The organism is Mesorhizobium sp. AD1-1 (assembly GCF_020164655.1).
GTDB classification, from domain to species: Bacteria; Pseudomonadota; Alphaproteobacteria; order Rhizobiales; family Rhizobiaceae; genus Mesorhizobium; species Mesorhizobium ciceri.
This window is the reverse complement of the sequence record NZ_JAIUGP010000014.1, coordinates 1-56,205: the sequence shown is the minus strand read 5'-3', so window position 1 is coordinate 56,205 and position 56,205 is coordinate 1. Positions and strand designations below refer to the sequence as shown.

At 63.4% G+C, this 56,205-nt stretch carries 52 protein-coding genes (1 of these 52 only partly in view); 21 read left to right on the top strand and 31 right to left on the bottom strand.

The window, feature by feature from the left end; genetic code table 11:
* From LB519_RS23590 to LB519_RS23565, 6 genes are all read left to right on the top strand, one after another.
* Positions 1-739, top strand: partial view of a class I SAM-dependent rRNA methyltransferase gene (locus LB519_RS23590; protein WP_013529577.1) — the 3' portion only. It extends 356 nt beyond the left edge of the window; 739 of the gene's 1,095 nt are visible here — the last part of the coding sequence; its start codon lies beyond the left edge, outside the window; its stop codon occupies positions 737-739.
* Complete coding sequence (locus LB519_RS23585) at positions 736-1,593, top strand: TrmH family RNA methyltransferase (RefSeq protein WP_013529576.1); 858 nt, start codon at positions 736-738, stop codon at positions 1,591-1,593. The genes LB519_RS23590 and LB519_RS23585 overlap by 4 nt, the downstream gene beginning before the upstream one ends.
* Before the next feature lie 13 nt (positions 1,594-1,606).
* Positions 1,607-2,095 carry a signal peptidase II gene (lspA, locus tag LB519_RS23580; protein ID WP_013529575.1) on the top strand — a complete coding sequence of 163 codons (489 nt, stop codon included), beginning with the start codon at positions 1,607-1,609 and terminating at the stop codon, positions 2,093-2,095.
* A gap of 53 nt (positions 2,096-2,148) precedes the next feature.
* Positions 2,149-3,138, top strand: coding sequence for an MDR family oxidoreductase (locus LB519_RS23575; protein WP_127384618.1), 990 nt, complete (start codon positions 2,149-2,151; stop codon positions 3,136-3,138).
* 141 nt (positions 3,139-3,279) lie between these two features.
* A complete protein-coding gene (locus LB519_RS23570; protein WP_224621322.1) occupies positions 3,280-5,571 on the top strand; it encodes a PAS domain-containing hybrid sensor histidine kinase/response regulator in 2,292 nt (763 codons plus the stop codon).
* Positions 5,572-5,753: 182 nt separating this feature from the next.
* A complete protein-coding gene (locus tag LB519_RS23565; protein ID WP_023812526.1) occupies positions 5,754-6,629 on the top strand; it encodes a GNAT family N-acetyltransferase in 876 nt (291 codons plus the stop codon).
* Positions 6,630-6,693: 64 nt separating this feature from the next.
* On the opposite strand, the gene LB519_RS23560 is transcribed toward LB519_RS23565, so the two are convergent.
* A complete protein-coding gene (locus tag LB519_RS23560; RefSeq protein ID WP_224621321.1) occupies positions 6,694-7,326 on the bottom strand; it encodes a trimeric intracellular cation channel family protein in 633 nt (210 codons plus the stop codon).
* A 120-nt stretch (positions 7,327-7,446) separates the two neighbouring features.
* A complete protein-coding gene (gene grpE, locus LB519_RS23555; protein WP_027161324.1) occupies positions 7,447-8,082 on the bottom strand; it encodes a nucleotide exchange factor GrpE in 636 nt (211 codons plus the stop codon).
* 239 nt (positions 8,083-8,321) lie between these two features.
* On the opposite strand from grpE, the gene LB519_RS23550 reads away from it, so the two are divergent.
* From LB519_RS23550 to LB519_RS23540, 3 genes are all read left to right on the top strand, one after another.
* Positions 8,322-8,519 (top strand): hypothetical protein, encoded by a 198-nt coding sequence (locus tag LB519_RS23550; protein ID WP_024502834.1) that lies wholly within the window; start codon positions 8,322-8,324, stop codon positions 8,517-8,519.
* Between the two features lie 100 nt (positions 8,520-8,619).
* A complete protein-coding gene (locus LB519_RS23545) occupies positions 8,620-8,997 on the top strand; it encodes a hypothetical protein (RefSeq protein ID WP_024502835.1) in 378 nt (125 codons plus the stop codon).
* A 152-nt stretch (positions 8,998-9,149) separates the two neighbouring features.
* The gene (locus LB519_RS23540; RefSeq protein WP_013529567.1) at positions 9,150-10,172 is read left to right on the top strand and encodes a fatty acid desaturase; all 1,023 of its coding nucleotides are present in this window, start codon (positions 9,150-9,152) and stop codon (positions 10,170-10,172) included.
* Positions 10,173-10,297: 125 nt separating this feature from the next.
* Here LB519_RS23540 and LB519_RS23535 read toward each other — a convergent pair whose 3' ends face one another.
* The 6 genes from LB519_RS23535 to cysG all read right to left on the bottom strand — a co-directional run bounded on the left by LB519_RS23535 (position 10,298) and on the right by cysG (position 16,900).
* The gene (locus tag LB519_RS23535) at positions 10,298-11,902 is read right to left on the bottom strand and encodes a GMC family oxidoreductase (RefSeq protein WP_224621320.1); all 1,605 of its coding nucleotides are present in this window, start codon (positions 11,900-11,902) and stop codon (positions 10,298-10,300) included.
* Positions 11,903-11,999: 97 nt separating this feature from the next.
* Positions 12,000-12,533, bottom strand: a complete 534-nt coding sequence (locus LB519_RS23530) for a DUF934 domain-containing protein (RefSeq protein WP_224621319.1) — start codon at positions 12,531-12,533, stop codon at positions 12,000-12,002.
* Between the two features lie 172 nt (positions 12,534-12,705).
* Positions 12,706-13,470, bottom strand: coding sequence for a phosphoadenylyl-sulfate reductase (locus tag LB519_RS23525; RefSeq protein WP_024502838.1), 765 nt, complete (start codon positions 13,468-13,470; stop codon positions 12,706-12,708).
* Positions 13,445-15,115: a nitrite/sulfite reductase gene (locus LB519_RS23520; protein ID WP_013529563.1), complete on the bottom strand. Its 1,671-nt coding sequence runs from the start codon at positions 15,113-15,115 to the stop codon at positions 13,445-13,447. Before LB519_RS23520 ends, LB519_RS23525 begins: the two co-directional genes overlap by 26 nt.
* A gap of 43 nt (positions 15,116-15,158) precedes the next feature.
* A complete protein-coding gene (locus tag LB519_RS23515) occupies positions 15,159-15,452 on the bottom strand; it encodes a DUF2849 domain-containing protein (RefSeq protein ID WP_013529562.1) in 294 nt (97 codons plus the stop codon).
* Positions 15,449-16,900, bottom strand: a complete 1,452-nt coding sequence (cysG, locus tag LB519_RS23510; RefSeq protein WP_224621318.1) for a siroheme synthase CysG — start codon at positions 16,898-16,900, stop codon at positions 15,449-15,451. Before cysG ends, LB519_RS23515 begins: the two co-directional genes overlap by 4 nt.
* Before the next feature lie 421 nt (positions 16,901-17,321).
* Between cysG and LB519_RS23505 the strand changes: the two genes are divergently transcribed.
* Positions 17,322-17,771 carry a host attachment protein gene (locus LB519_RS23505; RefSeq protein WP_013529560.1) on the top strand — a complete coding sequence of 150 codons (450 nt, stop codon included), beginning with the start codon at positions 17,322-17,324 and terminating at the stop codon, positions 17,769-17,771.
* Positions 17,772-17,990: 219 nt separating this feature from the next.
* Entirely contained in the window at positions 17,991-19,787 is a 1,797-nt protein-coding gene (ybaL, locus tag LB519_RS23500) for a YbaL family putative K(+) efflux transporter (RefSeq protein ID WP_224621317.1), read from the top strand.
* A 70-nt stretch (positions 19,788-19,857) separates the two neighbouring features.
* On the opposite strand, the gene LB519_RS23495 is transcribed toward ybaL, so the two are convergent.
* Positions 19,858-20,667, bottom strand: coding sequence for an AraC family transcriptional regulator (locus LB519_RS23495; RefSeq protein WP_224621316.1), 810 nt, complete (start codon positions 20,665-20,667; stop codon positions 19,858-19,860).
* Between the two features lie 137 nt (positions 20,668-20,804).
* Here LB519_RS23495 and LB519_RS23490 point away from each other — a divergent pair, with 137 nt between their 5' ends.
* On the top strand, positions 20,805-21,725 hold the full coding sequence (locus tag LB519_RS23490; protein ID WP_224621315.1) for a zinc-binding dehydrogenase: 921 nt from the start codon (positions 20,805-20,807) through the stop codon (positions 21,723-21,725).
* Between the two features lie 13 nt (positions 21,726-21,738).
* On the opposite strand, the gene LB519_RS23485 is transcribed toward LB519_RS23490, so the two are convergent.
* Positions 21,739-22,491, bottom strand: a complete 753-nt coding sequence (locus LB519_RS23485; RefSeq protein ID WP_013529556.1) for an SDR family NAD(P)-dependent oxidoreductase — start codon at positions 22,489-22,491, stop codon at positions 21,739-21,741.
* Between the two features lie 161 nt (positions 22,492-22,652).
* On the opposite strand from LB519_RS23485, the gene LB519_RS23480 reads away from it, so the two are divergent.
* Entirely contained in the window at positions 22,653-23,018 is a 366-nt protein-coding gene (locus tag LB519_RS23480; protein WP_027161316.1) for a nuclear transport factor 2 family protein, read from the top strand.
* A gap of 9 nt (positions 23,019-23,027) precedes the next feature.
* Here the strand turns inward: LB519_RS23480 and LB519_RS23475 are convergent, their stop codons facing one another.
* The 7 genes from LB519_RS23475 to LB519_RS23445 all read right to left on the bottom strand — a co-directional run bounded on the left by LB519_RS23475 (position 23,028) and on the right by LB519_RS23445 (position 29,369).
* Positions 23,028-25,295: a transglycosylase domain-containing protein gene (locus tag LB519_RS23475; protein ID WP_224621314.1), complete on the bottom strand. Its 2,268-nt coding sequence runs from the start codon at positions 25,293-25,295 to the stop codon at positions 23,028-23,030.
* A gap of 169 nt (positions 25,296-25,464) precedes the next feature.
* Positions 25,465-26,379, bottom strand: a complete 915-nt coding sequence (locus LB519_RS23470) for a hypothetical protein (protein ID WP_063173799.1) — start codon at positions 26,377-26,379, stop codon at positions 25,465-25,467.
* Positions 26,380-26,397: 18 nt separating this feature from the next.
* A complete protein-coding gene (locus LB519_RS23465; protein ID WP_013529552.1) occupies positions 26,398-26,544 on the bottom strand; it encodes a hypothetical protein in 147 nt (48 codons plus the stop codon).
* A gap of 25 nt (positions 26,545-26,569) precedes the next feature.
* Positions 26,570-26,824, bottom strand: coding sequence for a GlsB/YeaQ/YmgE family stress response membrane protein (locus LB519_RS23460; protein ID WP_013529551.1), 255 nt, complete (start codon positions 26,822-26,824; stop codon positions 26,570-26,572).
* Between the two features lie 110 nt (positions 26,825-26,934).
* A complete protein-coding gene (locus tag LB519_RS23455; protein WP_013529550.1) occupies positions 26,935-27,138 on the bottom strand; it encodes a hypothetical protein in 204 nt (67 codons plus the stop codon).
* Positions 27,139-27,238: 100 nt separating this feature from the next.
* Positions 27,239-27,859, bottom strand: a complete 621-nt coding sequence (locus tag LB519_RS23450) for a ribonuclease D (RefSeq protein ID WP_063173099.1) — start codon at positions 27,857-27,859, stop codon at positions 27,239-27,241.
* A 124-nt stretch (positions 27,860-27,983) separates the two neighbouring features.
* Complete coding sequence (locus LB519_RS23445) at positions 27,984-29,369, bottom strand: M20/M25/M40 family metallo-hydrolase (RefSeq protein ID WP_027161313.1); 1,386 nt, start codon at positions 29,367-29,369, stop codon at positions 27,984-27,986.
* 416 nt (positions 29,370-29,785) lie between these two features.
* Here LB519_RS23445 and polA point away from each other — a divergent pair, with 416 nt between their 5' ends.
* Complete coding sequence (gene polA / locus LB519_RS23440; protein ID WP_224621360.1) at positions 29,786-32,737, top strand: DNA polymerase I; 2,952 nt, start codon at positions 29,786-29,788, stop codon at positions 32,735-32,737.
* Positions 32,738-32,889: 152 nt separating this feature from the next.
* Here polA and LB519_RS23435 read toward each other — a convergent pair whose 3' ends face one another.
* The 8 genes from LB519_RS23435 to LB519_RS23400 form a co-directional block, all read right to left on the bottom strand.
* Positions 32,890-33,294 carry a Fur family transcriptional regulator gene (locus LB519_RS23435; protein WP_013529546.1) on the bottom strand — a complete coding sequence of 135 codons (405 nt, stop codon included), beginning with the start codon at positions 33,292-33,294 and terminating at the stop codon, positions 32,890-32,892.
* 194 nt (positions 33,295-33,488) lie between these two features.
* Positions 33,489-34,535 carry an L-glyceraldehyde 3-phosphate reductase gene (gene mgrA / locus LB519_RS23430; protein ID WP_013529545.1) on the bottom strand — a complete coding sequence of 349 codons (1,047 nt, stop codon included), beginning with the start codon at positions 34,533-34,535 and terminating at the stop codon, positions 33,489-33,491.
* A gap of 122 nt (positions 34,536-34,657) precedes the next feature.
* Positions 34,658-35,800 carry a Gfo/Idh/MocA family protein gene (locus LB519_RS23425; protein WP_013529544.1) on the bottom strand — a complete coding sequence of 381 codons (1,143 nt, stop codon included), beginning with the start codon at positions 35,798-35,800 and terminating at the stop codon, positions 34,658-34,660.
* A gap of 11 nt (positions 35,801-35,811) precedes the next feature.
* Positions 35,812-36,558, bottom strand: coding sequence for a sugar phosphate isomerase/epimerase family protein (locus LB519_RS23420; protein ID WP_224621313.1), 747 nt, complete (start codon positions 36,556-36,558; stop codon positions 35,812-35,814).
* A 53-nt stretch (positions 36,559-36,611) separates the two neighbouring features.
* Positions 36,612-37,709 carry an ABC transporter ATP-binding protein gene (locus tag LB519_RS23415; protein WP_224621312.1) on the bottom strand — a complete coding sequence of 366 codons (1,098 nt, stop codon included), beginning with the start codon at positions 37,707-37,709 and terminating at the stop codon, positions 36,612-36,614.
* A gap of 5 nt (positions 37,710-37,714) precedes the next feature.
* On the bottom strand, positions 37,715-38,647 hold the full coding sequence (locus LB519_RS23410; protein ID WP_024504414.1) for a carbohydrate ABC transporter permease: 933 nt from the start codon (positions 38,645-38,647) through the stop codon (positions 37,715-37,717).
* A gap of 2 nt (positions 38,648-38,649) precedes the next feature.
* Positions 38,650-39,537, bottom strand: a complete 888-nt coding sequence (locus LB519_RS23405) for a carbohydrate ABC transporter permease (RefSeq protein WP_024504415.1) — start codon at positions 39,535-39,537, stop codon at positions 38,650-38,652.
* An 81-nt stretch (positions 39,538-39,618) separates the two neighbouring features.
* A complete protein-coding gene (locus LB519_RS23400; RefSeq protein WP_013529539.1) occupies positions 39,619-40,857 on the bottom strand; it encodes an ABC transporter substrate-binding protein in 1,239 nt (412 codons plus the stop codon).
* Positions 40,858-41,263: 406 nt separating this feature from the next.
* Between LB519_RS23400 and LB519_RS23395 the strand changes: the two genes are divergently transcribed.
* Entirely contained in the window at positions 41,264-42,319 is a 1,056-nt protein-coding gene (locus tag LB519_RS23395) for a LacI family DNA-binding transcriptional regulator (RefSeq protein ID WP_063169024.1), read from the top strand.
* Positions 42,320-42,336: 17 nt separating this feature from the next.
* Here the strand turns inward: LB519_RS23395 and gndA are convergent, their stop codons facing one another.
* The 6 genes from gndA to LB519_RS23365 form a co-directional block, all read right to left on the bottom strand.
* On the bottom strand, positions 42,337-43,764 hold the full coding sequence (gene gndA / locus LB519_RS23390) for an NADP-dependent phosphogluconate dehydrogenase (protein WP_064995551.1): 1,428 nt from the start codon (positions 43,762-43,764) through the stop codon (positions 42,337-42,339).
* Positions 43,765-43,912: 148 nt separating this feature from the next.
* A complete protein-coding gene (locus tag LB519_RS23385) occupies positions 43,913-45,550 on the bottom strand; it encodes a copper resistance CopC/CopD family protein (RefSeq protein ID WP_224621311.1) in 1,638 nt (545 codons plus the stop codon).
* A 53-nt stretch (positions 45,551-45,603) separates the two neighbouring features.
* Positions 45,604-46,122 (bottom strand): YcnI family protein, encoded by a 519-nt coding sequence (locus tag LB519_RS23380; RefSeq protein ID WP_013529535.1) that lies wholly within the window; start codon positions 46,120-46,122, stop codon positions 45,604-45,606.
* Between the two features lie 41 nt (positions 46,123-46,163).
* Entirely contained in the window at positions 46,164-46,703 is a 540-nt protein-coding gene (locus LB519_RS23375) for a copper chaperone PCu(A)C (protein ID WP_224621310.1), read from the bottom strand.
* A gap of 97 nt (positions 46,704-46,800) precedes the next feature.
* Positions 46,801-47,157, bottom strand: a complete 357-nt coding sequence (locus LB519_RS23370; RefSeq protein WP_063169028.1) for a DUF2946 family protein — start codon at positions 47,155-47,157, stop codon at positions 46,801-46,803.
* Between the two features lie 197 nt (positions 47,158-47,354).
* Entirely contained in the window at positions 47,355-48,257 is a 903-nt protein-coding gene (locus LB519_RS23365) for a GntR family transcriptional regulator (protein ID WP_013529532.1), read from the bottom strand.
* A 229-nt stretch (positions 48,258-48,486) separates the two neighbouring features.
* On the opposite strand from LB519_RS23365, the gene LB519_RS23360 reads away from it, so the two are divergent.
* The 6 genes from LB519_RS23360 to LB519_RS23335 all read left to right on the top strand — a co-directional run bounded on the left by LB519_RS23360 (position 48,487) and on the right by LB519_RS23335 (position 56,129).
* Positions 48,487-49,992 carry a UxaA family hydrolase gene (locus LB519_RS23360; RefSeq protein ID WP_013529531.1) on the top strand — a complete coding sequence of 502 codons (1,506 nt, stop codon included), beginning with the start codon at positions 48,487-48,489 and terminating at the stop codon, positions 49,990-49,992.
* 60 nt (positions 49,993-50,052) lie between these two features.
* Positions 50,053-51,051 (top strand): aldo/keto reductase, encoded by a 999-nt coding sequence (locus LB519_RS23355; RefSeq protein ID WP_013529530.1) that lies wholly within the window; start codon positions 50,053-50,055, stop codon positions 51,049-51,051.
* Positions 51,052-51,351: 300 nt separating this feature from the next.
* Positions 51,352-52,344: an ABC transporter substrate-binding protein gene (locus LB519_RS23350; protein ID WP_127384612.1), complete on the top strand. Its 993-nt coding sequence runs from the start codon at positions 51,352-51,354 to the stop codon at positions 52,342-52,344.
* 183 nt (positions 52,345-52,527) lie between these two features.
* Entirely contained in the window at positions 52,528-54,081 is a 1,554-nt protein-coding gene (locus tag LB519_RS23345) for a sugar ABC transporter ATP-binding protein (protein ID WP_013529528.1), read from the top strand.
* Entirely contained in the window at positions 54,078-55,043 is a 966-nt protein-coding gene (locus LB519_RS23340) for an ABC transporter permease (RefSeq protein WP_013529527.1), read from the top strand. Before LB519_RS23345 ends, LB519_RS23340 begins: the two co-directional genes overlap by 4 nt.
* Before the next feature lie 66 nt (positions 55,044-55,109).
* Entirely contained in the window at positions 55,110-56,129 is a 1,020-nt protein-coding gene (locus LB519_RS23335; protein ID WP_224621309.1) for a zinc-binding alcohol dehydrogenase family protein, read from the top strand.
* Positions 56,130-56,205 lie beyond the last annotated feature (76 nt).

The window sequence follows — 56,205 nt, the reverse complement described above, 5'->3', positions numbered from 1 at the left end:
GGAATGGGAGCGCGCCGACGCCGTCTTCACCGGAGACACCGACGAGGAGGGGATCGGCCGCTGGCGTTTCCCGAAGCTGCCGCTCGGCGAGACCTGGCCGATGAAGCATGACGGCATCGACTATCTCGGCCGTTTCACCTCGTTTCGTCATGTCGGCGTCTTTCCCGAGCAGGCTTCCCACTGGGACCACATGGCCGGGCTGATCGCGGCGGCGAAGCGGCCGGTCAAGGTTCTGAACCTGTTCGGCTATACCGGTCTCGCTTCCTTGGTGGCGGCTCGCGCCGGTGCCGAGGTCACCCATGTCGATGCCTCGAAGAAGGCGATCGGCTGGGCCCGCGAAAACCAGGAGATGGCCGGCCTCGGCAGCAAGCCGATCCGCTGGATCGTCGACGACGCGGTGAAATTCGCCGAGCGCGAGGAGCGCCGCGGCAGCCGCTACGATATCATTCTGTTCGACCCGCCGGCCTATGGCCGTGGCCCCAAGGGCGAGGTCTGGCAATTGTTCGAGGACCTGCCCGATTTGACCGACCTCTGCCGGGCGATCCTGACGCCGAAGCCGCTTGCCGTGGTGCTGACCGCCTACTCGATCCGCGCCTCCTTCTTCGCCATCCACGCCCTGATGCGCGATACCTTTGCCGGCATGGGCGGCAAGGTTGAATCGGGTGAGCTGATCATCCGCGAAAAGTCCGCCGGCCGGGCGCTATCGACCTCATTGTTTTCGCGTTGGGTGGCTGAATGAACGAGCGGCATGCAGGCGCACCCGGCCAGGTGAAGGAGGTCACCAGCCTCGCCAATCCGCTGGTCAAGGACATCAAGGCGCTCGCTCAGAAGAAATTCCGCGACCAGCAGAACGCCTTCATGGCCGAGGGGTTGAAGCTGGTCATCGATGCGCTCGATCTCGGCTGGCAGATCAGGACATTGGTTTTCGCCAAGGCCGGGCGCGGCAACGCTGCCGTGGAGAAGGTGGCCGCACGCACGGTTGCGGCAGGCGGCATGGTGCTCGAAGTGTCGGAGAAGGTGCTGGTCGCCATCACCCGTCGCGACAACCCGCAAATGGTGGTCGGCGTCTTTTCGCAGAAATTCCTCGCCTTGAAGGATGTCCGCGCTGACAATGGCGACGTCTGGGTGGCGCTCGACCGGGTGCGCGACCCCGGCAATCTCGGCACCGTCATCCGCACCGTCGATGCCGTCGGCGCCAAAGGCGTCATCCTGGTCGGCGATACCACTGATCCATTCTCCGTGGAGACGGTGCGTGCCACCATGGGTTCGATCTTTGCCGTGCCGGTGGCGAAGGCGACAACCGAGGCTTTCCTCGCCTGGCGAGGCGGGTTTTCAGGCCTCGTCGCCGGAACCCACCTGAAAGGCGCCGTCGACTACCGCTCGGTCGATTTTTCCCGCGGGCCCGTGCTGCTGATGATGGGCAACGAGCAGCAGGGACTGCCCGAAAGCCTGGCTGCGAGTTGCGACAGGCTGCTCAGGATTCCGCAAGCGGGCCGTGCCGATTCGCTCAATCTGGCCGTTGCCACCGGCATCATGCTGTTCGAGATCCGGCGCGGCGCGCTGAAGCTCGAGCCAATCCTGGACCAGCAATGAAGGTTGCCTGCCCGTGAGATCATGGTCTCCCTACGCATTGCTCGTCGTCGCGGCCATCGCGCTCGACCAGTGGATAAAATACCTGGTCGAGGCCGATCTGCCTTTTCAGGAGAAGGTTGATCTGCTGCCCTTCCTGGCGCTGTTTCGCACCTACAATACCGGCATCGCCTTCTCGATGTTCTCGTCCTTCGGCGACACCGGGCTGATCGTCATTTCGCTCGCCGTCGTTGCCTTCGTGCTGTTCCTGGCGACCCGGATCGCGCCGTCCCAGATCCTTGCCCGCACCGGCTTTGCGCTGATCGTCGGCGGCGCGCTCGGCAATCTGATCGACCGCGCCGTCTACGGCCACGTCATCGACTACATCCTGTTCCACACGCCGGTCTGGTCCTTCGCCGTCTTCAACCTTGCCGACGCCTTCATTTCGGTTGGTGCGGCACTGGTCGTCTTCGACGAGCTGGTCGGCTGGCGGCGCGAACCCAAAGCCAGTCCTTCCAAGGATTGACCCCGTGCGGCCATCGCCGCACAGTTCATGTCGTCAAGATCGCGGAGAAAGACATGTCCGAAACCTTCAAAGCCATCCTCGTTTCGCGTGACGCCGAGAAAAAGCAGTCGGTCGCCGTGACCGATCTCACCGAGGCCGACCTGATGGAAGGCGATGTCACCGTCGCGGTCGAGGCAACGACGGTGAACTACAAGGATGGCTTGGCGATCACAGGCAAGGCGCCGGTGATCCGCCGCTGGCCGTTGGTGCCGGGCATCGATTTCGCCGGCACCGTCATTTCGTCCTCGCATCCCGACTGGCGCGCCGGAGACAAGGTCGTGCTGAATGGCTGGGGCGTCGGCGAAACCCATTTCGGTGCCTATGCAGGCCGTGCCCGCGTCAGGGGCGACTGGCTGGTGCCGCTGCCGCAAGGCATCAGCCCGCATGACGCGATGGCCGTCGGCACCGCAGGATATACCGCCATGCTCTGTGTCATGGCCCTGGAGCGGCACGGCATCCTGCCCGATCGCGGCCCGGTGGTGGTGACGGGGGCAGCCGGCGGCGTCGGCTCGGTCGCAGTCTCCATCCTGTCCAGCCTCGGCTACCATGTCATTGCTTCCACCGGCCGCAATGCCGAAAGCCCCTTTCTGATGGACCTTGGCGCCGCCGAGGTGATCTCGCGCGAGGAGCTTGCCCAGCCGGCCAAGCCGCTGGCCAAGGAGCGCTGGGCGGGCGGCATCGACGCTGTCGGCAGCCACACGCTGGCCAATGTGCTCTCGATGACCTCCTATGGCGGCGCGGTCGCCGCCTGCGGCCTGGCCGGCGGCATGGACCTGCCGGCCAGCGTCGCGCCCTTCATCCTGCGCGGTGTCTCATTGCTCGGCATCGATTCAGTGATGGCGCCGAAAGCAGTCCGCCTCGAGGCATGGCGCCGCATCGGCACCGACCTCGATCTGCAGAAGCTCGCCAGCCTGTCCAGCACCATCGGGTTCGACGGCATCGTCGATGCCGCGCGCGATATCGTCGAGGGCAAGATCCGCGGCCGCGTCGTCGTGGATATGTGACTCCGCCCAACTGCCGGAAGGGCGGATGCAATCGCCAGATCTGGTGGCAAACCCGCCGCGCCTCGGCAAAAAGCGCTCATCCGCTAAAATTGGAACGATCCGCCGCAATTTTCCATAAGCTCTGTCTGGCAAGAATTTCGCATGATCGCGCAATCCGGCAGCCAACAGGCGGACACTGGCGACGATGTCGATGCGGTGCTGCCGCCGGCGTCGACGCGGCGCTTCGTCGCCGCGCCGCCGCTGGTGCCCGAGCCGGAATTCTCCAGGCGCGAAGGCCTGTCCTTTCTGACATTCGTCGCCATCGTGGTGATGGCCGGGCTGGCGCACCTGACCGGGGCACCGATGTTCATCAGCGTTGCATTGCTCGCAACCGGCCTAGCCGGCCTTGCCATGCATCTGCGCGCCAGGCGGAGCGAACATCGCACCGCCGCCCTTCTTGACGAAACCACGGCCCGCAGCCGCGCCGAGATCGAGACGCTGGCCGACCGCATGTGGGAGATGCAGGAGAGCGATGAGCGCTTTCGCGGCCTGATCGACGCGCTTGGCGATCTTGTCATCCATCGCGACCGCGACGGCTACATCGTCTATGCCAACAAGGTCTTCGCCGATCTCGTCGAGATCGACCAGCGCGATCTTGCCGGCAAGACCCTGGCGGAACTCGGCATCGAGGTCGGCATGGTTCCCGATGCCGCCTTTTCCGACCATGAGTGCCTGAGTTCCACCGATGTCTCTATCAGCACGCCGAGCGGGCAGCGCTGGTTCTCCTGGATCGAACTGTCGGTGCGCGACAAGGACAGCGGCGCGGTCTCGCACCGCGCCATCGCCCGCGACATCACCGCCCGCAAACGCGCCGAATCCTCGCTGATCACCGCACGCGAACGGGCCGAATATGCCAGCCAGGCCAAATCGCGCTTCCTCGCCACCGTCAGCCATGAAATCCGCACCCCGATGAACGGCATCATGGGCATGGCCAGGTTGCTCGCCGACACCAGCCTGTCGCCGGAGCAGCAGACCTATGTCGGCGCCGTCTCGACCTCAGCCAGCGCATTGCTTGCCCTGATCGAGGATCTTCTCGACTATTCCAAGATCGAAGCCGGGCGTTTCGACCCGGAGCCGCAGCCGATGTCGGTGCGCGAGATCGCCGACAACATCATCGAATTGCTGGCGGCGCGCGCCTTCGCCAAGGATATCGGGCTGGGTTGTCATGTCGAACCCGACGTGCCGCAATTGATCACCGCCGATCCAGGCAAGGTCAGGCAGGTGCTTCTCAACCTCATCGGCAACGCCATCAAGTTCACCGACAGCGGCGGCGTGCTGGTGAGCATTGCACGCGCACGCACCGAAACCAGCGACCGCATATGCTTTACCATCGCCGATACCGGTCCGGGCCTGCATGATGCCGACCTGGAGCGCATTTTCGAGGAGTTCGAGCAGGCCGACGGCACGTCGACACGCACACATGGCGGGGCCGGCCTCGGCCTTGCCATCTCCAGGCGCCTGGTGGCCGCCATGGGTGGCACGATCTCGGTATCCAGCCGGCTCGGCCAGGGATCCGAGTTCGTCTTCGAAGTCCCTGCGACAGCGGCCACCGAAGCGCCGCAGGGCCGCCAGAATGCTCTCTCGGGCAGACGCGTGGTGATCCTGTCGAAGAACGCCGTCGAGGCCGACGCCATCGCCCGCACCATCCGTGCCAACGGCGGCGCGGTCGACATCGCCACCACCGCCGCACAGGCCGCGCCTTTCGCCGCCGGCTGCGACGCGATCCTGGTCGATGCAGCGATGGAGGAAGGCGACGGAAGGCTGCTCAAGCGCCTGCGCCAGAGCGGTTTCTCCGACTGTGAGGCGATCACGCTGATCGCGCCGACAGATCGCGGCATGCTTGGCGAGTTCCGCGCCAGCGGCTACGCAACCTTCCTGGCCAGGCCGGTGCGCGGCGGAACACTTTTGCGTGTACTGTTGAGCAGCCATGCTCCGAGCCTCGGCCCGCCGCAGCCGGAAAAGCGCGGCGCGCCGACACAGCGCGCCGTCGGCAACCGCCAGCGCGGCCTGTCGGTGCTGATCGCCGAGGACAATGACATCAATGCCATGCTGGCCCGCGCCACGCTGCTGAAGGCCGGGCATCGCGTCAGGGTGGTCGGCAACGGCAAGGCGGCCGTCGAGGCTGTCACCGGCGCCGCGCACAAGGACCGCTTCGACGTGGTCTTGATGGATCTGCACATGCCGGTCATGGACGGGCTGGACGCGATTGCCGCCATCCGCCGCCATGAGGAAGAAAGTGCCGTGCGGCCGGTGCCGATCATGGTGCTGTCGGCCGACAGCCAGGAAAAGACCCGCCATGCGGTGTTGGCCCATGGAGCCAGCGGCTTTGTCACCAAGCCGCTCGACCCCGAGGCGCTGGTCAATGCCGTCGAGGGCCAGGTCGTCGCGGCCTGAGCTTTCCACCGCCCATTCCGCACCGGGCGATCACTTAAACGTAGCCGGTTGATCGTATTCGCCAGCCGACGAAGTATTGCCCACGACGTCGTATCACGGTACTGTCACAATCCTGTTGCACCTACACCGTATCCCCGTGCCAAGAGGGATGGCTCGAAGGAGAATCACTCGTGCATACAGTTATGCCGGAATGTGACACTCGGCCGAACGCCAGCAGCGCCTTGCTTGCCGGACGTAACGTCGATTCCGTCATAAAGGGCGCGGCGCTGGGCCGTATAGGCAATCTTGAAGTGCGGCTCGCTCGCAACGAGGCCGAGATCGCGGCCGCGCAGGAAGTGCGCTACCGGGTGTTCTACGACGAACTTGGCGCCAGGAAGGACCTGTTCCAGGCCCATGACCGCCGTGACGCCGACCGCTTCGATCCGCTCTGCGACCATCTGCTGGTTTTGGACACCACGCTTTCCGGTCCCGAACATCGCCGCATCGTCGGCACATATCGGCTGCTGCGGCAAGAAATCGCGGCCACGGCCGGCGGTTTCTATTCCGAAGGTGAATTCGAGCTGACCAAGCTCATTGCCCGTCACCCCGGCCAGCGTTTCCTTGAACTCGGCCGCTCCTGCGTCTTGCCGGAATACCGCTCGAAGCGCACCATCGAAGCGTTGTGGCAAGGCATCTGGGCTTACATCAACCATTATGAAATCGGTGTGATGACCGGTTGCGCTTCCTTTCACGGCACCGTGCCGGCGGCGCATGCCGAGGCGCTCACCTACCTCGCCCACCACTGCCGCACAAATTCGGCCTGGGATGTACGCGCGGTCTCCGGGCGCTACTGCTCGATGGACCTGATGCCGATCGAGGCGGTCAATGCCAAGGCGGCGATCGCCGCGATGCCGCCTCTGGTCAAGGGCTATCTGCGTGTCGGCGCCCGCATCGGCGATGGCTGCGTCATCGATCGCGAATTCTCGACGGTCGATGTGTTCGTCGTGATGCCGGTCAAGGAGATCGGCGCACGCTACGTCAACTATTATGGCGGGGAAGCCCAGCGCTTCGCTGCGTGAGGCTAGCGAATAGAAAGTAGCGGGAGCTATCTCGTTCAACCCCTATTCGCTATTCGCTTCCTTTTCACAAAATATCTTCCGGCCGCCTGCCGGGCCGGCTCTTGTAGGACGGAAACGACCAGCCGAATTTGAGCGCGCCGCCACGCACAAGGAACGCCGCCGCAAAACCGGCAAAATCCGAGGCGAGCGGCGGCAGTCCGGCAAGATCGCCAAGCGTGTAAAGGCCGGCACCTGCAAGGGCCGCCGTGACATAGATTTCGGGCCTGAGCAGCACCGATGGCTCGCCGGCAAGGAGATCGCGCAGAATGCCGCCGAAAGTGGCGGTGAGCACGCCGGTGATGACGGAGACGACCGGCGAACCGGTAATCGCAAGCCCCTTGGCCGCGCCCATCACCGAAAAAGCAGCGAGCCCGATGGCGTCGAGCCAGAGCAGCCATTTCCAGCGCGATTCGACACGATGCGCGCTGAAGAAGACCAGCACCGCAACCGCGGCGCAGACCAGCACATAGCCGGAGTTGGCGACCCAGAAAACCGGCAGGTTGAGGATGACGTCGCGAAGCGTGCCGCCACCTATCCCGGTGACGCTGGCCAGGAACAGGAAGCCGATAATGTCGAGCTGCTTGCGCGAAGCCGCAAGCGCTCCGGTCGCCGCGAAGACGGCGACACCGGCATAGTCGAGAAGCGCGATGGGGTTCATTGCAGGCCAGGGGAGTAAGGGAATAGGGGAATACGGGAGTATGTTTATCACGAAACCGCACCGCTGGTACGCTCCCCTACTCCCCTACTCCCCTACTCCCCTATTCCATTACTGCCTTAACTATGCATCCTTCTCGGCCTGCTCGTTTACCGGCCCCGGCTCGACCGGCGCTTCAGCGGCGGCAAACTTCGGACCGCCTTTGGCGACGCCGACCATAGCCGGGCGCAGCACGCGGTCGCCGATCGAATAGCCCGGCTGCACGACCTGGACCACGGTGTTGGCCGGGACGTCCGGATTGGGCACTTCGAACATCGCCTGGTGGAAATTGGGATCGAACTTCTCGCCTTCCGGCGCGAGCTTCTTGACCCCATGCCGTTCCAGCGCCGACAGCATGGCGCGCTCGGTGAGGTCGACGCCTTCGATCAGCGCCTTGAAGCCGGCGTCACCCGATGCCTTGGCCTCGGCGGGAATCGCATCCAGCGCGCGGCGCAGATTGTCCGACACCGAAAGCATGTCGCGGGCGAAATTCGCGACCGCGTAGGTGCGCGCATCGTGAACATCGCGCGCCGTGCGGCGACGCAGGTTTTCCATCTCGGCCGCCACGCGCAGCGCGCGGTCCTTCAGCTCTTCATTTTCCTTCAGCAGCCGGACAAGGGCTTCATAGTCGCCGTCGGTGCTGCCTTCCGTGCGCTCGGCTGCGGGCTCGGTCGCCTCGACTTCATCGGGCGCGCGTTCGTCTTTTGCCTGGTCGCTCATCGCCGTTTCCCGTCAATCTCGAATGATGTGGATTTTGTGCCCGATATCGATGTTTGGCAGCCAAAAATCAAGGGGTAAGCGATTATGGAAGCCACCGGCAAGGCCGGACAATGGCAGGCAAGGCATTTCGATTTTAATTCAAATTTTACCTTAACTGCCGGCTTTGCTTGCCCCACAGGCAGGATGGGGGAACCATTCCCTTACTGGAGGAGTTTCGAAGCCGACACAGGATTGAGACGATGACCCGCAACACGGGCGAAAAGGCAGAAGGGCTGGCCATCGAGGTCAGGCGCCAGTTGGGTGCCGAGGCGGTGACCCGCTTTCTACGCACCTTGCCGGCCTTCCGCACCGAGGCCGACATTCCCGACCGGCTCCGAGAACTGCTCGACCGCCTCGATGGGGCGGAGCGCGGTGACATCGGCTGGCGCCGGCGTTAACGCAACAATCGATCTTGGCAGCAAACCTCCTATCGGCAATAGCCGGGGAGAGCCGAACCATCTAAGGATAGATGTGTTGTGGTTCAAAATGGAGGACGTAGTGCGCAAGGTTTCGATCACCTCATCGCTGATGGCGCTTGTCGGCCTCGGCGCCATCACCTTGGCGGCTTTTCCGGCACAAGCAGACAATCTGCAGCTGCAATTGGGCAAACATGGCCCGCGGCTGAAGCTCATGGAAGATTGCGACCCCGCCTATGACGATTGCGAAGGCCCCCGTCGCGACGACCGGCGCGACCGCCGTCAACGAGGCTGCACGGAGGACCGGGCCCTCGACAAGGCAGACCGAATGGGCATCCGCCGCGCAAGGATAGAGTCCGTCGGCCGCCGGGAGATCACAGTCCGCGGCAGACAGGGTGGCGACCGCGTGCGCGTGACTTTTGGCACCGAGCGCGGCTGTCCCATCCTCGATCGCGAATAGCGATCGACCTCAGCGGAAAACCTACGCTCAGAATCATCAGCAGGTCGAACCGGCGGTTGGCTGGCTCGACCGCCGGGCCACGCGACAATTACGCACAGTAATTTTGCGTGATGTCGCCTTGCGGCGGCAAGGCACCCCGCCTATGCTTCCTGATGAACATGATTTCCCCTGAGACGGTCGCCAACAGCAAGCGCGCCTGGCTGAAGATTCTCGCCCGCTACAAGAAGCCTGACAGGCGGCGCAGCACCGTCGAACTCGCCATCACCCTCATTCCATTCGCCATACTCTGGGGCCTGTCCTCGGCGGCCTATGCCTATGGCCATTGGTGGGGACTGATCCTCATCCTCCCCGCGGCCGGGTTTCTGGTGCGCATCTTCATGATCCAGCACGATTGCGGCCACGGCTCCTTCTTCGCCAATCGCTACGCGGACGACTGGATCGGCCGCGCGCTCGGCATCCTGACGCTGACGCCCTACGATTGCTGGCGGCGCGCCCACGCGACGCACCACGCCAGCGCCGGCAATCTTGACGAACGCGGCATGGGCGACATCCGGACGCTGACCGTTGCAGAATACCGGCAGATGTCGTGGCGAGGCCGCCTTGCCTATCGTCTCTATCGCCACCCGCTGGTGATGTTCGGGCTCGGTCCGATCTGGCTGTTCATCTTCGAGCAAAGGCTGCCCGTCGGCATGATGCGCGGCGGCCTGACCCCTTGGGTGTCGTCGATGACCACCAATCTTGGCATCGCGGTCGCAGCAGCCATCCTCATTTGGTTCGTCGGTCCCGGCGCGTTCCTGGTGGTCCACCTGCCGATCGTCATCCTCGCCGGTTCGGCCGGCATCTGGCTGTTCTATGTCCAGCACCAGTTCGAGGAAACGGAATGGGCGAAGGATGTCGACTGGGAATTCCAGCACGCTGCCTTGCACGGATCGTCCTATTACGACCTCCCGCCGGTGCTGAACTGGTTCACCGGCAACATCGGTGTCCATCACGTCCATCACCTCTCCGCCAAGGTGCCGTGCTACCGGTTGCAGGAAGTGCTGCGGGATTATCCCGAACTGCGCGACATCGGCCGTGTCACGCTGCTGGAAAGCCTGCGCTGCGTTAAACTGGCGTTGTGGGACGAGAACCGCCGCAAGCTGGTGTCGTTCCGCGAGGCACGGGCGGCGGCTTAAGCAATTCCAGCAGAAGTGGTGAACGGTTTCCAGGGAAAGCGCGTAGCGTTTCCCTGGGCAATTGCGTCAAACCAAGAAAAATAAAACGACCGCCAGTCTATAGGCACCGCGGCCTGGAGCTCCTATCAGGCAGCCCTGATCATGTCGGCGGCCTTTTCGGCGATCATGATGGTTGGCGCATTGGTGTTGCCACCAATCAGTGTCGGCATCACCGAGGCGTCCACGACACGCAAGGCTTCAAGCCCGCGCACCTTGAGTTGCGGATCGACCACCGCCATCTCGTCGACCCCCATCCGACAGGAGCCGACCGGGTGATAGACCGTGTCGGCGCGGGTACGGATATGGGTCATCAGATCGGCATCGCTTGGCTCGCCGGCGATGTGCATTTCCTTGTGCCGGTAGCGCGTCAGCGCCGGTGAAGCCAGCACCTGCCGGGTGATCTTCACGCCTTTCAACAGCAGCTCCGCATCGCGCTGGTCGCTGAGAAAGCGCGGATCGATGCGCGGCGCGGCAAGTGGATCGGCGCTGGCCAGCCCAACCTCGCCACGCGAGTGCGGCCGCAATATGCAGACATGACAGGAGAAGCCGAAGCCGTAGTGCAGCGTGCGCGCATGGTTTTCGACCAGCCCGATGACGAATTGCAGCTGCAGGTCAGGGCGCTCAAGCGCCGGGTCGGATTTGACGAAAGCGCCGCTCTCGGCCGCCGGCGAGGCGATCAGCCCGGTCCCATCCCGCCGCCACTGCGCGATATGCCGTAGGAAACCCAACGCGCCGCGCGGGCTCATGCCAAGCATATCGGTGTCCTTCGATCTCCAGCCGACGATGAAATCGAGGTGGTCCTGCAGGTTCTTGCCGACGCCCGGCAATTCGTGGACGACGGGAACGCCATGCACGGCAAGTTCGGCCGCTGGGCCGATACCCGACAGCAACAGAAGCTGCGGCGAACCGAAGGCACCGCCACACAGGATCACCTCGCACGACGCCTGCGCCACTGCCTCGCCTTTGCGTGTCCGGTAGCGGACACCGGTGGCCCGCTTGCCGTCAAGGACGATGCCTGTGGCGTGCGCCCGCGTGATCACGGTCAGATTGGCCCGCTGCATCACCGGATGGAGATAGGCGGCGGCAGCCGAACAGCGCTCGCCATTGCGGGCGCCACCGGCGAACTGGGTCACCTGGAAATAGCCTGCGCCCTCTTGTTCCGGTCCGTTGAAATCGTCCGAGGCGCGAATCTGGTTTTCGGCACAAGCCTCTATGAAGGCCTTGGCGATTGGCCTCGGCGAGCGCTGGTTCGACACTTTCAGCGGGCCGTCCCCGCCATGCAGGGCATCAGTGCCGCGCTCATTGCCTTCGGCGCGCCGGAAATAGGGCAGCACCTCATCCCACGACCAGCCCTCACAGCCCAGATCGGCCCATTCGTCATAGTCGCTGCGATGGCCTCTGACATAGAGCATCGCATTGATGGCGCTGGAGCCGCCCAGCGCCTTGCCGCGCGGCTGGTAGCCCTTGCGGCCGCCAAGACCTTGCTGCGGCACGGTTTCGAAGGCCCAGTTGTTGATCCTGGGCCGGCCGGAAAGCATACCGATAATGCCAGCCGGAGCGCGGATCAGCATATCCCTGCCCTCGCCGCCAGCTTCGATCAGGCAGACCGTTTTCGAGGGATCTTCCGAAAGCCGTGCGGCAAGCGCACAGCCGGCGGACCCACCGCCGGCTATGACATAGTCGTAACGCATGAAGACCCCTCCCCGATCATTCCAGATTTTCCATCCGGAAGCTCAAGAGAAGGCTTGAACAGGGGGCGTTGTAAAGACGCGCGGAATTACCGCAACGTCAGCCGCTGCGGACGCGCCGCCAGGAGTATTTCGGGCCTTTTGGTTCCGGCACGGCGGCTGGCTGGTAGTAGAGCCCCAATCCGCCGATGCGGCCCTCCTCCAGGCGCTTCAACAGCACGGGGTTCGATATCTCGAACTCGTCGAAGCCCAGGCGCAGCATATGCGGCAGTTGGTCGACCAGTACCTGGCCCGTGGCGCGAACGGCACCTTCGAAATGGTAGCGGCCGCGCAGCAGTTCTCCCTTGGAGAAGGAGCGGCCGTCGCTGAAGGCCGGAAAGGCCAGCGCCACCAGCGACAGCTGGTCGAGCAGGTCGGCGATCTTCTCGAGCTGATCACCCGGCTGCAGCAAGACGCCGAGCCGTTCCTTGGCCGAGCGGCGCACCTCCGGATCGAGATTGAGGAAGACTTGCAACGGCAGGATAAAGCGGCCGTTGCCGGACAGCGCATCGGCGCTTTCGGCATGCGTCCACTCATCCTCCTGAAAACCCGCAGGGGTCCAGAGCCGGGTCTCCGGTGTCGTCGGTCCAGTCATCAAAAAGTTCCTAAACAGTCAAACGAACCAAGGATGTGTTGAGATTCAGGTCAGGCTGCGCCGAAAATGGCGGCTTCCGAGAACCGGAGCGGAGCGTACTTGAAGTACGTGAGCACCGGAAGCGCAGGAAGCCGCCGTTTGCAGGCCAGCCCCACCTGAATATCAGCATATCCTAAAGGGATGCGTCGGTCAGCGACTTCTCCAGCCCCGACAGGTGAATGCCGCACTCGGTCTTGGCATGACCGGCCCAGCGGCCGCTGCGCGCGTCCTCGCCCGGCTGCACCGGCTGCGTGCACGGAAAGCAGCCGATCGACAGATAGCCATAAGCGACCAGCGGATTTTCGCGCAGCGCATGCGCGCGCATATAGTCGGCCTGATCCGATGTCGTCCAATGCGCCAGCGGATTGATGCGGATGCGCGGCCCGACCGCCTCGAACACCGGCAGCGCTGCCCGCGTCGCGGCCTGAAAACGCTTGCGGCCAGTGAGCCAGGCACGAAATGGCGCGACACCGCGCGCCAGCGGCTCCACCTTGCGCACGTCGCAGCAGGCATCGGTATCGCTTTGGTGCAGATTGCCCGTCGGATCGATCCGTTCGAGTGCTGCTTCCTCGGGTTTGATCACCCTTATGTTGGTCAGCCCGAAATCGGCGGCAAGCGCATCGCGATAGCCGAGCGTCTCCTCGAAATGCTTGCCGGTGTCGAGGAAGATGACCGGCAGGGTCCGGTCGATCTTGGCGATCATGTGCAGCAGCACAGCCGAATCCGCGCCGAACGACGACACCGCCGCGATCTCGTCGAGGAACAGTTCGCGGGCCGAGCGTTCGATGATCTCGAGCGGCTTCAGATGACCATAGAGCGCATCGAGCCCTGCCGCTTTGGCGGCGATGCCGTCATCGACGTCTCCAATACGGTCAAGCGGCCTTGGCTTCGCCAGCATAGAGCGCCTCCTTGAACGGCGCGGGACCGACTCGGCGGTAGGCGTCGATGAATTTCTCTTGTGGGTCGAGCCGAAGGCCGAGATAGGTCTCGACGATCTGTTCGATGGCGTCGGTGATCTCTTCCGAAGAGAAGCCGCGGCCGATGATCTCGCCGACCGAGGTGTTCTCGTCGGCCGAGCCGCCCAGCGTCACCTGATAGAGTTCGGAGCCCTTCTTCTCGACGCCGAGGATGCCGATGTGGCCGACATGGTGATGACCGCAGGCGTTGATGCAGCCGGAGATCTTCAGCTTCAGTTCGCCGATCTCGCGCTGCCGCTCAAGCGAGGCGAAGCGGCGCGAGATTTCCTGCGCGATCGGGATCGAGCGCGCCGTGGCCAGCGCGCAGTAGTCGAGGCCCGGGCAAGCGATGATGTCCGATATCAGGTTGGAATTGGCCGTCGCCAGGCCGATGCCGACCAGCGCATCATAGACCGCCTTGAGGTCGGCGCGGGCCACATGCGGCAGGATCAGGTTCTGCTCATGGCTGACACGCAGCTCGTCAAAGCCATATGTCTCGGCGATGTCGGCGATTGCGTCCATCTGGCTGTCCGAGGCGTCGCCGGGCACCTCGCCGATGCCCTTCAGCGAGATCGTCACAGCCGCATAATCGGGATGGCGGTGCGTCACGACATTCTGGTCGAGCCACTCCGAGAACCCCTTGGAATCGAGCCGCGCCAGCTTGACCGCCTGGTCGCCTTCCGGCCGCTCAGCGAGTGCCGGTGGCGCGAAATAGGCCTCGATGGCGCGGATATCGGCTTCCGGCAGCTTCAGCTGGGCGTCTTTCAACTCTTGCCACTCGGCCTCGATTTGGCGGGTGATCTCCTCGACGCCGGTCTCATGGACGAGGATCTTGATGCGCGCCTTGTACTTGTTGTCGCGGCGGCCATAGAGGTTGTAAACGCGCAGGATCGCCGTGCAGTAGGACAAAAGGTCGGCTTCCGGCAGGAAGTCGCGGATTTTGCGGGCAACCATTGGCGTGCGGCCTTGGCCGCCGCCGATATAGACGGCGAAACCGAGTTCGCCGGCGGCGTTCTTCTTCAGGTGCAGGCCGATGTCGTGGGTCTGGATGGCGGCGCGGTCGCGCTCGGCCCCCGTCACCGCGATCTTGAACTTGCGCGGCAGGAACGAGAATTCCGGATGCACCGACGACCACTGGCGCAGGATTTCCGCGTAGGGACGCGGATCGGCGACCTCGTCGGCGGCAGCGCCGGCGAAGTGGTCGGCGGTGACGTTGCGAATGCAATTGCCGCTGGTCTGGATGGCATGCATCTCGACGCTTGCGAGATCGGCCAGGATCGCCGGAATGTCCGACAGCGCCGGCCAGTTGAACTGGATGTTCTGGCGCGTGGTGAAATGGCCGTAGCCCTTGTCGTATTTGCGGGCGATGTGGCCGAGCATGCGCAGCTGCTTGCCGTTCAGCGTGCCATAGGGCACCGCGATGCGCAGCATGTAGGCATGCAGCTGCAGATAGACGCCGTTCATCAGCCTCAATGGCCGGAACTGGTCCTCGGTGATCTCGCCGGCAAGACGGCGCTGCACCTGGTCGCTGAACTCGGCGACGCGGGCCTGGACAAAATCGTGGTCGAACTCATCGTAACGGTACATGCTTGGTCTTTCAGGGCGCGTCCGCCCATGCCTGGTGTCTTGGTTATGCTGCCCGCGCAGCCTGCTTGCCGAGATCGTTGCGGATGGTCGGGCCGGCGGCGCGGATCTTCTCGCGCAGCCGCACCGGCTGGACGACGCCGTTGACGACTTCAGCGTCGATCAAATTGACGTCGACCACTTCGTTGGCAGCATAGGCCTTGGCGCCGATCGCCTCGAGCCTGTCATCGGCTGCCTTGTCATGGGCGAGGTCGGCATGATCCACCGTCTCGGCCCAGCCGCCATCGGCGTACCAGACGGCGATGCCGTCGGTGAGGCGGTTGGCGGTCAGTATCTTCATTGCTGAACTCCTTCGGCGACCGAACTGGACGCGCCTTCATGCCTGTGTGCCGCCAGCGGCTCGGACCGTTCAAAGTTGGCGCCGGCGACCGCATCGCCGATGATGGTCATGACCGGGCCGGAAAGATCGGCGCGCGCTTCCAGCGACGGCAGGTCGGCAAGCGTGCCGTGGAAGCGCCGCCGGTTGGCGAGGCTGGCATTCTCGACCACGGCCACCGCAGTGTCCGGCGACAGGCCGGCCTCGATCAGCCGCCCGGCAACCTCGGCCGCCACCGAGCGGCCCATATAGACGGCGACGGTGGCGCCGGAAATCGCGAGCTTGGCCCAGTCGGGCAGCGAATTGCCCTTGAGGTCGTGGCCGGTGGTGAACACCATCGACGAGGAGACACCGCGCAAGGTCAGCGGCAGTTCGAAATCGGCGGCGGCGGCAAAGGCCGCGGTGACGCCCGGGACCACCTCATAGGCGATGCCGGCGTCGCGAAGTGCCGCCATCTCTTCGCCGGCCCGGCCGAACACCAGCGGATCGCCCGACTTCAGCCGCACGACACGCTTGCCTTCACGGCCAAGCTCGACCAGCAGCGCATTGATCTCAGCCTGGCTCTTGGTGTGGCAGCCCTTGCGCTTTCCGACCGGCAGGCGCTCGGCATCGCGGCGACCCATGGCAACGACCGCCTCGGGCACAAGGGCGTCATGGACGATGACATCGGCTTCCATCAGCAGACGATGGGCTCGCAAGGTCAATAGATCCTCGGCGCCCGGACCGGCGCCAACCAGCGCGATGTGACCGCAAGCGGGCGTGTTCGACAGCAGAAGATCGACGGCGGCGTCATGCGCCTGCGAAAGCTGGCCGGCTTCAGCCGCGCGCGCAGGAGCGCCAGAGAAGAAATCATGCCAGAAGCGGCGGCGGGCATTGCCTCTCGGCAGCAGCTTCTCGGCAGCCCCGCGAAACGAAGCTGCAAGAATTGCCAGCGGCCCGAGCGACGGCGACAGCATGCGGTCGATGCGGCCGCGCAACATCTGGGCAAGCACCGGGCCTGCACCCTCGGTGCCGATGGCGATGGCCACCGGCGCGCGGTTGACCAGCGCCGGGGTGAAGAAATCGCAAAGCTCAGGCCGATCGACGGCATTGACCGGAATGCCTAGGCGGCGCGCATCCGCGGCCACCCGGCGGTCGAGTTCCTCGTCGCCGCTGGCGGCAAACACCATGACCGCGCCTTCGAGCTGCGACGCCTCGTAAGCCGCGGCAAAATGCGTCGCGCCGGCCTGGGCGACGAAGGCGAGCAGGTCGGGCTCGGCGTGTTCCGCGACGATCCGCAGGACCGCGCTCGACTGTCCCATCAGCCGCGCCTTGGCCAGCGCCTCTTCGCCGCCCCCGACGATGGCCACAGCTTCGCCCTCAACCCGCATGAACACGGGGAAGGCGTTGAGCTTGGGAGCAGTGTGCGACATGGACGCGAGCGGAATCCTCAATGAGCTTGCAGTTCTACGCGCGAGCGCGAGAAACCAGAAGGAACGCACTCGCGCATCCCTTATCGGGATGCAATTGCTTTTCTGAAAGCATCCCGGCCAAGAGAAAAATATTTCTCATTTACAGATAGAGCGGATTCAAGCTGCTGTCGCAGGCCTTGATTTGTAGCTCTTTTAGCGCCCGGCGAGAAAAGCCGCAAAACTGTTTTTTCTAAATTCTACCAAGTTAGTAGATTAAAGTCGCGACCTCGGGATAGCCAGAATGTCCGACGCCGACTTGGCTGCCGACTGGAACATTACCGGCTCGAGGTGCGTTCTCAAAAGGCCCGTCATGTCGGATCGAAATCCGGCTGCGGAATGCCAACTAAAGGTCGCCACGCGGCTAAAAAGGAGCCCTGTCATCATGAACACAATCATACTCAAGCACGGTATCTGGGTGATCGTGGCCGATGGCGAGAAGGCGCTTTTCCTCAGGAACGCCGGTGACAACAAATATCCGAATCTCGAGGTGGTGCAGGAAATGCAGCAGGACAACCCGCCCACCCGCGAGCAAGGCAGTGACAGCCCCGGCCGATACAGTGATGGTCCCTCCGTACACCGCAGCGCAGTCGAGGATACGGACTGGCACCGCATCGGCAAGGAGCGTTTTGCCGATGAAATCGCCGCCCGGCTCTACAAGCTCGCGCATGACGGCGAGTTCAGCGAGATCGTGCTCGTCGCGCCGCCGGTGGTGCTTGGGACAATGCGCAAAAAGCTGCACAAGGAGGTCGGGGACAAGGTGACCGCCGAAATTCCCAAGACATTGACCAACCATGCCATACCGGAAATCGAGGCCTTGCTGCGGGCAGCCTGATCATCGATCGGCCCTGACGAATCGAGACGAATAGCTCCGCACAAATTCCGATCCGGCCGGCAGCTTTCTCAGCTGCCTGTCAAATTTTCGCGGCAGCGCCGTCGATTTCACGGCTTTGCGGGTTGCATCGCCGACATACCATCCACCATATTGCAAACAGGCGGCGGCCTTGGGCGGCGCTCATCCAACATCGCTGACTTGAAAGGCGCTCCATAGACAATGCCGCATGACACGCCCCTTATCGCCACCATCGTCGCCGGTCTGGGGCTGGCTTTCGTCTTCGGGGCTCTCGCCAACCGCTTCCGCATTCCGCCCCTGGTCGGTTATCTCATAGCCGGCGTGCTGGTCGGGCCGAACACGCCCGGCTTCGTCGCCGATGCCGGGCTTGCCAACGAACTGGCCGAAATCGGCGTCATCTTGCTGATGTTCGGCGTCGGGCTGCACTTCTCGCTCAAGGATCTGCTGTCGGTGCGTGCCATCGCCGTGCCGGGCGCCATCGTCCAGATCGGCTTTGCCACCGCGCTTGGCGCTGGTCTTGCCTGGATGCTCGGCTGGTCGATGGGCGCGGGGCTGGTGTTCGGCCTGGCGTTGTCGGTCGCCTCGACCGTGGTGCTGCTGCGTGCCCTGCAGGAACGGCGGATGATCGAGACCGAGCGCGGCCGCATCGCCGTCGGCTGGCTGATCGTCGAGGATCTGGCCATGGTGCTGGCGCTGGTGCTGCTGCCGGCGCTCGCTGGCGTGCTCGGCGGCCAGGAGCAGGCCGACGCCCATGCCAGCGGCCTGCTGTCGCTGCCGGCCAGCTACGGCATCTGGGGCGTCGTCGGCATCACACTGGCCAAGGTCACCGCTTTCGTCATCGTCATGCTGGTGGTCGGCCGCCGGGTCATTCCCTGGATCCTGCACTATGTCGCCCATACCGGCTCGCGCGAACTGTTCCGGCTGGCGGTTCTGGCCATCGCGCTCGGCGTCGCCTTCGGTGCGGCCAAACTGTTCGGTGTCTCGCTGGCGCTGGGCGCCTTCTTCGCCGGCATGATCATGAGCGAATCCGAACTCAGCCACCGCGCGGCGGAAGAATCGCTGCCGCTGCGCGATGCCTTCTCCGTGCTGTTCTTCGTCTCGGTCGGCATGCTGTTCGACCCGTTCAGCCTGATCAGCAATGGTTGGCCGATCCTGGCGACGCTCGCCATCATCGTCATCGGCAAATCACTGGCCGCGTTCGCCATCGTTGTTGCCTTCGGCTATCCCATCGCCACGGCGCTGATAATCTCGGCAAGCCTCGCCCAGATCGGCGAGTTCTCCTTCATCCTGGCTGAACTCGGCGTCGGGCTGAAGCTGCTGCCGGAACAGGGCCGCGACCTCATTCTGGCCGGTGCGATCCTGTCGATCGTCCTCAACCCGCTGATGTTCCTGGCCATCGACTGGATGAAGCCGTGGCTGGAACGACGCGCCGCCAGGACGGCACCACCGGTCGAGGCAAAACCGGTTGGTCCAGCGACGGAGCCGGGCCAGGTAGCCTCTGTCGCGGCAACGATGAAAAAGGAGGACGGGCCGCCGCCTAGGACGGCACTCACCGGCCATGCCATCCTGATCGGCTACGGCCGTGTCGGTGGCCTGGTCGGCTCGGCGCTGAAAGACGCGGCACTGCCCTTCCTGGTTATCGAGGACGCCGACAAGACGCTGGCGAAACTGAAAGCGGACAGCGTCGAGACCGTCGCCGGCAATGCGGCCAATGCCGAAGTGTTCGCCGCCGCCAACCCCGAGGGCGCCAGCCGGCTGATCCTTGCGATCCCCAATGCCTTCGAAGCCGGCCAGATCGTGCTCCGCGCGCGCGCCGCCAATCCCGCTATCAATGTCATCGCCCGTGCCCATTCCGATGCCGAGGTCGAACATCTCAAGGGTTTGGGCGCCGATACGGTGATCATGGGCGAGCGCGAGATTGCGCGCGGGATTGTGGAAGAAGTTCTCGGTTCCAAACCGGAGTTGAGGCGCGAAACCGCCGAGCCGTCGGTGGCCTGAGTCCCAAAGCCCAAGCTGCACTCTCGCACGCTGGCAACGTGATCGGCTCGACCACCCTTTCAAGCGAGCATCACGCCACGAATGCAGAGCCGCCATTTTGCGCGATACCGCTGAGGTATTTGGCCGGCGGCTTCCCAAGCGCCTTCTTGAACATGGTGATGAAGGCCGTAACGGAACCATAGCCGAGATCGCCCGAGACCTGCTGGACACTCTTGCCGGAAGCCAGTTCCCGAATTGCAACGATCAAGTGCAATTGCTGGCGCCAGCGCCCGAAACTCAGCCCCGTCTCCTTTGCCACAAGGCGGGCGAGGCTGCTCTCGCTGAGCGCGATGCGGTTGGCCCATTCCGCCAGTGTGCTGCGGTCGGCAGGATCTTGCGCCAACGCTTCGGCGATCCTGTTCAAGCGTGGCTCGGACGAGATCGGCAGGTGCAATTGCTGGACAGGCATGCGTGGCAATTCGGTGAGCAGCATCTTGGTCAAGAGTTCGCCCCTCGCCCCGTCACCCTCCACCCGATCGGAAAGCTCGATGATCAATTCGCGCAGCAGGGGCGAGATTGAAAACGTGCAGCACCGCTCCGGCAGATCGGCGGCTCCCGGCTCTATGTAGACGAAAAAAATCCGGGCGTTGGCGGTTGCGACATTGCTGTGCTCCATGCCGCCGGGGATCCACACCCCGCAATGCGGCGGCACCATCCATAGACCGCTTGGAACGCGGCATGTGACGCCACCGCCGAGTGCGAAGACGAGTTGGCCTTTGCGGTGCCGATGGGCGGGGACTTCCGCTCTGGTCTCGGGGATGTCGACGCGCACGACAATCGCCGGCGCGGCAGGGTCATCCACATCGAGATCGAGCCAGGGGTAGCTGAGGGGTTGTCTCATGGTTGACTGTTATTAGCGATTAAACGCCACGATAGCTAAATTCTTTAACAGCGAAAGTCGATAAGCTCCGGCTCGTACTCAGCTTGCCGTGCTTTCCACAGCAAGCTGGCACCGACAAGCCAGCAACAAGGTACGCCATGCTCGCCCTGGTCATCTCTCCCGAAAGCGCGACCGGGTTGAGGCTCGCCGACATCGCCGAGCCTCAACCGGCTTCGAACGAAGCGCTTGTCTCTGTCCACGCAACTTCGTTGAACCGGGGCGAACTGCGCCTGCTTGCCATACGCCCCGAGGGCTGGATACCCGGCCAGGACATCGCGGGGATTGTCGAACGAAGAGCAGCCGATGGTTCCGGGCCAGCCGTCGGCGCCCGGGTTGTTGCTTTGGTCGACGAGGCCGGTTGGGCCGAACGCATCGCAGTCCCAATCGACCGTCTCGCCGTCCTGCCGGATGACGTCAGTTTCGTTTCCGCAGCCACGCTTCCTGTCGCCGGTACGACGGCACTAAGGACTCTACGCCATGGCGGCGACCTCGCCGGCCAGCAGGTCTTGATCACCGGTGCAAGCGGAGCGGTCGGCCGTTTTCAGATCCAGATCGCCCGCGAGCAAGGCGCCTCGGTGACGGCAATCGCCGCGGCCCGGCACGCCGACGATCTCCGCGGTCTGGGAGCCGAGCAGGTTGTCGAAGCGATCGATCTGGCCGAGGGGCCGTTCTCGCTGGTCACCGAGTCGGTCGGCGGCCAAAGCCTCGCACGCGCGATCGAACGTATCGCACCTGGCGGGACCATCGTCATGTTCGGTTCGAGCAGCGGCGAGCTGACGCCCGTCGGATTCCGCCAGTTCGTTCCGGATCATGAAGGGGCAAGGCTTCAGACTTTTGCGTACTACACGTCTGGTCCAGGCATCGGCGAGGACATCGCCTCACTGCTCGCTCTGGTCGCAGCCGGCCGGCTCGAAACGCGCGTGGCCTTGACGGCGCCGTGGACAGACGTCGCTCAAGCGCTGGACGCACTGCGCCAGCGCAGCCTCAGCGGCAAGGCTGTTCTCACCATAACAGGATGAGCATCCTGTTTTGTCACACGTGCTGGCCGCCATTGATGTGGATTTCCGAGCCAGTCACATACGACGCCTGCTGCGAGCATAGGAAAAAGATGATGTCGGCGACTTCGGCCGTGGTGCCAAGGCGCCTGAGAGGAATGGTCTCGACGATCTTGTCCGTGCCCGGCGACAGGATCGCGGTATCGATTTCGCCCGGCGCAATCGCGTTGACGCGGATGCCGTGCGGACCGAAATCATGCGCCATCTCGCGCGTCAGCGAGCCGAGTGCCGCCTTCGATGTCGCGTAGGCCGTGCCGGCGAAAGGATGCACGCGGGTTCCGGCGATCGAGGTTACGTTGACGATCGAGCCCTTGGCCGCCGCCAGTTCCTTGAACAGCCCGCGCGCCAGCATGATCGGCGCGAAGAAATTGACCTGGAACACGTCGCGCCAGACATGCATCGGCGTGTCGATCGAATTCATGCGGCTGTTGCCGTCCTTGAGCTTCGGCGAAATGCCGGCATTGTTGACCAGCGCATGCAACTGGCCGCCATGCGCTTCCAGCCGGTGGCGAATTTCGGAGACGGCGATGCCGACATCCTCCTGATCGGCGAGATCGACCTTGATGTGGTCTTCCGGCCCGGCCGGCCACGGGCAGTCCTCGGCGAAAGCCTGCCTGGAGCAGGTGATGACGCGCCAGCCCTCGCGCGAAAAACGCTTGACGGTGGCGTGGCCGATGCCGCGGCTGGCGCCGGTCAGCACGATGGTCTTTCGGGTGTCGAGCTCAGTCATTTCAGGTCTCCAGCCGGCAGATGTAGCCGAACGCCGCCGAGGTGGCGAGAGGCCGAAATGTCACCATTCACCTCAAAGGAGGAACCGGGAAGCCGGCTCGCCGTTGGTCCTTGAATGCGGAAAGGGTGCGGGGTTCTGAATCAATCTATCAGGACAAAGTCATGACACAGACAGCACCCCTCGACATCGCCACCGCCTTCACCAAAGCGTGGACAGGACACGACCTCGAAAAGGCAGCATCCTATGTCGCCGACGACGTCGTTTTTGATGGGCCGATGCAACAGTCGACTGGCAAGGCCCCCTACCTCGAGGGCCTGACCAAACTTTCACAGGATGTGACCGGTGTGCGCATGATCGCGGCCTTCGGAGACGACCACCAGGCGCTGCTAATGTATGACTTGATGACAGAGTCGTCCGGCGCGCTTTCCTGCGCCAAGCACCTCACCATCAGCGACGGCAAAATTCACAGCGACAAACTGACCTTTGACAGCAAGAAGCTGGGCAGCGCCAAACCAAAGGCGAATTAGCAGGTCTACTCAGCCGCCAAGGAGGTCGAGGATCGAGGTCTGCCGCTTCTTGCGCGGGCCGCCAACGTCGCCTGGCGGCACCGGGTGCTTGATCGACGCGGTGGCGCCGTCATCCTCCGGCATGGAAAGGCCATCGGCATCGACGGTTTGGGCGGGACGAGCCGCGCGGACCGGCGCTGGCGCTTGGGCAACCGGCGCTGCTGGCCGCGCTGGTGCCTGCTGACCGACCGACGTGGACGGAACCGGCGCCGTGTTGTTCGCCGAGGGTATCTCGTCGGGGACGATTGTGTCGGCCGGCGTCGACTTCCAGGTGCCGGGCAGCGGCCGCACCGGCACACCCTCGTGGGCCGCAACCATGAACTCGTGCCAGGCCTGCGCCGGCAGTGCGCCGCCGGTGACCTTCTTCATCGGGCTGCCATCATCATTGCCGAACCACACACCGGTGGTGAGATTGGCGGTGTAGCCGACGAACCAGGCGTCGCGCGAATTCTGACTGGTGCCGGTCTTGCCGGCCGATGGCCAGGCGAAAGCCGCTTTCCGGGCAGTGCCGATCTCAACCGTGCCCGTCATCATCGAGTTCATCATGCCGACGATCTCAGGCTTGACGACGCGCGGCGCGCTGCCGCCGCCGCTGTCGTAAAGCACTTTGCCCTCGGTGGTCGTCACGCGCCGGATGAAATGGATGTCGGGCTTGTAGCCGCCATTGGCAAAGGGGACATAGGCCGATGTCAACTCCAGCGGCGTCACTTCCGAAGTGCCGAGCGCGATCGAGGTGTTGGCTGTCAGGTCGGACTGGATGCCCATGCGATGCGCCGCCTCGACAACCGCGTTCGGCCCGACCTCCATGGTCAGCTGCGCTGCCACCGAATTCAAAGACTTGGCCAGCGCGGTGGCCAGCGTCACCTTGCCGAAATACTTGCCGCCGTAATTGTCGGGCGTCCAGTTGCCGATCTTGATCGGCGCATCGTTGCGGATGCTGTCGGGCGTGCGGCCGGCTTCAAGAGCGGCCATATAGACGAACGGCTTGAATGCCGAGCCCGGCTGGCGACGTGCCTCCGAAGCACGGTCGAACTGGCTGGTCGAATAGTCGTAGCCGCCGACCATGGCGCGCACCGCACCGGAATCGTCGATCGACACCAGGGCGCCCTGGCTGACGTTGAGTTTCTTGCCGCTGTCGTCGATCAGCCTGCGGATCGATTGCTCGGCGAGCTTCTGCAGGTTCAGGTCGACGGTGCTGTCGATGACGATATCGCCGCGTACGTCGCCGATCAGGTCGGGCAGTTCCTCCATGATGGTATCGGCGACGTAATTCTCCGAGCCGGTCCAATAGGAAGGCGCACGCGTTGCCGGCGCGCTCATCGCCGAGGTCAGTTCCTTGGCGCTGATCTTGCCCTCGTCGCGCATGGCGGCAAGCACCAGCTGTGAGCGTTCCTCGGCGGCCTTGGGATCGCGTGCCGGCGACAGCCGCGACGGCGCCTTCAGCAGGCCGGCAAGCAATGCGGCTTCCGACAGGGTGACGTCGCGCGCGCTCTTGCCGAAATAGCGGCGCGAGGCGGCTTCGACGCCATAGGCGCCAGAGCCGAAATAGACCCGGTTCAGGTACATTTCGAGGATCTGGTCCTTGGTGTGCTTGTGCTCCAGCCATAGCGCCAGCAGCACTTCCTGCACCTTGCGCTCCAGCGTGCGGTCGGGTGTCAGGAACAGGTTCTTGGCCAATTGCTGGGTCAGCGTCGAGCCACCCTGCGAGAAATGCCCGCCAAGCACATTGGTGACCATCGCGCGGGAAAGCCCGATCGGGTCGATGCCGAAATGCGAGTAGAAGCGCCGATCTTCGATGGCGATGACGGCTTCCGGGATATAGGGCGACATTTCGTGCAGGCCGACCGCCTCGCCGCCGCTCATGCCGCGATTGGCGAGCAATTGGCCATCTGCCGAGACGATCTTGATGTTGGGGGCGCGGTCGGGAATCGACCAGGTCGTCGCCGCCGGCATCTTGGCACCGTAGTAGATGACGATGCCGGCCACGGCGATGCCGCCCCAGATGGCGAGCACGAAGCACCAGTAGAATAGCCGGCCGAGCACGCCGAACAGGCCGCGCCGGCTTCTGCCGCGCTTGACCCGCGACGATTTCCCTTTGGCCGGCTTGCGTTTTGCGGAGGCTTTGCGATTGCTCGGCACGACGCGATCCTCCTCGTTCACCGAAAGACCCGCCGAGGACCGCGCCTGCGGCGGCCCCTCGAAACTGGGTTCGATGCGACTGTCTCTGCGGTTCGCCATGCGCTGTGCTTGATGTCCCCGATGCCTATGGCGTTCGGGTTGAAGAGTAGATGCGGCGATTTAAGGGCGGGTTAAGTCGTGTTCGAATGCCGGCCTTGGGGTTGGGCAGCCAAAAAGGCCAGCGTCTGCTCTTTGCAGGTTACTGACGCCACGCTGTTCGCTGTCTCGTTCAGATGGGCTCGAACTTCACATCCGGCTGGTCGGGACCGCCGGCTTGCCGCAACAGCGCGACAATGTGTTCGCCCCTGTCGACCGGCTGTCGCCTCCAGTTCGAGGCGTTCGTGACGTGCAGCCAGCCATCGACAATCATGAAAAAATCCTCGGATTGATCATGTCCGGCGCCGAAGCGAAGCGATTTGTTTTCAGCGAATCGAATCAGCGCCGGATCGATCGACCTGTAGAGCACAGGCCAGTTGCCACCGCCGGAATCCATATGAAACTTGTAGCTCGGGGCGAAATCCAGTCGTCGCCGCAACAAGCTTCCGTCGAAAAAACAGAAGCCGGGCCACAGGAACCAGCCGCCTGGCGTCGGCGTATCGCGCCGCACGCTGCCGTAGAGGCTTTTGCCCTCCATCCGGGCGCGGATCGAAAACGGTTCAGTCGGAAAGATGTCATGATCGATGAAGCCGAACAGCTTCGGCCCGAACCTGGGCAAGAAATTCCGCACGATCCAGTTGAGCGCTTGACCGTGCGATCTGCTGACGACCAGCCTGTTCTTCGGCAATGCGACATAGGGGACATGCTGGCGACGGCAGAGATCGCGGATTGCTTCCCTTGCCTCGCCCTTGTTGCTGTTGTCGAAAACGATGTAGCTTTCGTGCTCGGCCAGGTATCGGCGTACCAGGTGGATCTGCCATTCGATCATTTCGGGCCGGTTGAAGGCCACGGTGGCGACGACCGCATCGCGGAACACCTGCTCTTGCCCCTGCAATTCGCTGACCGGTGCGGATGTCCTCAGAAAGCGAAACACCCGCCAACGATAGCGCAGCAGCGCCTCGCGCCTTGGCGGCCTGTTCAGCCTCTCCCATTCCGCCACGGTGATCGGGGGCCGATCGACGTCTTCCGGGGCGTCAGAAGCAACCATGTCGCGCCCCCGCATAGCTTAGTTCTGCTGGATCGAAATGCCCTTGTCGTCGATCTTGAGCTCGACGCCCTTGGGTTTGGTCTGCTCGCGATAGACATAGATGCCGAGCGCGATGACCACGACGACGAGCGCGCCGATGACGAGATAGAGCGTATTCTGTTTCATGGCGCGCTCTTTGCGTTGTCGAGCCTCAGGCTCGTTTCAGAACCTTGACCAGCACCAGCAGGATGATGGCGCCGATCGTGGCATGGATGATCGCGGCGAGAGTGCCGCCGCCGATGGAAAAGCCGATCCGCGGAAACAGCCAGCCGGCGATGAACGCACCGACGATGCCCACGATGATGTTGCCGATCAGGCCGAAGCCGAAGCCGGAAACGATGAGACCGGCGAGCCAGCCGGCGATGGCACCGATGATGATGAAGACGAGCAGGCTTTCGACACCCATAGCGATTTCCTCCGAGCAAGAGGGCGACCGCGGACCGGAAAGCCCCGAATCGGCCTCGATATCAACGGCTTCAGGCTATTCGAAAGCAGCCGGCCTCACCAGCGGCGCGCTTATTGATCGTCGTCGTCGCTTGCGGCAGGGCGCCAGCTGGTCGGCTCGACCTTCTTTTGCGTGTGACTGTCGATATAGACCCACCAGCCGTCGTCGCGATATTGCGCGATGGATTCGTTGATGACGCCGTCGCTGTCCTTCCAGGTCACGGAGACCTTGGAGCCGTCTGTCGGCGCGGTCGCAATCGGCTTTCTGTCCGCCATGTCATTATCCCCAATTGCACCGACAAACTGAGCCGACAGAACGCGACGGCCTGTATCCGGTTCCAAACGGTCACCGGCCCGCGGAGCGCGCCAACGGCCCTCAGCTATGGGCGAAGATATCCTCTTCGCCCCAGCCCATCAGGTCAAGCTTGGCACGCGTCGGCAGGAAGCGGAAGCAGGCATCGGCCTCCTTGGTCCGCCCATCGCGCGCCAGCCGTCCGGCCAGTACATCGCGCAACCGGTGCAGATAGAGCACGTCGGAAGCCGCATATTCGAGCTGTTCGGGCGACAGCGTCTCGGCCGCCCAGTCCGACGATTGCTGCGCCTTGGACAGCCCGACGCCGAGAAGCTCGAAGCAGATGTCCTTGAGCCCGTGGCGGTCGGTGTAGGTGCGGGTGAGCCGCGAGGCGATCTTGGTGCAGAACACCGGCTCCGGCATGACGCCGAACGCATTGTAGAGAACGGCAAGATCGAAGCGGCCGTAGTGGAACAGCTTGGTTACGCCGCGGTTCCTCAGCAGGCTGACGAGGTTCGGCGCCTTCTTCTGGCCGGGCGCGATCTGGATGACGTCGGCGCTGCCGTCGCCAGGCGAAATCTGCACCACGCACAGCCGGTCGCGATGCGGATTGAGCCCGAGCGTTTCGGTGTCGATGGCCACTGCCCCGACATTGTAGTGCGAGAGGTCGGGCAGGTCGTTTTTATGGAAACGGATATCGGCCATTGTCTTCTCCGGTCGAGCCCTACAGTGCCCCCTGACCCGCAGGGGATGCTGCAGCGCTTTATCTTGTGGCCCGTCCTCGCCGCGATCGGCTGAAAAATCAACAGGAAAACAGGGGTTCCGCTGCTCAGCGCGTCAAGGCATCGAGAATCCGCGCCCACGAGCGCTGGCCCTTGTGGAAGGAGCTGAGCTCGTATTTCTCGTTGGGCGAGTGGATGCGGTCGTCGTCGAGGCCGAACCCGACCAGCAGCGATTCCATGCCGAGATAGGTCTGGAAATCGCCGACAACCGGAATGGAGCCGCCGCTGCCCGTCGTAACCGCCGGCTTCGGCCATTCGTCGGACAGCGCATTCTTGGCCTTGGCCAGGAAGGGCGAGTCGTAGGAAAGCTGGATTGCCGGCGAGCCGCCATGCGGATGGAATTCGACGGAACAGTCGGCCGGAATGCGCTCCTTGACGAACTTCTGGAACGCGGCCCGGATTTTTTTCGGGTCCTGCTTGTGGACGAGGCGAAACGAGACCTTCGCCGAGGCTTCGGCCGCGATCACCGTCTTGAAGCCCTTACCGGTATAGCCGCCGATGATGCCGTTGAACTCGGCCGTCGGCCGCGCCCAGGTCAATTCCAGCACGGAGCGGCCCTTTTCGCCCGACGGGATCGACAGGCCGACCGGTCCCAGGAACGTCTCGGCAGTCTCGCCGAGCGTCTCCCATGATTTCAGGATCTGCGACGGCGTTTCCTCGACGCCATCATAGAAGCCGGGAATGGTGATGTGGCCGTCCTTGTCGTGGATATCGGCCAGCACCCTGGCCAGGATGCGGATCGGGTTGGCGGCGGCACCACCATAGAGGCCCGAATGCAGGTCGCGGTCGGCGGCCTTCACCGTGATCTCCTCACCCACCAGCCCGCGCAATCCGACGCAGATCGACGGCGTGTCGCGATCCCACATGCCGGTATCGCAGACCAGCGCGAAATCGGCCTTGAGTTCGTCGGCATTGGCCTCGAGGAACGGCTTCAGCGAAGGCGAACCGGATTCCTCCTCGCCCTCGAACAGGATGGTGATGCGGCAAGGTAGATTGCCATGCACCTGTTTCCAGGCGCGGCAAGCCTCGACGAAGGTCATCAACTGGCCCTTGTCGTCGGCCGACCCCCGACCGACGATCACCTTGTGGTCCGGCCCGACCTCCTTGACAGCAGGCGCGAACGGATCGCTTTCCCACAATTCGATCGGGTCGACCGGCTGAACGTCATAATGGCCGTAAAACAGCACATGCGGCGAACCGGCCGGGCCGTCATGGTGCGCAACCACCATCGGGTGGCCGGGCGTGTCGCGAACGCTAGCGTCGAAGCCGATCAGCTCGAGTTCGGCCACCAGCCATTCCGCCGCCTTGCGGCAGTCGGCGGCATAGGCTGGATCGGTGGAGATGGACTTGATCCTGAGCAAGCCGAACAGGCGCTCGAGGCTCTGGTCGAGATTCTTGTCGAGACGGTCGAGGACGGGGGAAACTGCGGACATATGTGAAGCCTTTCGATTCAGAACCGGAACCGTAAAGGCATGACGGGAAAACGAAAAGCCCGCGATCATTGGACCACGGGCTGCAAACGTCTCTCCGAGGCAAAAAAAGACCGCCGTGGTGGAGGGGGAACCACGGCGGCCTTCTACTCGAAACGATGCGGCAGCCCGGAGAGGGGGGATAGGCTGCCGCAGGTGTCCGGGATAGGCGGGGGACGGGCCTTGCTCCGGACTCGGCGAAAACTGCCGATGACGTGTATTTGGGTCTCTGAACGTGGCGATTCAAGGGCACGAAAATTACAGTTTTGTAACATGGGCGTGAGCAGGGTGACGGCGATCTGTCAGGGTGTTGCCGGAACCGATAGTCGAGGCTGCCTTTGGCATGGACCAAGCCGCCGCGCCGCGCTATCCCTGCCGGCATGAAAAAAGGCGATCATCTCTTCCTTGTCGACGGCTCCGGCTACATCTTCCGTGCCTATCACGCGCTGCCGCCGCTGACCCGCAAATCCGACGGCCTGCCGGTCGGCGCCGTTTCCGGCTTCTGTAACATGCTGTGGAAGCTGATGCTCGACGCCCGCAATACCGATGTAGGCATCGTGCCGACGCATTTCGCCGTCATTTTCGACTATTCGTCAAAAACCTTCCGCAACGACCTCTACCCCGAATACAAGGCCAACCGCTCGGCACCGCCGGAAGATTTGATCCCGCAATTCGGCCTGATCCGCCAGGCGACCAGGGCGTTCAACCTGCCCTGCGTCGAGATCGAAGGCTACGAGGCTGACGATCTGATCGCCACCTATGCGAGGCTCGCCTGCGAAGCCGGCGGCGATACCACCATCATCTCCTCCGATAAGGATTTGATGCAACTGGTTGGCGATACGGTCGCCATGTACGACCCGATGAAGGACCGCCAGATCGGAATTCCGGAGGTCATCGAGAAATGGGGCGTGCCGCCGGAGAAGATGGTCGACCTGCAGGCACTGACCGGCGATTCGGTCGACAATGTGCCTGGTGTGCCCGGCATCGGGCCGAAGACGGCGGCGCAACTGCTCGAACAGTTCGGTGACCTCGACACGCTGCTAGCCCGGGCCGGCGAGATCAAGCAGGACAAGCGCCGGGAATCGATCATCGCCAACGCCGACAAGGCGCGCATTTCTCGTCAGCTGGTGACGCTGATGAACGACGTACCGGTGACCGAGGGTCTGGAGGATTTCGTCCTGCACGCGCCCGACGGCCCGAAGCTGATCGGTTTCCTCAAGACCATGGAATTCACCTCGCTGACCCGCCGTGTCGCGGAAGCGACCAGCACCGAGGCCGGCGACGTCCAGGCCGTCGCGGTCACCGTCGAACGCGCCGATCATGCTCATGGCCCGGATGTTGGGGCCGGGTTGCCGCCGGTTGCCCGGAACGCGCCTGGCACTGAACCGGACGAAGCCGGCGGGACGGCGGAGACGTCAAAACAAGGCGATACCCCCTCCCTGCTCGCGGCACTAAGGCTGGAGCGCGCGGCCACCGGCAAGATCGATATTTCTGCCTATCATTGCATTCGCGATGTCTCGACCCTGAAAGCCTGGGTGGCTGAGGCACGGGAGGCTGGCATCGCCGCCTTCGACGTCAGGGCGACATCCGCCGATCCGATGCAGGCCGAACTGATCGGCATGGCTATCGCCACGGCTCCCGGACGCGCCGCCTACATTCCCTTCGCCCACATGAGCGGCAATGGCGACCTGCTCGGTGGTGGCGCGCTCGAAAACCAGATTCCGCTGCGCGAGGCGCTGGCGGTGCTGAAACCGCTGCTCGAAGACAGATCGGTTCTCAAGATCGCGCAGAACCTGAAATACGATCTTGTCATCGTGAGCCGCTACGGCATCGATGTCGCACCGTTCGACGACACCATGCTGATCTCCTACGTGCTCGATGCCGGTACGCCCCATGGTCACGGCATGGATGCGCTTGCCGAAAAGTGGCTCGGTCATACCCCTCTTCAGCTCAAGGACGTGACCGGCTCGGGCAAAAGCTCGGTCGGTTTCGATCAGGTCGACATCGACAAGGCGACCGCTCATGCCGCCGAAGAGGCCGATGTCACGCTGCGGCTCTGGCTGGTGCTGAAACCGCGGCTTGCCGCCAAGGGCCTGGTGTCTGTCTATGAGCGGCTGGAGCGGCCGCTGGTGCCGGTGCTGGCGCGCATGGAACAGCGCGGCATCTCGGTCGACAGGCAGATCCTGTCGCGGCTCTCCGGCGAATTGGCGCAGGGCGCCGCTCGCCTCGAAGAGGAAATCTACCAGCTCATCGGCGAACGCATCAACATCGGTTCGCCAAAGCAGCTCGGCGACATCCTGTTCGGGCGCATGGGCCTGCCCGGCGGTTCGAAGACCAAGACCGGCCAGTGGTCGACCTCGGCGCAGCTTCTCGAAGATCTCGCTGCCGAAGGTCACGAACTGCCGCGCAAGATCGTCGACTGGCGCCAGCTGACCAAGCTGAAATCGACCTATACCGATGCGCTGCCCGGCTTCATCCACCCCGACACCAAGCGCGTCCACACCTCCTACGCGTTGGCCGCTACGACGACGGGACGCCTGTCATCCTCCGATCCGAACCTGCAGAACATCCCGGTGCGCACCGCCGAGGGCCGCAAGATCAGGACCGCCTTCATCACCGACAAGAGCCATCGGCTGGTCTCGGCCGACTACAGCCAGATCGAATTGCGGGTGCTCGCCCATGTCGCCGAGATCCCGCAACTGCGGCAGGCTTTCGCCGACGGCGCCGACATCCACGCCATCACCGCGTCGGAGATGTTCAACGTGCCGGTCGAAGGCATGCCCTCGGAGGTTCGCCGCCGCGCCAAGGCGATCAATTTCGGCATCATCTACGGCATTTCGGCCTTCGGTCTCGCCAACCAGCTGTCGATCCCGCGCGAGGAAGCCGGCAACTACATCAAGAAATATTTCGAGCGCTTCCCCGGCATCCGCGATTACATCGAGGAGACCAAGGCCTATGCCCGCGAGCACGGCTTTGTCGAAACGATCTTCGGCCGCCGCATCCATTACCCCGACATAAGATCGTCCAACCCCTCGCTCCGCGCCTTCAACGAACGCGCCTCGATCAATGCCCGCCTGCAAGGCACCGCCGCCGACATCATCCGCCGTGCCATGATCCGCATGGAGGAGGCGCTGGAAAAAGCAGGCCTTTCGGCACGCATGCTGCTGCAGGTGCATGACGAGCTGATCTTCGAGACCGTCGAGGCGGAAGTCGAGGCGACGATCCCGGTCGTGCGTCATGTCACGGAAAACGCGGCGATGCCGGCGGTCTCGATGTCGGTGCCGCTGCATGTCGACGCGCGCGCCGCCAACAATTGGGACGAGGCGCATTAGCACCAACGCAAGGTGTGTTGAGATTCAGATCAGGCCGAGCCGAAAATGGTGGATTCCGAGAACCGGAGCGGAGCGTACTTTTCGTACGTGAGCACCGGAAGCGGCAGGAAGCCGCCATTTGCAGGCCGGCATCATCTGAATCTCAACTCACCTCAAGCCGCCTCAGCCAAACACTTGGCACATGTCCCGCGAAACTCGATCACCGCCTTCTTGGCGGCGAAGCCGGTGGAGCGCACCCATTCGTCCAAGCTGTGGCCGACATCGTGGTCGGACATCTCGGTGACCTGCCCGCATGTGTCGCAAATGGCGAAGGCAGTCATCGAATGGCTGTGGTCATGCGGCTCGGCGCAGGCGACGAAGGAATTGATGCTTTCAAGCCGATGCACGAAACCTGACTTCACCAGCGTGTCGAGCGCGCGATAGACCTGGAGCGGTGCGCGAAAACCGCGCTCGCGCAATTGGTCGAGCAAGGTGTAGGCACTGAGCGGTCCGCTGGCGGTCTCGAGTTTCTCGAGCACGCACAGCTGGTTTTTCGTCAGCACATCCCTTGCCGCCATGATCCTGTTTCCAACTCGCCTTGCGTCGCTTGCGCCGCGCACAAACGATCCATGTCCCATCCAGATAGCGACGAACAGGCATTTTTGCTACTGTTTCCAGCATTCTGCCCGCAAGGCGGCCGAGAACATCGATCGGAGCGGGGCAACAGGCAGGTTGCCCGCCGTTTTTCGCTTTGCCGGCTTATCGAGCGGACCTATTTCCTCGGCGGGCCTTTGCGCTCGGCAGAAGCCGCCCACAGATTGATGTCGGATTCGCGCGCGTAGGTGTCGATCTCGGCGAGTTCGGCATCGCTGAAGTCGAGCGCCTTGAGCGCGCCGACGCAGTCCTCGACCTGCTCCGGCCGGCTGGCGCCGATCAGTGCCGAGGTCACCCTCCCCTTGCGCAGCACCCAGGCCAGCGCCATCTGCGCCAGCGTCTGTCCGCGCCTGCCGGCGATGGCGTCGAGCGCCTTGATGTTGGCGATGGTCTTGTCGTTGATGAAGGCTGTCTTCAGCGACTTGCCCTGCGACGCACGGCTGCCGTCCGGAATGCCGCCGAGATACTTGTCCGTCAGCATGCCTTGCGCCAGCGGCGAGAACACGATGGAGCCAACGCCGAGCCCTTCGAGCGTGTCGAGCAAGCCGTCTTCCTCCACCCAGCGGTTCAGCATCGAATAGCTCGGCTGGTGGATGACGCAAGGCGTGCCAAGCTGCTTCAAGATATCGGCCGCCTCGCGCGTGCGCTGCGAATTGTAGGACGAGATGCCGGCATAGAGCGCCTTGCCCGAGCGCACGGCATGGTCGAGCGCACCCATCGTTTCTTCCAGCGGCGTGTCGGGATCGAAACGGTGCGAATAGAAGATATCGACATAGTCGAGCCCCATCCGCTTGAGGCTCTGGTCGAGGCTGGCCAGAATGTATTTGCGCCCACCCCATTCGCCGTAGGGCCCGGCCCACATCTGGTAGCCGGCCTTGGTCGAGATGATCAATTCGTCGCGGTAGGCAGCGAAGTCGGTGCGCAGTATCTCACCGAAGGCGGTTTCGGCAGAACCGGGCGGCGGACCGTAATTGTTGGCGAGGTCGAAATGCGTGATGCCGAGGTCGAAGGCCTTGCGCGCGATCGCCTGCTTGGTCTTATGCGGCGTGTCGTTGCCGAAATTGTGCCACAGGCCCAGCGAGATCGCCGGCAGCTTCAGGCCGGAGCGGCCACAGCGGTTGTAGACCATTTTCTCGTAACGGTTTTCGGCGGGCGTGTAGGGCATCGGAAAATCCTCGAATGGAAACGAGCCGGTCGGCTGCATTCGTCACAACGCGGCGAGTTGGCTCTGCCCCCCACCCTTACCCTCTCTCCGTCGAAACGGGGAGAGGGTTGAGGTGTGCTGCCCTATTTCTTCTTCGCCAAAAGCGCCTTGGCTTCCTTGACGCCAAGTGCGGCCGGCCGTTCGCAGGTGGTCTGCATGGCGACGAACTTGCCGGTTTCGCCGGAACGCAGCAGGCCGGTCATCACGTCGACGGCGTGCAGCGCCAGCTCCATCGAACAGCGGTGCGGCCGGCCTTCCGCGATCGCCACCGCCATATCGGCAAGGCCTGACGTGCGGTAGTTGGCCATCATGCCTTGCGAATGCATCTCGTTGGGCACGCCGAACGGATGCGGCCAGTTCGGCAGCTTCTTGACCGGTTTGGCCGCGACGGTGAAGCGAACGTCACCACCGAAGAAGTTCGGGTCCGGCACAAACACCGTACCCGCCTCGCCATAAAGCTCCATCGGCGCGTGGCCGTGGGCCCAGACGTCCCAGCTGGTGTTGAGCGTGATAACGGCGCCGTTCTCGAACTCCAGCAGGCCATGGATGGTCGTCGGTGTGTTGACCGGTATCTTTTCACCCGCGCGCGGCTTTGAACTGATCGTGCGCTCCTTGGCTGGCGTCGTGGCGAAGGCCGCGACCTGCTTCACCGGCCCGATCAGCTGGATCAGATTGGTGATGTAATATGGTCCGATGTCGAGCACCGGCCCCGCGCCTGGCTGGAAAAAGAAATCCGGATTGGGGTGCCAGTGCTCCATGCCGTGACCCATGACATGGCAGGTACCGCTCGTGACCTTGCCAAGCTTGCCGGTGTCGATCAGGTTACGTACCAGCTGGTGCGCGCCGCCGAGGAAAGTGTCTGGCGCCGAGCCGATGCGCAGACCCTTTTTCTCCGCCCGCTTCTTAAGGTCGAGCCCTTCCTTGACCGACAGCACGAACGGCTTTTCCGAATAGACGTGCTTGCCGGCGTCGAGGATCTGCTTTGACACCTCATAGTGCACCGCCGGGATGGTCAGATTGACGATGATGTCGATGTCGTCGGCCTTGAGCAGGTCTTCGACGGTTTCGGCGCGCAGCTTGAACTCCTTCGCCCGCGCCTTGGCCGCCTCCATGTTGATGTCGGCGCAGGCACGCATCTCGATGCCGCGGAACAGCGGCGCCAGCGAAAAATACGCCTTCGAGATGTTGCCGCAGCCGATGACGCCGATGCCAAGTTTCTTTGCCATGCTGATTGCTCCTAATAGGTTTTGGCGGCTGCGATGGAGCGGCGGGCGAAACGCTCGATGTCGTTGGGGTTGTCCTGTTCCATGACGTAGTATTGGGCAGCACTCCTGGCACGCAACACCTTGATCAGGCCGGCCCAGTCGATGGTGCCATGGCCGACATCCGACCAGCCATCCTCATCCAGCCCCTCGCCGGGCTTGGCCATGTCCTTGACGTGGACGGCGCTGATGCGCTTGCCGTGTTTCTCGATCCACGGCAGCGGATCATCGCCGCCGCGCACTACCCAGGCAACGTCCATCTCCCAGCTGACATCGGGCGCGGATGAGAGGATGTGGTCCTGCGGCACCGATCCGTCGGCAAGTTTCTTGAACTCGAAATCATGATTGTGCCAGGCAAAGCCGTAGCCGGCCTTTTTCGCGGCATCACCGACCTTGGCCAGGCGTTCGCCGAAACCACGCCAGCCGGCCACGTCGGATGGCCGCTGGTCGGGCATCAGGAAAGGGCAGATGAGCAGCGTGATACCGAGTGCGTCGGCGGTTCTGCGCACGCCGTCAAAATCGTTCTCGAGCGCGTCGATCGAGAAATGCCCAGTCGGCATGGCAAGCCCGTTCCTGTCGAGCTCGGCACGGAATGCCTGGGGATCATCATAGACGCCGCCGAAACCTTCGACCTGGGCGTAGCCGAGCTTGCCGAGCATGGCGAGCACACCGTCCCAGGGTTGGAAATTGCGGGCGCTGTAAAGTTGGAATGACCAATTCATCGTCTCTGTCCGTTTTGCTTGGGGATCGTCGTTGGAAGGTTGGTTCTCGGAAGCTAGATGCGTGTGCCGGTTGCGGTGTCGAAAAGCGAGGCGCGCATCGGATCGAAGCCAAGCGTCACCGCCTCGTCGTTCTTGGGCGTGCGTTCCGAGGTCACTCGGACGCTGAAATTCTGCTGGGCAAGCTTCAGCCAGACCAGCGTGTCGGAGCCCATGGGTTCGACCACCTCGACATTGGCGGCCGTCGAGAACGGCCAGCCGGTGCCGCTGTTCAGGCTGACATGCTCGGGCCTGATACCGAATGTGACGGGGCCGGGAGCCGGAGGCTTGGCAAAGTCGTAAGTGCCGAGCGGGATCTTGATATCCCCGGCCGCGAACCGCCAGCCGCCGTCGGCGTCTTCCAGGTGGCCATCGATGAAGTTCATTGCGGGCGAACCGAGAAAGCCGGCGACGAAGCGGTTGACCGGACGGTTGTAGATGGTCTGCGGCGCATCGAGCTGCTGGATGACGCCGCCCTTCATCACCGCGATGCGGTCGGCCAGCGTCATCGCCTCGATCTGGTCGTGGGTGACGTAGATCATGGTGTTCTGCAGCTTGCGATGCAGCAGCTTGATCTCGACGCGCAGTTCGGCGCGTAGCTTGGCATCGAGATTGGACAGCGGCTCGTCGAACAGGAACACGTCGACATCGCGCACCAGCGCCCGTCCGATGGCGACGCGCTGGCGCTGGCCGCCGGAAAGTGCGGCCGGCTTACGCTGCAGCAGCGGTTCGATCTGCAGGATTTCAGCCGCCCGCGTGATCCGCTTGGCGATCTCTTCTTTTGGCGTGCCGGCGACACGCAGCCCGAAGGACAGGTTCTTCTCCACCGTCATTTGCGGATAGAGCGCATAGGACTGGAACACCATGCCGATGCCGCGGTCCTTGGGCTCTTCCCAGGTGACGTTCTTGCCCTTGATGAAGATGCGGCCCTCGGAAACGTCGAGCAGGCCGGCAATGCAATTGAGCAAGGTCGACTTGCCGCAGCCGGACGGCCCGAGCAGCACGATGAACTCGCCATCGGCGACATCCAGATTGAGCGTCTCCAGGACGGTCACCGCGCCGAAATTCAGCGACAGGTCCTGGATCGAAACGCTGGTATCGTTGGCTGCCGTCATCGCCATCACCCCTTCACCGCGCCGGCGGCGATGCCGCGTACGAAAAGCTTGCCGGAGATGAAGTAGACGATGAGCGGCACAAGCCCGGTCAGGATGGTTGCGGCCATATTGACGTTGTACTCCTTCACGCCTTGCACCGAATTGACGATGTTGTTGAGCTGCACCGTCATCGGATAGGTGTCGGGGCGGGTGTAGACGACGCCGAACAGGAAGTCGTTCCAGATGCCGGTCACCTGCAGGATGATGGCGACGACGAAGATCGGCAGCGACATCGGCAGCATGATGCGCAGGAAGATGCCCCAGAAGCCGGCACCGTCGACACGTGCCGCCCGGAACAGCTCCTCCGGCATCGAGGAGAAATAATTGCGGAACAGCAGCGTCAGGATCGGCATGCCGAAAATGGAATGGACGATCACCAGCCCGCTGAGGCTGCCATAGAGGCCGATCTCGCGCAGGATGATGACGATCGGATAGATCATCACCTGGTAGGGAATGAAGGCGCCGACGATCAGGATGATGAAGAACGTATCGGCGCCCTTGAAGCGCCAATTGGCCAGTGCATAACCGTTCACCGAGGCGATGGCGATCGACAGCAGCACTGACGGCACGGTGATGCGCACCGAATTCCAGAAGCCGCGCGAGAGCCCGTCGCAGTTAAGGCCGGTGCAGGCAGTCGACCACGCCTTGACCCACGGTTCGAAAGTGATCTCGAGCGGCGGTGAGAAGATGTTGCCGAGCCGGATCTCCGGCATGCCCTTGAGCGAGGTGACGACCATGACATAGAGCGGCAAGAGGTAGTAGACCGCCATGACGAACAATGTGCCGTATAGGAAGACGTTGCGGCGCGAAATCACGCGGCGCGGCTTCGGGCCGTAGGGATCGGTGATGCCCTGGCGCGCGCCGGCGGCGGTGCTTGCTTGAGCGGTGATGTCTGCCATGCTCATTTGCGCCGCCCGAACTCGAGATAGGCCCAGGGCACGATGACGATCACCACCGAGAGCAGCATCATGGTCGAGGCAGCAAAGCCCTGGCCGAGGTTCTGGGCGAAGAACATATAGTCGTAGACGTATTTGGCCGGCACTTCGGAGGCGATGCCTGGGCCGCCGCTGGTCTGGGCCACGACGAGGTCATAGACCTTGACGATGCCGGCAGCGATGATGACGAGCGTGGTGATGAAGACCGGCCGCATCATCGGGATGACGATGAACAGATAGGTCTTCCACATCGGGATCCCATCCACCCGCGCCGCCTTCCAGATGTCCTCGTCAATGCCGCGCAGGCCAGCCAGCATCAGGCACATGATGAGCCCTGTGCCTTGCCACAGCGCCGCGATCGATATGCCGTAGATGACGATGCTGGAATTGTAGAGCGGGTCGAAGCTGAAGCTCGTCCAGCCTAAGTCACGGACCACATGCTGGATGCCGAAATCCGGATTGAGCAGCCACTGCCAGACCAGGCCGGTGACGATGAAGGAGAGCGCGAAAGGATAGAGGAAGATGGTGCGCAACGTGTCCTCGAAGCGGATCTTCTGATCGAGCAGTGCTGCAAGGAGGAAGCCGATGACCAGCGAGAACACCAGCGAGATCGCGCCGTAGATCAGCAGGTTCTCGATCGAGATCAGCCAGCGCGGCGTCGCCCACAGCCGGTAGTATTGGTCGAGCCCGACGAAATTCAGCCGCGGCAGAAGCTTCGAATTGGTGAAGGAATAGAGCACCGTCCAAACGGTGCCGCCGACGAAAACCACCATGGCGGTGAGGATCATCGGGATCGAGGCGACCTTCGCATTGAGGTTGCGGAACAGAAGGTTGGGGCGTTCGCTCTTGCTCATCTCGTCAGCCGGCTGGGTAAGGGCGGTGCATTCCCGGCCCTGCATTCGCAAGGCCGGGAGCGAGGTGGGTTGCCGCCAGCGTCAGTCCGCCGAAGCGATGAGGTCGGCGAAGCGCTTCTGTGCGTCTTCGACGGTCAATTCCGGCTTGGCGAAGAATTCGGCGAAAAGGTCTTCCTTCTGCTTCTGGGTGTCCTGTGAAAGCAGTTGGTCCGTCCATGGAATGACGGCGCCCTTGGCGAGGATGGCGAGGCCTTTCTTCATGCAGTCGTTCGCCGCGTTGAGATCGACGTCGCCGCGCACCGGCAGGGAACCCTTCTTCAGATTGAAGGCAACCTGCGTCTTGGGATCGAGCAGCGTCTCGGCCAGCACCTCCTGCGCCTTGCTCTTGTCGGCATCCTTGAGCAGCGGGAAGTAGAAGGCGTCGCCGCCCGTGGCTATGACCTCGTTCAGCCCAAGGCCCGGCAGGCAGGTATAATCCTTGCCGGCGGTCTTGCCGGCAACCTGGAACTCGCCCTGTGCCCAGTCGCCCATGATCTGGCCACCGGCCTTGCCGGTGATGACCAGGTTGGTCGCCTGGTTCCAGTCCTGCACATTGGTGTTCTTCGCCATCTTGCGGGCATCGTCCGCGGCCTTGAAGACCTTGGCGACTTCGGGCCCGGCGGCGAACTTGGCATCCTTGTCCTTGTAGACCTTGAGGAACGTGTCCGTGCCGCCCACAGCCGCAAGCAGCACGTCGAAGGCACCGGAGGATTGCCAGGCTTGCCCGCCGACGGCGAGTGGGATGATGCCGGCCTTCTCCAGTGCCGGCGCTGCCGCCACGAATTCATTCCAGTCCTTCGGCAACGGCACGCCGGCCTTCGCGAAGGCTTCGTTGGACAGCCACAGCCACTGCCAGGAATGGATGTTGACGGGCACGCAATAGATCTTGCCGTCGATGGTGCAGCCGTCGAGCAGGCTCTTCGGCCGCACGACATCAGTCCACTTGCCCTTGGTGGCGACGTCGGTGAGGTCGCGCATCAGGCCGGCCTGCACCAGCTCTTCCGCCTGCCGGCCATGGTTGAACTGCGTGGCGCCCATCGGATCGCCACCGGTGATGCGGCTGATCATGATCGGCCGCGCCGTGCCGCCGGAGCCGGCAATGGCGCCGTCCACCCAGTGGTTGCCGGTCGCATCGAATGCCTTGGCAAGTTCCGCAACCGCCGCGGCCTCGCCGCCTGAAGTCCACCAATGGGTGACTTCCAGGTCCGTCGCGGCCGCCTGACCGGCAAATTGCAGTGCAGCCGTCGCCGCCAGGGCAGCGGTCAAAAATCTGTATCGCATTTCGGCTCCTCCCAGAATCTGAAACGTTACAGATTTTCGATACGGCAATTGCGCGGGCTGTGCAACCCATCAACGAAGCGCCCTCGATATTTTTTCGGGCCGCGAACAAATTCGCCTGAATGATCGCGCTTCTCATGCACTGCAGCATGGTTTGCTGCGGCGCAAACACCGAAATGCCGCCTGATACGGGCAAAGGGCCGCGGCAGGGGCGGTTTCTCCTGGAATCCCAATGCGTTTCGCAAAAAGTACCATCCACCTCGTGACGAGCACATATATATCTCGATACTGGCAATCTGTAACGTTTCAGTATATTGACGCTTTGCCGGGGCTGGGACGCATATCGTGTCGCTATGGCGGCGATTGCCGACATGGCCCGCGGCTGCTATGCGCCTGACGGGCGGGACGAATGGACAGACAGCGTACGGACAAGAACGGGGAGAACTCGGCACAGGGACGGCCGACGTTGAAGACGCTTGCCTTCATGACCGGGCTCGGCGTCACCACCGTGTCACGCGCCTTGAAGGATGCCCCGGAAATCGGCGCCGAAACCAGGCGCCGCGTCCAACTCGTCGCCAAGCAGATCGGCTACCGGCCGAACCGCGCCGGCGTGCGTCTGCGCACCGGCAGGACCAATGTCATCAGCCTCGTGCTCAACACCGACCGCGAGATCATGAGCTTCGTCTCGGACATCATCTACGGCGTTTCGGAAGTGCTCGCCGAAACGCCCTATCACCTGATCGTCACGCCCTATTCCCGCTCGCAGGATCCGATGGAGCCGATCCGCTATCTCGTCGAGACCGGCTCGGCCGATGGCGTCATCATCTCGCGCACCCAACCGAACGATCCACGCGCCCGCTACATGCTCGAGCACGGCATGCCCTTTGCCACGCATGGCCGCACCGATATGGGCCTCGTCCACCCCTACCATGACTTCGACAACCATGTATTCGCGATGGAAGCCGTGCGCCGCCTGGCGAGCATGGGCAGGCGCAAGCTGGCGCTTCTGTCGCCGCCACCCGGGCTGACCTATTATGGCCACACGCTGAACGGCTTTGCCGATGCGCTGAGCGAGGTCGGCGCCAGCGAAATTCCGTTCAACACCGTTTCCATCGATCACACGATCGAGCAGATCAGGACCAGGACCGCGCAGGTGATGCGCCGCGAAAACAGGCCGGACGGCTTCGTCAGCAGCGCCGCCGCCGCGACACTGGCTATCGTCGCCGGCATCGAAGATGCCGGCCTCAAGCTTGGCCGCGACGTCGATGTCGTGTCCAAGCAATCGTCGGACCTGTTGCACCTGTTCCGGCCGGAATTGCTCGTCGTCAACGAGAACTTCCGCCTGGCCGGCTCCGATCTCGCCCGCTCCGTGCTCGGCTGGATCGGCGGCGCCGCACCCGGCTCGCTGCAGCGCCTGGTCGCCACCAGCGAGGTTCAGGCGTTCAGACCGCCGGTTTCCGTTTAGGCTCTTGGGCCGGCTTGTCAGCCAGCCGCACCGCTTCCCCACGGCCCATGGAACGCGCCTTTGTCGTCGATACGCTCGAAGCCGTGCGCGCCGAAGAAGTCGCGCTGCGCCTGGATCAGATTCGAGGTGCCGCGGCCCTGGCGATAGCTGTCGAAATAGGCAAGTGCGGAAGACAGCGCCGGAACCGGCGAGCCGGCCTCCGAAGCCCTCGCCACGATGCGGCGCAGCGACGGATGCGCTCCCTGCATCAGCGAGATGAAGGCCGGCGCCATCAGAAGGTTGGTCGAGGCGCCGCCCTTGCTGAAGGCTTCCGCCATGGTGTCGAGCATCTGCGAGCGGATGATGCAGCCGGCGCGCCAGATCCTGGCGATGGTCGGCATCGGCAGGTTCCAGTTGAATTCCTTCGACGCGCCGCTCATCACCGCAAAACCTTGGGCGTAGGCGGCGATCTTGCCGGCGAACAGCGCCAGTTCCAGATCTTTCAGCAAGGCGTCCTTGTCACCGGAAATCTTCGTCACGCCGATGTTGCCATAGGCCTTTTCCGCCGCCAGCCGCTCGTCCTTGATCGACGACAGAACGCGCGCCGCCACCGCCGCCTCGATCGCGGTGGCCGGGATGCCGAGCTGCTGCGCCTCGATGACCGACCATTTGCCGGTGCCCTTCTGGCCGGCGCGGTCGAGGATGATGTCGACCACCGGCTTGCCGGTCTTCGGATCGTCGGCGGCCAGCACCTTGGCGGTGATCTCGATCAGGTAGGAGTTGAGCCGGCCCTTGTTCCAGTCGGCAAACACCGTGCCGATCTCTTTCGGACCCATGCCCAGGCCGTCGCGCAGGATGCCGTAGATCTCCGCGATCATCTGCATGTCGGCATATTCTATGCCGTTGTGGATGGTCTTGACGAAATGTCCGGCGCCGTCGGTGCCGAGCCATGCCGCGCAGGGTTCGTCCTTGAATTTGGCGGAGATCGCCGTCAGCACCTTCTCGACACGCTTCCATGAGTCCTCCGTGCCGCCGACCATGATCGACGGCCCGTGGCGCGCCCCCTCCTCGCCGCCGGACACGCCCATGCCTATGAAGGTGAGACCCGAACCGGAAAGCTCGGAGAAGCGCCGCATCGTGTCGCGGAAATTGGCGTTGCCGGCATCGATGACGATGTCGTTGGCCGACAGCACGCCGCGCAGTGCCGCGATCTGTTCGTCGACCGGCTTGCCGGCCAGCACCATGATGATGATCGGGCGCGGCGGCCGGATCGCGGCGGCGAGCTCTTCAAGGCTGTAGCAGGGCACGACCATGTCCCTGAGCGCTCCGGCATTCTCGACAAAGGCATCGGTGCGCGCCCTGGTGCGGTTGAAGACAGCGATGCGGTGCCCGTGCTCGGCGATGTTGAGCGCCAGGTTGGAGCCCATCGTGCCAAGGCCGATCAGGCCGATTTCGGCTTTTTCCATCGTTTCTTCCCTGCTCTCGGATCGTTTGTTGAGACCGCGATTTTGCGGGCGATGATTGACGGGCCTTGACGCCTGCGTCAACCGCCTCGCCGAATTGTGTTGCCCGGATTGTCGGTCGTGCCCGTGTAGAGGTACCTGGCAGTCCCGCCTACGGCCTGATGTCGACGGGCGCCTCGATCTTCACCATCTGAAAATCCGAGACCAGTATGTCGATGCGCACCGTCCACCGGCCGGGCAGCGGAATGACGAGGTTGTCGACGCGCCAGCTGCCGTCGCCGGGCTTGGTTGCCGCGCGCTTCAAGGGCTCGATGCCGGAATCGGGCTTTGACAGCACAAGCGTTACCTCCTTGGCGTCGAGCGGGCCGAAATCGCCGCTCATGATGACCATCGAGGCAACGACCGGGCCGGCATGGCCGGGAGTGATGTTGAGATCGGCCATCGCTTGCAGCGCGTGGATATGGACCGACACCGGTTGCGCTGCCGCGATCGCCAGGGCTCGTGGCGGCGGTGTGAAGCGCCAGCCTGCGGCAACGCCGAAAATCGCCAACACGATCAACATCTCGACGCCGATCGAGCGGACCAGCCTGCGTTGAACTTCCGTCGATCCCGCCTCGGCCGATGCCGTGAGTTTCCAGCGGTTGACGGCAGCGAGCGTGAACAGAAAGACCAGCAGCCCGAGCTTGATCAGCAGCAGCCTTCCATAGGCGGTGTCGACCAATGCCGCGGGCGTTTGCACCTGGATGACGGCAAGCACGGTGCCGGCAGCGGCAAGCACGGCCACCACGGGCAGGATCGCCCAAGAAAATCGCCGCAGGAATGGCGTGGCCTCCGCCGATTGCCCCTTGAGCGCCAGCCCGAGTGGGACCAATGCGCCGACCCACGACGCGATGCAGACGCCATGCAGGAACACCATCGGCCGCGTCAGCCATTGCGGTTCGGCGGCACTGGCATGGCCGCTGGCGGCAAGTGCAATCCCCACCCCGGCCAGGCCGGCCAGCGCCAATGGCTTGGCGGTGGCACGGGGACCGGCCAGCGACAGCAGGCCAAGCCCCAGCGCGATCAGCGCGACCAGCACCGTCCAGCCGAAGCTGGTGCCGAGCCCGGTCCGCCAGATGACCGATTGTGCCAGATGGGAGAGCGGCGCCCCGAGTGCATCAAGCCCCTGCAATCCGAGCGACAGGGACGACGCGACCAGCCCGCTCAGGATTGCAGCTGCAACGAAGCGTTGCCCGGCACGGGCACTTCCGGCCAACCAGGCAAGCGCGAAGGCGCCGCCAACGCCGAGGAAGAGGCCGACGTAGAGAAAGATTTTGCCCGCCCAGATAGCCGACCGCAACGGCCAGTCGACGGCTTCGGATACGGCCGGCGGTTCGCTGGGCGCTCCGATGGAAAACAGCAGCGATCCGCCGACGGGATGACCGTCTGCGGAGATGACGCGCCAGCTCAAGACATGCGTGCCGGACTTGAGCGGCTGCGGATTGTCGATCTCGACGGTCTGGTCGCTGAGACGAAAGGCGGTCAGTGGAACCGGCTTGCCGTCGGGCTTCACCAGCGTCAGCACCAGAGGCGAGACCGGCTCGCTGAAGGTCAGCGAGAACTGCGCCGGTCCCTGTGCCAGCACCGCGCCGTCGGCCGGGTCGGTCTTGATCAGCGCGGCATGGGCAAAGGCCTGATCTGACACGGCAAGGCTGGCAAGAAACACGATCACAGCCAACAGGCCGACGGCAAGCCGGCCGGTGCGTTTGCCGGTCATGCAAGCCGTTTGCAGGAGGGAGGTCGTGCTCATGTCACCGCCACGAAAAAGAGCGGCGCACTCGAAAGAGCGCGCCGCCTGGGAGATCATTTCTTCGGCAGCAGCTTGATACCGGGTGCCGGGCTTTCCAGTGCGTCTTCATCCTGCCCTGCCGCTGGAATCTCGATCCAGCGATCGGCTGCACCGTCGCATTCCTGCACGACCGGGAAATAGAGTTTTTGGCCGACGGGGAGATCCGCCGTCAGCGTCGCGCGGAAAACGAACTCGTCATAGAATTCATCGGGCAGGTTGCCGCCGCTCCAGTCGACCTCCTTGACCCCATCGGTCACCGCCTGACCGTAGAGCTGGTAGGATTTCTCGTACTTGCCCTTCTTGGTCTGCAGCGTCCAGCCGGGCTTCGGCATCGGCTTGATCGCGATCACCCCTTCCGGAATTTGCACGCGCACGGCGGTCGTCGCCTTGCCGTCGCAGCCATGCGGCACGCGCAAAACGGCCTTGTAGGTCGAGCCGACCGCCGCCTCCTGGGTTTCGAACGTGATATGCGCGAAGGCGGCGCTGGTTCCGAGCGCGAGAAGTGCGCCGGCCGACAAAAGATATTTGTTCATGATGGTCCCTCGGATTTTCAAGATTTGTCGAGCTGGCGCGGTCAATTGGCGTGATCGTCCACGGCGCCGCCGCCCATGCCTTCGACGGCGAAATCGACGCTGACGGCGCCGGCCTTTTCGAAGGTCAGGGTGGCGGAGAACTTTTCGCCCTGTTTGGGTTGCCGCTTCAGGCCCATGAACATCAAATGATAGCCGCCAGGTGCAAGGGTTACCTTGCCGCCGGCCGGAATTTCCAAGCCGCCGGCAACCGGCCGCATGGTCATGACGCCGTCCTTGACGCCCATCTCATGCAGCTCGGCCTTTTCGGAGACATCGGAGGAAATCGACACCAGCCGGTCCGGCGCACTGCCCTTGTTGGTGATGGTGAAATAACCGCCGGCCACTTTGGCGCCGGCCGGCGTGGCGCGCGACCAGGGGTGGCCGATCTCAAGATCGCCAACCTTGAACTCATGCGCGAAGACGGACTGGGCGCCTGTGAACAGCAGCGCAAGAGCCAGCACGGCAATGCCGACACGCTCTTCGATGCCGCGTAGAATGCTGCCGGCCATAGGACGCGCGGCGTCAGGGAAAAAATAGGACATGGTTGCTCCATGAAGTGAAGGTCGCGCCGTTGCCGGTCGCGAGCAGTTAGATCTTTGGATGGGTACGCCCACGAAAGGTTCCGCCGGGCAAACAGGCTCAGGCCGTCAGCGGCGGCGCGCGCGGGTTCGACGGCGAGCGCTCACGCGCAAAGTCGAGATGGATGGCCGCCGGGAAGACAAAGGCGACCGTTTCAAAGGAAAGGCTGCCCGGCGCCAGACCGGCATTGGGCGGCGGCGCAAAGGCCGCCGAAACCATGCTGCAGCCGAGCACGCAGCATGCCGGCAGATGGGACGGCGGCTGGTTGCCGCCCGGAAGCTGGGTTGCGCCTTCATGGGTACAGATGACGTTGCCAAAAGCGTCGAGTTGCGATGCATTGGGACCGGCGCCGAAGGCGAATGCACCAAGCGTCGACTGGAGCAACAGCAGATAGGCCGCGACAAGCGCGACCGGCATGCTCCATCGTCTCCTCGATACGCCCAAAGCCCTGCCTCTTCGCAGCAACCAACCATATCTAGCACGGGGCCGGCGGGTGGAAAATCGCCAAATCGCCGCGGCGGCAACGCGGCAGGCCCAAGGCATGTCGCCCAGAAGTGTATAGCGGTTTTGGGACAACGACATGCATGAAACAAGGCTCCGAGCCGCGATGCGGCTCAGTGTTTTTGCAGCGACCGGCTCTCCGGGATCGAGGTCAGCAATGTCTGGCGCGCCGATTTCAAATGCTTGCGGCAAGCGGCGTCGACCTTGCCGAGATCGCGTGATTTCAGCGCTTCTATGTAGACCAGATGCTCACCGATCGCGACTTCGTTGCGCTCGCGTTCCTGCGCCTTGTTCCACTGGTAATGGTAGTGGAAGATCATGGCGATGACATCGTAGAAATCGACGATGAAGCGATTGCGCGATGCCCGGTGGATCAGCCGGTGGAAGCGCTCGTCGAGTTCGGAGAACTCGGTGAAGCGGGCGGCTATGTCGTTTGCCAGCTGGCGATGCTCGTCTTCCAGGCGGTCGAGATCGGTCCAGACTGCGCTGTCCTGCGGTAAAGCGGCAAAGGCGGCCGCCGAGCGCAGTTCGAACATCTCGCGGATTTCGGTCAGCTCCAGCGCGAAAGCGCGCGTAAAGCCCTTCAGCACCCAATGACTGTTGCGACGTTTCTCGATCAGGCCGAAGCGGGAGAAGCGGATCAGGAACTCGCGCACGCTGGTGGTGCCGACGCCGATCTCGCGCGCCAGTTCGAGTTCGTTGATCTGCATGCCGGCTTCGGCGCCGCCGGCGAGCAGCCGACGCATGAACGACCGTTCGATGATCTCGGCCAGCGTGTCTGTCTCTTCCTCGGGGAAGAAATCATCGGGAAGCGGTTCGCGCAGCACCGTCTTGGCGCGCTTGTTCCAGGCGATCAGCCCGGTCTCTTCCATGCGCGCGAGAATGGTGCGCACCGTGGTCCGGCTGACGCCAAGCAAGGTGCCCAGTTCCGGCTCCGAAGGCAGGCTGCGCGTTTCGTCGAGCAGCCGCAGGCAGCGGTTGTAGGCATCCTTGTAGACGTTGTTGCTCTTCGACATCCCTGACCCGTTGCACGCCGTCGCTTGCAGCGGACGGTTTGAAGCGCAATATGACGTTCGCATGGCTCTGAGAAGCGAAATTGCTTCCCGGAACAACCCGGAGACATGCGGAACTCCCCACGAAAAAACAATTGACGCAAAACTGTTTTTTCACGATAAAAGACAATATCTCTAAACAGGCGCGTGTCAATCCGCCCCGCGCAACCCAGGATCACCCAGGAAACCGCCCGTGAACGCCTCCAACTGCATTCTTCTGTCCCCCGCCGACAATGTCGCCGTCGCCAACGGCCGCATCGAGATCGGCACCGCGCTGCCGGGCGGTGCCGTCGCCAGTGCGCTGATCGAGCCCGGCCACAAGGTGGCGATCAAGCCGATCGCCGCCGGCGAGGCCGTGGTGAAATACGCCCAGGCGATCGGTCGCGCGACACAGGACATCGCAGCCGGCGAGCACGTGCATTCGCACAATCTGGTTTTCGAATCCGGCCGCTTGCCGGTCGTGCCGCCGAGCGAGGCCGAGCACGCGACGGAGGCCGACCGCGCCCGCACCTTCATGGGCTATCGCCGCGCCGATGGCCGCGCCGGCACGCGCAACTTCATCGGCATCGTCGCCAGCGTCAATTGCTCGGCCACCGTCTGCCATTCCATCGCCGATACCGCCAACCGCACGCTGTTGCCGAAATACCCCGGCATCGACGGCTTCGTGCCGATCGTGCACGGCCAGGGCTGCGGCATGAGCGGCACCGGCGACGGCATGATGGTGCTGCACCGCACGCTTGCCGGCTATGCCCGGCACCCGAATTTCGGCGGCGTGCTGATGGTCGGCCTCGGCTGCGAGGTCAACCAGCTCACCCTCTACGGCCAGAAGGGCGTCGCTGCCGGCAAGCGCCATTTCAACATCCAGGACGCCGGCGGGTCGCGCAAATCGGTGGAAAAAGCGATGGGCGTGCTGGCCGAGATCGCCGAGGAAGTCGGCCAGTTGAAGCGTGAGCCGATCCCGGTCAGCGAGATCGTCGTCGGCCTGCAATGCGGCGGCTCCGACGGCATGTCGGGTATCACGGCCAATCCGGCGCTGGGCGCGGCTGTCGACATCCTGGCCGGCGTCGGCGGTATCGGCATCCTCTCCGAGACCACGGAAATCTACGGCGCCGAGCATCTGCTTGCCTACCGCGCGGCAACGCCGGAGATCGCGCAGAAGCTCGACGGCTTCGTGAAGTGGTGGGAGGACCACGTCGCCAAGCATGGCGCCTCGATCGACAACAATCCCTCGCCCGGCAACAAGCGCGGCGGCCTCACCACCATCCTGGAGAAGTCCCTCGGTGCGGTCGCCAAGGGCGGCCAGACGCCGCTCAACGGCGTCTTCGGCTACGCCGAAAAAGTCACCGGCAGTGGCCTCGTGTTCATGGATACGCCTGGCTACGACCCGGTTTCGGCGACCGGCCAGGTGGCGGGCGGCGCCAACGTCATCGTCTTCACCACCGGCCGCGGCTCCTGCTTCGGCTGCCGTCCGACGCCGTCGATCAAAGTCGCCACCAACTCGACCATGTACCACCAGATGGAAGAGGACATGGACGTCAATTGCGGCGTCATCGCCTCCGGCGAAAAAACCATCGCCGGCATGGGCCGCGAGATCTTCGAACTGATCGTCGAAACGGCTTCCGGCCGCAAGACCAAGAGCGAGGACTTCGGCTACGGCGACAACGAGTTCGTGCCCTGGCATCTGGGCGCAACACTTTAGATTTTACTGATATAAAGTAGATTGCGCGCCGGTCAGCGGCGGGCAACGGGGAGGTTTTGCATGGAAAAACGCCGTATCGGTCGGACAGCTCTGGAGGTCACCGAAGTCAGTTTCGGCGGCGCCGCACTTGGCGGCCTTTACCGCGCCTGTTCGCGCGAAGCGGCGATGGAGACGCTGCAGGGCGCCTGGGATGCCGGCCTGCGCTATTTCGACACCGCACCCTTCTACGGCTTCGGACTGTCGGAGCGCCGCTTCGGCGACTTCCTGCGTTACAAGCCGCGCGATTCCTATGTGCTGTCGACCAAGGTCGGCCGGCTGTTTCGCCCGGTGCCGGACGATCAGGTTCCCGATCACTCCTATGTCGATCCGCTGCCCTTCGCGCTCGACTACGACTATTCCTATGACGGCATTATGCGGTCGGTCGAGTTCAGCTATGCGCGGCTTGGCCTAAACAGGATAGACATCCTGTTTGTCCACGACATCGGCGCCTACACCCATGGTATCGAGAAGACCAAGCTGCATTTTCGCGACCTGATGGATGGCGGCCTCAAGGCACTCGAAGAGCTGAAACGGACTGGCGTCATTTCTGCCTATGGGCTTGGCGTCAACGAGGTGCAGATCTGCCTGGACGTGATGCGCCGGGCGCCGCTCGACTGCATCCTGCTTGCCAGCCGCTATTCCTTGCTCGACCGCAGTGCCGAAGCCGAGTTGCTGCCGCTATGCCGGGCACAGCAGACCTCCTTGGTCATTGGCGGCGTGTTCAACTCCGGCATCCTGGCGACCGGCCCGGTGCAAGGCGCACATTTCGACTACCGCCCCGCCAGCCATGACGTGCTCGACCGCGTCGGCGCAATGGAGAGGATCGCCGCCGAGGGTGGCTATCCGCTCGCCGCCGCAGCGTTCCAATTCCCCTTGCATGAAGCTGCCGTCGCCACCGTACTGACCGGCACCGCCAAACTGGCAAATCTGACGCGCAACCTCGAGCTGCTCGACATCGACGTACCGGAAACGGAATACGCCAAATATCGTCCCTACACGCTGGTGCAGGAGCTGGTGTGAAACTTCATGTTCCTGCGGCACATGGAGGAATGGATATTCCATATTGACGAATTGGTGGAATTAATATTCCATACATTCCCAGAACGGAACGGAAGCGTGACGGCGCCAATGGGAGAACAGGGCTGGGGATCTGCCTCTGCCAGACCTCGCAACGACTGATCAAACACCGCTTGCATCGATCTGTTCGATGCACTATCAAAACAGGGCAACTGTTTTTTATTGATAAAGTTCTGTTTGGGATCGCGCCTATCCGAACGGAGCTTCCGTATCGTTCACCGGGCGACTTAGGGAGGAAACCTCATGAAATTCGTGACCAGCATTCTCAACCGCCGCGCCGTCATGACGCTGGCAGCAGCTTCAATGCTCGCCGGCGTCATGCATTCGGCGCCGGTTTCGGCGGCGGACGTCACCATTCCGATCATCGTCAAGGACACCACGTCCTTCTACTGGCAGATCGTTCTGGCCGGCGCCCGCAAGGCCGGCAAGGATCTCGGCGTCAACGTGCCGGAACTCGGCGCCCAGGCTGAAACCGACGTCAACGGCCAGGTCTCGATCCTCGAGAACGCCGTTGCCAGCAACCCGGCGGCCATCGTCATTGCGCCGACCGAGTTCAAGGCGCTCGGCAAGCCGATCGATGAAGCCGCTGCCAAGGTGAAGGTCATCGGCATCGACTCCGGTGCCGACTCCAAGGCCTTCACCTCGTTCCTGACCACTGACAATGTGCAGGGCGGCCGCGTCGCTGCCGACGGCCTCGCCGCCGCCATCGGCGCCGCCAACGGCGGCAAGATCGAGGGCGACGTCGCCCTGATCACCAACGCACCGGGCGCCGGCTCGCTCGAACAGCGCAAGCAGGGCTTCACCGAACAGCTGGCCGCCAAATATCCGGGCCTCAAGCTGGTTGCCGACAAATATGCCGACGGCCAGGCCACCACCGGCCTCAACATCGCCACCGACCTGATCACCGCCAACCCGAACCTCAAAGGCATCTTCGCTTCCAACCTGATCATGGCGCAGGGCGTCGGCCAGGCCGTCGCGGAAAACAACCTAGGCGGCAAGCTGGCGCTGGTCGGTTTCGACAGCGACGAGAAGCTGATCAAGTTCCTCAACGACGGCGTCATTTCCGCCCTCGTCGTCCAGGATCCGTACCGGATGGGCTATGACGGCATCAAGACCGCGCTCGCCGCCTCCAAGGGCGAGAAGGTCGAAGCCAATGTCGACACCGGCGCCAATCTGGTGACCAAGGACAACATGAAAGACCCCAAGATCGACGCGTTGCTCAATCCGAAGCTCTGAGCCGTCGCATCCGCAATCGTCTCCGGGGCACCTCGCCCCGGAGACACAAACTGCCGCACGAACGGCTTGGCAATCCGCACGCCTGAGCCAGGCTGTTTTCGAGGCATATCCCTGCCTCGCCGCGTGCCAATCGTGAGGCCAGCCTGGGAAGCCAATCCGGGAGGCCAATCTGGGAGGATTGTCATGATTTCGACGGCGCAGGAACTGCATCCCGCACCCGTTCTGGAACAGGGGCGGACTATCCTCGAATTGCGTGGGCTGGAGAAGCGCTATCCCGGCACCCACGCGCTGAAACCGGTCGACCTCGCCTTCAAGTCCGGTGAGATCCACGCCATCGTCGGCGAAAACGGCGCCGGCAAATCCACGCTCATCAAGCTTCTGACCGGCGTCATGCCGCGCACCTCCGGAGAGATTGTCTGGGAGGGCCAGCCGGCCGCCCTGGCGACACCGCACGAGGCGATGGCGCTCGGCATCAATGCCGTGCACCAGGAAGTCGTGCTGTGCCGTCACCTGACGGTCGCCGCCAACATGTTCCTCGGCGAGGAGAATTCGCGCTTCGGCATCCTGCAGCAGCGCGCCATGGTCAGGCAGGCGCAGACGATCATCGACGACCTCGGCTTCGACCTGCCGGCGCATGTCACGCTCGGCGACCTGACCATCGGCCAGCAGCAGCTGATAGCCGCCGCCCGCGCCACCGTGCGCGGCACCAAATTCCTGATCTTCGACGAGCCGACCGCCTACCTCACCCGCAAGGAGGCCGACCAGCTCTTCACGCTGATCCGCCGTCTGAAGGGCGAAGGCGTGACGATCATCTACATCAGCCACCGCATGGAGGAAGTGTTCGAACTCGCCGACCGGGTATCCGTGCTGCGCGACGGCACGCTGGTCGGCACCCGCAACATCGCAGAGACCAACGATGCCGAACTGGTCAAGATGATGATCAACCGCTCGATCGAGCAGGTCTATCACAAGGAGCATTTCACGCCGGGCGCCGCCATCATCGAGGCGAGAAACCTGTCCGGCAAGGGCTTCGAAAATGTCTCGATGACGGTCCGGGCCGGCGAGATCGTCGGACTCTATGGGCTGATCGGCGCCGGACGCAGCGAGTTCGTCACCACGCTCTACGGCCGCCACCGCAAATCCGCCGGCCAGATCCTCTGGGAAGGCAAGGAGGTACAGGTCAATTCCGAACATGACGCGATCAAGCTCGGCATGGCGCTGGCGCCGGAGAGCCGCCGCGACCAGGGCCTCTGCCTCAACCTGCCGGTCGGCTTCAACCTCAACCTGCCGATCTACAAGCGCATCTCGAACAATCTGCTGATTTCGAGCACGCAGGAGAAGACGCAGGCCGATCGCCAGATCGCCGATCTGCGCATCAAGACACCGACACGTGGGGCGCTGGCATCCAGCCTGTCGGGCGGCAACCAGCAGAAGATCGTCATCGGCAAATGGCTGGCGCACGGCGCCAAGCTGTTCATCTTCGACGAACCGACCGTCGGCGTCGATGTCGGCACCAAGGCCGAGATCTACCGCCTGTTCGGCGCGCTTTTGTCAAAGGGCGCCGGCATCATCCTGATCTCGTCCTATCTGCCGGAAGTCTATGAACTCGCCGATACGCTGCATGTGTTCCGGCGCGGCAAACTGGTGGCGACGCACGGTTTTCACGCCGCCAGCCACGAGGATATTCTCACTCAGGCGCTCGCCGAGAAACAAGAAAAGCTGGGAGGACAGATATGAGCACCGAGGCGATCGCCGTCGAAAAACCGAAGCGCAACTATAATGTCCTGTTCGGGCTGACGCTATTGGCGCTGCTGGTTCTGCTCTGGATCCTCCTCTCCGTGACGACGACGAGCTTCGCCTCGGCCAACAACATAGCCAATCTCCTGCGCCAGGGCTCGATGATCGCCATCATGGCGGTCGGCCAGACCTTCGTCATCATCACCGGCGGCATCGATCTGTCGGTCGGCGCCGTGGTCGGCTTCGCCACCGTGGTCGTGGCCATGATGATCAATGCCGGCTTCCCCATCTGGCTCGCCATTCTGGTGACGCTGCTGGTCGGTGTCGCCATCGGCATGTTCCACGGCTTCGGTATCGTCAAGATGGGCCTGCCGCCCTTCATCATCACGCTGGCGACGTTGACCTCGCTGCGCGGCATCGGCCTTTTGATGACCAACGGCAATTCGATCAACATCAACAGCGACACCTTCACCGCCTTCTCGCGCAATTCCTTCATCGGCATCCCCAACCTGTTCTGGATGGTGATCCTGGTCGGCATTCCGGCCTATATCTTCCTGCACCACAGCCGCTGGGGCAGATACCTGTTTTCGGTCGGCTCCAACGCCGAGGCCTCGCGCCTGTCCGGCGTCAATGTCCAGCGCACCATCTACATGGCCTACACGCTGTCGGGCCTGTGCGCCGCCTTCGTCGGGGTGCTGCTGGCCGCCCGCATCGGCATCGGCAACCCGACGCAGGCCGAGGGCTGGGAACTGCAGGCGATCGCGTCGTCGGTCATCGGCGGCACCTCCCTGTTCGGCGCCGTCGGCTCGGTGCATGGGCCGCTGCTCGGCGCCTTCATCCTGGCCACCATCAACAACGGCGCCAACCTGCTCAACGTCAACTCGTTCTGGCAGCGCATCATCACCGGCGCGCTGATCATCATCATCGTCTACTTCGACGGCCTGCGCCGCCGCGGCAAGTAGCGACCCCGCAATCAACCGCCGGTCCGCCACACCAACGGGCCAGCGATTTCATGACTGGATTAGCGCATGAAAGCCGTCCTCTGCCGTTCGCCCGGCGATCTTGTCCTTGAAGACCGGCCCGCACCCGAGGCACCGCCTCCCGGCTGGGCGCTGGTGGCGGTCAGCCATGTCGGCATCTGCGGCACCGACTACCACATTTTCGAGGGCAAGCACCCGTTCCTCGCCTATCCCCGCATCATGGGTCATGAGGTCTCGGGTACCGTGATGGAGGCCGGCAAAGGCGTCGAACTGGCCATTGGTGAGCCCGTCGTCGTCAACCCCTATCTTTCCTGCGGCAAGTGCATCGCCTGCCGGCACGGCAAGCCCAATTGCTGTGTCAGGATCGAGGTGCTTGGCGTGCATCGCGACGGCGCCATGTGCGAACGCATCCTGGTGCCGGCGCAAAATCTCTATCCGGCCAACGGCCTGTCGCTGGCCGACGCCGCTGCCGTCGAGTTCCTGGCCATCGGCGCGCATGCCGTGCGGCGCGCCCGCGCCGACCCCGGCGCCCGCACGCTGGTCATCGGCGCCGGCCCGATCGGGCTCGGCACCGCCATCTTCGCCCGCATCGCCGGGCTCGACGTGACGCTGCTCGACATGAGCAGTGAAAGGCTCGCCTTCGCTGGAAACGAGCTTGGTTTCCAGACCCTAGACGGCTCGCGCGGCGCGGTGCCCGATCTGGTCAGGGAAGCGACATCAGGCGAAGGCTTCGATGTCGTCTTCGACGCCACCGGCAACACCCAGTCGGTGCAGTCGGCCTTCGCCCATGTCGCGCATGGCGGAACGCTGGTGCTGGTCTCCGTCGTCAAGGACGACATCAGCTTTTCCGATCCGGAATTCCACAAGCGCGAGATGACGCTGATCGGCAGCCGCAACGCGCTGCGCGCCGACTTCGACCATGTCGCCGCCTCGATCCGCAACGGGGCCGTACCACTGGCCAAGCTCGTCACACACCGCACCACACTCGCCGCCACGCCGCGCGATCTGGCTCGTTGGGCGCATGAGAAATCCGGCCTGATCAAGGCTGTGATCGAGGTGGGGTTATAACATGGCAGGCGGCGAACCCGGCCCGAACTGACGACGCCCGAGCCAGGTCGACCCCCACTCCGTCTCGGCGCAGCCG

What these genes read in the sequence shown, in the direction of transcription:
- LB519_RS23585 (WP_013529576.1), top strand. Translation starts at nt 736, where the DNA reads ATGAACGAGCGGCATGCAGGCGCACCCGGCCAGGTGAAGGAGGTCACC.
- LB519_RS23575 (WP_127384618.1), top strand. Translation starts at nt 2,149, where the DNA reads ATGTCCGAAACCTTCAAAGCCATCCTCGTTTCGCGTGACGCCGAGAAA.
- LB519_RS23570 (WP_224621322.1), top strand. Translation starts at nt 3,280, where the DNA reads ATGATCGCGCAATCCGGCAGCCAACAGGCGGACACTGGCGACGATGTC.
- LB519_RS23565 (WP_023812526.1), top strand. Translation starts at nt 5,754, where the DNA reads ATGCCGGAATGTGACACTCGGCCGAACGCCAGCAGCGCCTTGCTTGCC.
- LB519_RS23560 (WP_224621321.1), bottom strand. Translation starts at nt 7,326, where the DNA reads ATGAACCCCATCGCGCTTCTCGACTATGCCGGTGTCGCCGTCTTCGCG.
- grpE (WP_027161324.1), bottom strand. Translation starts at nt 8,082, where the DNA reads ATGAGCGACCAGGCAAAAGACGAACGCGCGCCCGATGAAGTCGAGGCG.
- LB519_RS23550 (WP_024502834.1), top strand. Translation starts at nt 8,322, where the DNA reads ATGACCCGCAACACGGGCGAAAAGGCAGAAGGGCTGGCCATCGAGGTC.
- LB519_RS23540 (WP_013529567.1), top strand. Translation starts at nt 9,150, where the DNA reads ATGAACATGATTTCCCCTGAGACGGTCGCCAACAGCAAGCGCGCCTGG.
- LB519_RS23535 (WP_224621320.1), bottom strand. Translation starts at nt 11,902, where the DNA reads ATGCGTTACGACTATGTCATAGCCGGCGGTGGGTCCGCCGGCTGTGCG.
- LB519_RS23530 (WP_224621319.1), bottom strand. Translation starts at nt 12,533, where the DNA reads ATGACTGGACCGACGACACCGGAGACCCGGCTCTGGACCCCTGCGGGT.
- LB519_RS23525 (WP_024502838.1), bottom strand. Translation starts at nt 13,470, where the DNA reads ATGCTGGCGAAGCCAAGGCCGCTTGACCGTATTGGAGACGTCGATGAC.
- LB519_RS23520 (WP_013529563.1), bottom strand. Translation starts at nt 15,115, where the DNA reads ATGTACCGTTACGATGAGTTCGACCACGATTTTGTCCAGGCCCGCGTC.
- LB519_RS23515 (WP_013529562.1), bottom strand. Translation starts at nt 15,452, where the DNA reads ATGAAGATACTGACCGCCAACCGCCTCACCGACGGCATCGCCGTCTGG.
- cysG (WP_224621318.1), bottom strand. Translation starts at nt 16,900, where the DNA reads ATGTCGCACACTGCTCCCAAGCTCAACGCCTTCCCCGTGTTCATGCGG.
- LB519_RS23505 (WP_013529560.1), top strand. Translation starts at nt 17,322, where the DNA reads ATGAACACAATCATACTCAAGCACGGTATCTGGGTGATCGTGGCCGAT.
- ybaL (WP_224621317.1), top strand. Translation starts at nt 17,991, where the DNA reads ATGCCGCATGACACGCCCCTTATCGCCACCATCGTCGCCGGTCTGGGG.
- LB519_RS23495 (WP_224621316.1), bottom strand. Translation starts at nt 20,667, where the DNA reads ATGAGACAACCCCTCAGCTACCCCTGGCTCGATCTCGATGTGGATGAC.
- LB519_RS23490 (WP_224621315.1), top strand. Translation starts at nt 20,805, where the DNA reads ATGCTCGCCCTGGTCATCTCTCCCGAAAGCGCGACCGGGTTGAGGCTC.
- LB519_RS23485 (WP_013529556.1), bottom strand. Translation starts at nt 22,491, where the DNA reads ATGACTGAGCTCGACACCCGAAAGACCATCGTGCTGACCGGCGCCAGC.
- LB519_RS23480 (WP_027161316.1), top strand. Translation starts at nt 22,653, where the DNA reads ATGACACAGACAGCACCCCTCGACATCGCCACCGCCTTCACCAAAGCG.
- LB519_RS23475 (WP_224621314.1), bottom strand. Translation starts at nt 25,295, where the DNA reads ATGGCGAACCGCAGAGACAGTCGCATCGAACCCAGTTTCGAGGGGCCG.
- LB519_RS23470 (WP_063173799.1), bottom strand. Translation starts at nt 26,379, where the DNA reads ATGGTTGCTTCTGACGCCCCGGAAGACGTCGATCGGCCCCCGATCACC.
- LB519_RS23465 (WP_013529552.1), bottom strand. Translation starts at nt 26,544, where the DNA reads ATGAAACAGAATACGCTCTATCTCGTCATCGGCGCGCTCGTCGTCGTG.
- LB519_RS23460 (WP_013529551.1), bottom strand. Translation starts at nt 26,824, where the DNA reads ATGGGTGTCGAAAGCCTGCTCGTCTTCATCATCATCGGTGCCATCGCC.
- LB519_RS23455 (WP_013529550.1), bottom strand. Translation starts at nt 27,138, where the DNA reads ATGGCGGACAGAAAGCCGATTGCGACCGCGCCGACAGACGGCTCCAAG.
- LB519_RS23450 (WP_063173099.1), bottom strand. Translation starts at nt 27,859, where the DNA reads ATGGCCGATATCCGTTTCCATAAAAACGACCTGCCCGACCTCTCGCAC.
- LB519_RS23445 (WP_027161313.1), bottom strand. Translation starts at nt 29,369, where the DNA reads ATGTCCGCAGTTTCCCCCGTCCTCGACCGTCTCGACAAGAATCTCGAC.
- polA (WP_224621360.1), top strand. Translation starts at nt 29,786, where the DNA reads ATGAAAAAAGGCGATCATCTCTTCCTTGTCGACGGCTCCGGCTACATC.
- LB519_RS23435 (WP_013529546.1), bottom strand. Translation starts at nt 33,294, where the DNA reads ATGGCGGCAAGGGATGTGCTGACGAAAAACCAGCTGTGCGTGCTCGAG.
- mgrA (WP_013529545.1), bottom strand. Translation starts at nt 34,535, where the DNA reads ATGCCCTACACGCCCGCCGAAAACCGTTACGAGAAAATGGTCTACAAC.
- LB519_RS23425 (WP_013529544.1), bottom strand. Translation starts at nt 35,800, where the DNA reads ATGGCAAAGAAACTTGGCATCGGCGTCATCGGCTGCGGCAACATCTCG.
- LB519_RS23420 (WP_224621313.1), bottom strand. Translation starts at nt 36,558, where the DNA reads ATGAATTGGTCATTCCAACTTTACAGCGCCCGCAATTTCCAACCCTGG.
- LB519_RS23415 (WP_224621312.1), bottom strand. Translation starts at nt 37,709, where the DNA reads ATGACGGCAGCCAACGATACCAGCGTTTCGATCCAGGACCTGTCGCTG.
- LB519_RS23410 (WP_024504414.1), bottom strand. Translation starts at nt 38,647, where the DNA reads ATGGCAGACATCACCGCTCAAGCAAGCACCGCCGCCGGCGCGCGCCAG.
- LB519_RS23405 (WP_024504415.1), bottom strand. Translation starts at nt 39,537, where the DNA reads ATGAGCAAGAGCGAACGCCCCAACCTTCTGTTCCGCAACCTCAATGCG.
- LB519_RS23400 (WP_013529539.1), bottom strand. Translation starts at nt 40,857, where the DNA reads ATGCGATACAGATTTTTGACCGCTGCCCTGGCGGCGACGGCTGCACTG.
- LB519_RS23395 (WP_063169024.1), top strand. Translation starts at nt 41,264, where the DNA reads ATGGACAGACAGCGTACGGACAAGAACGGGGAGAACTCGGCACAGGGA.
- gndA (WP_064995551.1), bottom strand. Translation starts at nt 43,764, where the DNA reads ATGGAAAAAGCCGAAATCGGCCTGATCGGCCTTGGCACGATGGGCTCC.
- LB519_RS23385 (WP_224621311.1), bottom strand. Translation starts at nt 45,550, where the DNA reads ATGAGCACGACCTCCCTCCTGCAAACGGCTTGCATGACCGGCAAACGC.
- LB519_RS23380 (WP_013529535.1), bottom strand. Translation starts at nt 46,122, where the DNA reads ATGAACAAATATCTTTTGTCGGCCGGCGCACTTCTCGCGCTCGGAACC.
- LB519_RS23375 (WP_224621310.1), bottom strand. Translation starts at nt 46,703, where the DNA reads ATGTCCTATTTTTTCCCTGACGCCGCGCGTCCTATGGCCGGCAGCATT.
- LB519_RS23370 (WP_063169028.1), bottom strand. Translation starts at nt 47,157, where the DNA reads ATGCCGGTCGCGCTTGTCGCGGCCTATCTGCTGTTGCTCCAGTCGACG.
- LB519_RS23365 (WP_013529532.1), bottom strand. Translation starts at nt 48,257, where the DNA reads ATGTCGAAGAGCAACAACGTCTACAAGGATGCCTACAACCGCTGCCTG.
- LB519_RS23355 (WP_013529530.1), top strand. Translation starts at nt 50,053, where the DNA reads ATGGAAAAACGCCGTATCGGTCGGACAGCTCTGGAGGTCACCGAAGTC.
- LB519_RS23350 (WP_127384612.1), top strand. Translation starts at nt 51,352, where the DNA reads ATGAAATTCGTGACCAGCATTCTCAACCGCCGCGCCGTCATGACGCTG.
- LB519_RS23345 (WP_013529528.1), top strand. Translation starts at nt 52,528, where the DNA reads ATGATTTCGACGGCGCAGGAACTGCATCCCGCACCCGTTCTGGAACAG.
- LB519_RS23340 (WP_013529527.1), top strand. Translation starts at nt 54,078, where the DNA reads ATGAGCACCGAGGCGATCGCCGTCGAAAAACCGAAGCGCAACTATAAT.
- LB519_RS23335 (WP_224621309.1), top strand. Translation starts at nt 55,110, where the DNA reads ATGAAAGCCGTCCTCTGCCGTTCGCCCGGCGATCTTGTCCTTGAAGAC.